Here is a 51,184-nt window from a genome sequence, read left to right as displayed (position 1 = left end):
AGATGTGTATAAGAGAACAGGGCCGGCGGTGCCGGAGGTGACGGCGGGCGCTATGGCAACGGCGGTGCCGGAGGGGCTGGCGGCAATGGCGGCAACGCCATCGCGCCGGGTGCCTCCGGCGGAACCGGGGGTGCCGGCGGAGCCGGCGGCCTAGGCGGGACCCTTGCCGGCAATGGTGGCGACGGTGGCGCCGGTGGTGCCGGGGGCCAGGGGCAGGCCGGGCAAGCCGGCGGCGCCGGGCGGCAGGGTTCTGCCGGAACCGGCAATGGCGGCGACGGCGGCAACGGGGGAGCCGGACTCCAAGGCAGCGCCGGCGGAGACGGCGGTAACGGCGGAGACGGCGGCCTCGGCGGCAGAACGCAGGCGGGCGGGTCATTCAGCGACGGGCGTGCCGGCGCCGGTGGTGACGGCGGGAACGGCGGCCGAGGTGGTGATGGCGGTGACGGCGGTCGTGGTGGGAATGGCGCTGACTACACATCCCGCTTCTCCCCTGAGGGTGGCGCGGCTGGCGGGAACGGCGGCCGTGGCGGTGACGGTGGTCTGGGTGGCGATGGCGGACGAGGCGGTGCCGGCTCCTCCACGGGCCGGGACGGCGCGACCGGCAGCGACGGGGACGGCGGTAACGGCGGCCGGGGCGGCAACGGCGGCAGCGCCGTGATCAACGGTCCGCAAGCGGGCCTGGGCGGCAATGGCGGCATCGGTGGGACTGGTGCCAACGGCGGCGACGGCGGTAATGGCGGCACCGGAGGAGTCTCGGCTGCCAGCCGTTTTGAAACGAGCGCCACCGGGGGCGCGGGGGGTCGCGGCGGTAACGGGACGTCCGGTGCGGGCGGCGACGGAGGCGCCGGCGGAACGGGAGGGGCCGGGAACGGCGCGACCGGCGATCCCAGCAACGGTGGGGACGGCGGTCGCGGCGGCACCGGCGGTACCGGCAATGGTGGTCCCGGCGGCAACGGTGGCGCCGGTGGTAACGGTGGCGCGGGCGCCAACGCGAGCGGCAATTTCAACAACGGCGGCGCCGGCGGAGGCGGCGGCCAGGGCGGTATCGGTGGCGTCGGCAACGACGGTCCCGGCGGGGACGGTGGCGTCGGTGGCCGCGGGGGCAATGGCGGTAGCTCCGTGGCCATAAGCACCAGCGGCGGTGACGGCGGCGCCGGTGGCCAGGGCGGTGTCGGTGGCGCAGGTCGCGACGCCCCCGGCGGCGACGGCGGCGGTGGTGGCGCGGGTGGCACCGGCGGTGACGGCGGCGGTGGCCGCGGGTCCTTCGGAGGCACCGGCGGTTCCGGCGGCAGCGGGGCTGCCGGCGGGTCCGGATACACCGGGCAGTACCTGGGCGGCTCCGGGTCGGCGGGTGCTGCCGGTGTCTCGCCCGAGACAGACCGGGGCGGGCGGGGCGGCGGCGGCGGCGCCGGTGGTGACGGCGGCGCTCCGTGAACCGGTCGCGTGCGCTGCCGCATGTCAGACTGGACGGGTTATGGCTCAACAACTGGTATTCGAGGCGCCACGCCGCGGCAAGCCGCCGCGGCATCTGGCCGACCTCGATGCGGCCGGCCGCGCGGACGCCGTCGCGGCACTGGGGCTGCCCGCTTTTCGTGCCAAGCAGCTCGCCCATCAGTACTACGGGCGGCTGATCGCCGACCCGCGGCAGATGACCGACCTTCCCGCGGCGGTACGCGACGCCGTTGCGGCGAACATCTTCCCGGTACTGCTCACCGCGGCTCGCGAGGTGACCTGCGATGCCGGTCAGACCCGAAAGACGTTGTGGCGGGCGGGTGATGGCGCGACCGTCGAATCGGTGCTGATGCGCTACCCGCAACGCAATACCGTCTGCATCTCCTCGCAGGCCGGCTGCGGCATGGCGTGCCCGTTCTGCGCCACCGGCCAGGGCGGGCTGACCCGCAACCTGTCGACGGCTGAGATCCTCGAGCAGGTGCGGGCTGCGGCGGTCGCCCTGCGCGACGACTTCGGCGACCGGTTGTCCAACGTGGTGTTCATGGGCATGGGGGAGCCGCTGGCCAACTATTCGCGGGTGGTGGCCGCGGTGCGACGCATCACCGAGGCGCCGCCGTCCGGCTTCGGGATCTCGGCGCGCTCGGTGACGGTGTCGACGGTGGGCCTGGCCCCGGCGATCCGCAAGCTGGCCGACGAGCGCCTCGGGGTGACGTTGGCGCTGTCGCTGCACACGCCCGACGATGAGTTGCGCGACACCCTGGTGCCGGTCAACAACCGGTGGAAGGTCAGCGAGGTGCTGGAGGCGGCCCGCTACTACGCCGACGTGACCGGCCGGCGGGTGTCAATCGAATATGCGCTGATCCGCGACGTCAACGACCAACCGTGGCGGGCCGACCTGCTGGGCAAGCTGCTGCATCGCGCGCTGGGCGCACTGGCGCACGTGAACTTGATTCCGCTGAACCCCACCCCGGGCAGCGACTGGGACGCCAGCCCCAAGCCGGTAGAGCGGGAGTTCGTCAGACGCGTTCGCGCACAGGGTGTTTCGTGCACCGTGCGGGATACCCGCGGCCGCGAGATCGCAGCGGCGTGCGGACAGCTGGCCGCCGACGGCGGGTAGCGCGCGCCATTCGGCCTGCGCGTAAATCTGCAGCGAAAACGCGAGTGGGGGCCACCAATTCTGCAGGCTCGGCGACATAGTCAACCGAGGTGTTGAACCTTTCCCCAGCGTCAATACGTCGTCATAGCAAAGCCGGCGAACAGAGGTGTGCCATGAAACTGCTTTCCCCGCTCAAAATCTTCACGGCCGCTGTCGCGGTCGCTCTGACGCTCGGCCTGGCGGCCGCTCCGCGCGCAACGGCCGCGGATGACCGCCTGAACTTCACCGGGACCACCCTCAGCGGTGCCCCGTTCAACGGCGCCACCCTGCAGGGCAAGCCGGCCGTGCTGTGGTTCTGGACGCCGTTCTGCCCGTTCTGCAATGCCGAGGCCCCCAGCCTCAGCCAGGTTGCCGCAGCCAATCCGGGCGTCACGTTCGTCGGCATCGCGGCCCATTCGGACGTCGGCCAGATGCAGGGCTTCGTGTCGAAGTACGGCCTGAACTTCACCAACCTCAATGACGCGGATGGCGCGATCTGGGCGCGCTACAACGTGCCGTGGCAGCCCGCCTGGGTCTTCTACCGCCCCGACGGCTCCTCCACGTTCGTCAACAACACCACCTCGGCCATGTCGCAGCAGGACCTGCAGGGCCGGGTCGCCGCCCTGACGTCTTAAGGGTGAACCACGCCCTGATCGGCTTGGCCTTCGCCGCCGGACTGGTGGCCGCGCTGAATCCGTGTGGATTCGCCATGCTGCCCGCATACCTGCTGCTGGTCGTACGCGGTTGCCAATCGGCAAGCCCGCTCTCGGCCGTCGGCCGGGCACTGGCCGCGACGCTGGGAATGGCGCTCGGGTTCATGACGGTCTTCGGCGTCTTCGGCGTGCTGACCATCGCTGCGGCGTCCACGGTGCAGCGCTACCTGCCGTATGTGACCGTGGTGATCGGGGTTGCGCTGACCGTGCTCGGCGCCTGGTTGTTGTCGGGCCGGGAATTGACCGGGCCGGCGCCTTTCGGCCCGCGCTGGGCGCCGACCGCGCGGCTGGGTTCCTTCTACGGATACGGCGTCAGCTACGCGATCGCCTCGTTGTCGTGCACGGTCGGGCCTTTCCTGGCTGTCACCGGAGCCGGGCTGCGCAGCGGGTCGGCGCTCAATGGAGTGGGGGTCTACGGCGCCTACATCGCGGGGTTGACGCTGGTCGTCGGCGCACTGGCGATCCTGACGGCAACCGCCCGCTCGACGGTGGTCGCCAGGATGCGTGCGGTCCTGCCGTTCGTCAACCGGCTCAGCGGTGTCCTCTTGATCCTCGTGGGCGCCTATGTCAGCTATTACGGCGTGTACGAGGTGCGGCTGTTCGGCGCGAACGCCAACCCGGAGGACGCGGTGATCGCCGCCGCGGGCCGCCTGCAGGGCACGGTCGCCGGTTGGGTGCACAGTCACGGCGGCTGGCCCTGGGTGTTCGTGTTGGCGATCGCGCTGGTCGGCGCGCTGGCAGGCACCTGGCGCCGCAGGCGCCGGGGCCATGACACCACAAACGGTTGTACATGACACCAAAATAGTGTCATCATGACACTGTGGATTTGCAGCCGTACATCGACACTGTCCGCAACGAGCTGCACGCGGCCGCCTCGGCGGCGGGCGCAGAGGCGCAGGAGCTGGCCGAGCGGCTGACCGCTCCGCTGGAATCCGCGCTGCGGCTGGCGCTGCTGGAAGCCCTGTCGGCGGCCGGCGAGGAGATCACCGGCGAACTGGCCCCGGGTTCGGTCGAACTCCGACTGCGGGGCCGGGATCCGGAGTTCGTCGTCACCACGCCACCCGACAGCTTCGACGACGCCCAAAACGCCCCGCCGGTCCCGTCCTTCGACGACGACGATGACCACGGAGCCACCTGGCGGGTCACCCTCCGGTTGCCGGAGCGGTTACGGGCCTCCGTGGAAGCGGCCGCCCGCCGCGACGGTGCCTCGCTGAACAGCTGGTTGGTACGGGCCGCGGCCACCGCGGCGGCGGGCGAACGGAACACCGCCCGGCCGCCCCTTCGCAATGCGCACCGCCTCACCGGCTGGGCGCGCTGAACACTCACCAAGGAGAACGCAATGTCGTTATTCACCACCCCGGATCCGATCAGCGTCCGAGTCGAGGCCGGCGCGGGATCGGTCCGGCTCAGTGCGACCGAGCGCACGGACACCGCCGTGCAGGTGCGCCCGGACGATGAAACCTGCGACGCCGACGTCTGGGCTGCCGAGCACGTCCGCGTCGAGTTCCGTGACGGCCGGCTGACGGTCTCGACCCCCAGACGCGCGCGGCACCGCGCCGGGGCCGTGCAGATCGAGGTCGCACTGCCATCCCGGTCGCGGCTCTATGCGACGCTGGGATCAGCGGATCTGCACGCCGAGGGCGAGTACAGCGATGTGCGGCTCGCGACCGCCACCGGAGACGTGGAACTCGAGGTGGTACGCGGAAAGCTGAAGGCGACCAACGCATCTGGATCCCTGGCTGCCCAGGCGATCGAGGGCTATGCGTCGATCGCGACGTCCTCGGGTTCGGTGCGTGTGGAAAAGCTCGATGGCGAGCTGAAGTTCAAGGGCGCCAGCGGAACGCTGTCCATCGACGCCATGTGCGGTGCCGTTAAGTCACGCACCGCCTCGGGATCGGTGATCATCGAATCCGGCGTCCGGGGCGTCGTAGATGCGCACACCAGCAGCGGAGAAGTGGCCGTCGGCGTTCCGGAGGGCACCGCCGTCCGGTTCGACATCGTCACCGGGTCCGGTGTGGTCACCAACCGGCTGCAACCGGCCGACGGACCCGAGGGCGATGACGAGACCCTCGTCCTGCAAGTCCGCAGCGGGTCCGGCGACGTTCACATCCACCGGGACCCGGTTACCGCGCCGGCTACCTGAGCCAGCCGCGCCGGCGACCCCAGATGTCGCGGACCAGCACGAACAGCGACAGCGCGGCGAATCCGATCAGGAACCAGTCCTCGACGTGGCCGACGTGGTTACCGCGCAGCATCGCCAGCAGGAAGATGACGATGAAGATCCCGACGGCATGCCACGTGCGGTAGTTGATACGGCTCCAACCCCAGCGCGCGGACGGCACCTCGGCCTCGTCGACGCCGGCGTACGGCTCCACCTCAGTACTGGCCACGGCGATCCCTCCGGTTGTCACTCGGACTGACACTGCCTGAACATTCTGGCACAGGCCGTTCGTCCGCGGTCAGGTCTCCACCCAAAGGGATCGCCGCGACGCAGCTGCCGCTGTCACGCAGGCGGCATCAGCACCGTGTCGATCATGTAGACCTGCGCGTTCGCCGTCGACACACCGCCGCAGACCACGCCGGCGTTGTTGACCCGCAGGTTGTTACCCATGCCGGTGACCGTGACGTTGGCGCCCTGCAAGGTCTTGTGGGTGCCGATCACCCGGTTGGGGCTGGCCTGCCCACTGACCACGTGGTAGGTCAGGATGCTGGTCAGCAGATTCGAGTCGGTCTTGAGCTGCTCGATGGTGGCCGGCGGCAGCTTGCCGAACGCGGCGTCGGTCGGCGCGAACACCGTGTACTGACCGCTGTTGAGGGTGTCGACCAGGTTCACCTGCGGGTTGAGCTGGCCGGACAGCGCCGACGTCAGCGTGGTCAGCATCGGGTTGTTGGCCGCCGCCTCGGTGACGGGGACCATCGACATGCCCTGGACCGACGCGGGGCCGGTGGGGTTGGCCGCGGCGTAGTCCGCGCATCCCGGACCGACCAGGTCGCTGGCCGCCGCGGTCGGAGCCAGCGCTACGCCGCAGGCCATCAGCGCAACCGTGAAACCGGTTGCCGCCATTGAGGTTTTGGTCTTCATGGTTAGTTCGCTCCTCGTGGTGAGTGTTACAGACCCCTGACATCAAGGATTCGGAGCCAACGAGGGTCCGGATGGGTGTCAGCCGTAAGTGAAGGAGAAAACCTGCAGCCCCTTGCTGGGGTGCACCTCGATGGTTCCCGACGACTGGCGGGGGTCGGCGACGATCTGATGCGACGTCGGCGGGCCGTCGACCGTCACACTGGTGGGCTTGCCGTTGCGGGTCACCGTGAGCGTGCCGGTGCCGCCGACCACGACGTAGATGTCCTTGGCGTGGTAATTGAGCCTGATGGCCGAGTCGTCGCCGGTTGCCGTGGCGCCCTGGTAGTCCAGCGCCCACGGGCCGCTCAGGGCGAAGCTGTCGGCGGCGAGGTTGGGCGGATAGCGGAACGTCTGGGCGCCCTCGTCGTACTCGCCGCCACCGCCGTAATTGACGGCCTTGCCGACGGCGAAGTAGGTCTCGGCAGTGGTGATCGCTTTCGGTGTGAGGTCGGGCGCGCCGACGGGGCCGGGCAGCGTGACGCCGGGTCTGGCATCGGCGAGCAACTGCCTGATCAGCTGTTCGGTGTCGTCGTAGCCGCCCTCGCCGAACTTGAGATGCCGCACTGTGCCGTTGGCGTCGATCAGGTACTCGGCCGGCCAGTAGCGATTGCGGTAATTGGTCCACGTCGAGTAGTTGTTGTCCAGTGCCACCGGGTATTTGATGCCCAGATCGGCCGCGCCCTTGGTGACGTTCTCCGGCACCTTCTCGAACGCGTACTCCGGGGTATGGACACCGATGACCTCGAGGCCGGCGTCCTTGTAGGCCTGATACCAGCCGACCACGTGCGGGATGGCCCGTTGGCAGTTGATGCACGAGTAGGCCCAGAAGTCGATCAGGACGACCTTGCCGCGCAACGATTTCAGTGCGATGGGCTGGTTGCCCGGCGTGTTGAGCCAATTGGTGATGCCCCGCAGATCCGGTGCGGGGCCGCAGTTCTCGAGCTTGGTGCCGCCCTGGGTGCAGTTCGACAGGGCCACGTTCTGGTCGGTGACGATGCCACCGAGCTTCTCCTGAACCTGGCTGGATCCGCCGACCTTCTCCTGCAGGGATGCGGTGTAGTCGGGAATGGCGCGCTGCAGCACGGCCGGAAGGTCGAACACCAGCGCCACCGCCAGCAGTATCGTCACGATGCCCGCGCCGACCCGGATCTCACGCTGGCGTCGCCGAAACGCGCTGACCCGCTGCGCGATTCGTTGGCCGGCCAGCGCGAAGAACAGCAGCGGCAACGCGGCGCCGACGGCGAACGCGGCGGTGAGCACCACGGTGCCGGCGCCGATCCGCGCGGTCGCCCCGGCCACCACGATCGCCGCCAGGACCGGTCCCGCGCACGGCACGTACAGCACCCCCAGTGCCAGGCCGAGACCGAAACCGTTTCCGCGCGTGGCGATCTGCTTCTGCGGGATGCGGGAGAAGGGCCGCTCGAGCAGCTGCTCGAAACGGGGGAAGATCAGACCGGCCCCGATGGCCACCAGCGCGACGAGCGCCACCCAGCGGATGGCGTCCTGCGGCAGGTGCAGTGCCGAGAGCAACGCCGAGCCGAGCAGCGTCACCACACTGAAACTGAGCACCAGGCCGCCGATCACCCGATATGGGCGTGACGCCTCTGACCGGGTCGGTTTGGCTTTGACAGCGACCCCGACCGCGCCGTCAGCCGGCGCCTCGCGGGCGGTGCTGTTCGCACCCGAGAAAAAGATCACCGGCAGCACCGGCAGGATGCACGGTGAGATGCCGGTGATCAGACCGCCGAGAAAGCCGATCAGCGCCAAGGTCCACATGTCAGTTATTCGTCACGGCGGCGGTCCCGGATTGGTTCAACGCCAAAGAAGAAGGCAGCCCACCTCGGGTGGGCTGCCTTCGTCCGGAGAGATGTCACTGACCAGGGGGCATCAGCACGGTGTCGATCATGTAGACCGTGGCGTTCGCGGTGTGCACCCCGCCGCACACCAGGCCCGAGGTGTTGACCTTCAGGTCATTACCGGCCCCGGTCACCGTGACCTCGGCGCCCTGCAGCGTCTTGTGGGTGCCGGCCACCTTGGCCGGGCTCGCCTGCCCGTTGACCACGTGGTAGGTCAAGATGCTGTTGAGCAGCTTGGCGTCGGTCTTGAGCTGGTCGAGGGTGGCCGCCGGCAGCTTGTCGAAGGCGGCGTTGGTGGGCGCGAACACGGTGTACTGCCCGCTGTTCAGCGTGTCCACCAGGTTCACCTGCGGGTTGAGCTTGCCCGACAACGCCGACGTCAGCGTGGTCAGCATCGGATTGTTCGACGCCGCCGTCGCGACCGGGTCCTGGGCCATGCCGGCTACCGACCCGGGGCCGGTGGGGTTCTGCGCCGCGTATTCCGAGCAGCCGGGACCGATCAGGTCGGCGGCGGGGTCGGCCTTGGCGGACGACGGCGCGGAGCTCGGCGCGGCAGAGACGCTCGCGGAGGTTGCGCCGCTGCTGGTGCCCTGCGACGCAGGCTTGCTGCTGGAACATCCCGCGAGCCCCGTGATCGCGATCGCCGCGAGAGCCGCTGCTGCCACTGACCTGGCCTGAGTATTCATCACGTGTCAATTCCTTTGCTAGGGAACGCTTTTGTGGTGACGACGGACGCCGCCATTCGTGCCGTACATGAAGTCATTCGGAGTGGGCGCGATCACGGATGGGTGCGATTTTGAAAAGGGCGGCACAATAGGTGGGTGACTTTCTCGGGTGACGGGCAGGACGGGCAGGCTCCCGTCGAGCGGGTGCGCGTACTGGTGCTCGGCAGCACCGGCTCCATCGGTACCCAGGCCCTGGAGGTCATCGCCGCCAACCCCGACCGGTTCGAGATCGTCGGCCTGGCCGCCGGCGGCGGGAACCTCGACACGCTGCTGCGCCAACGCGCCGAGACCGGGGTCACCAACATCGCCGTCGCCGACGCTGCGGCCGCCGAGCGGGCCGGGGACATCCCGTTTCGCGGCCCCGACGCCGTCACCCGGTTGGTGCAGGACACTGAGGCCGACGTCGTCCTCAACGCCCTGGTCGGTGCGCTGGGCCTGCGCCCGACGCTGGCCGCGCTGGAGTCCGGCGCCCGGCTGGCCCTGGCCAACAAGGAGTCCCTGGTAGCCGGCGGCCCGCTGGTGCTGCGGGCGGCCCGGCCCGGCCAGATCGTGCCGGTGGACTCCGAGCACTCCGCGCTGGCGCAGTGCCTGCGCGGCGGGACGCCCGACGAGGTCGCCAAGCTGATCCTGACCGCCTCCGGGGGTCCGTTCCGGGGCTGGCCGGCCGCCGACCTCGAGGACGTCACGCCCGAGCAGGCCGGCGCGCATCCCACCTGGTCGATGGGCCCGATGAACACGCTGAACTCGGCGTCGCTGGTCAACAAGGGCCTCGAACTCATCGAGACCCACCTGCTGTTCGGCATTCCCTACGACCGGATCGAGGTCGTCGTCCATCCGCAGTCGATCATTCACTCGATGGTGACCTTCACCGACGGCTCCACGATCGCTCAGGCCAGCCCGCCGGACATGAAGCTGCCCATCTCCCTGGCCCTGGGCTGGCCGCACCGGGTGCCCGGAGCGGCCACCTGCTGCGACTTCTCCACCGCCTCTACCTGGGAATTCGAGCCGCTGGACAGCGAGGTGTTCCCGGCGGTGGAGCTGGCGCGTCAGGCCGGGGGAACCGGAGGCTGCATGACCGCCGTTTACAACGCGGCCAACGAAGAAGCGGCGGAAGCGTTCCTGACCGGACGGATCCGATTCCCTGCCATCGTCGCCACCATTGCCGACGTGCTGCACGCTGCCGACCAATGGGCCGCGTCACCAGCTACCGTGGATGACGTACTCGAGGCGCAGCGCTGGGCCCGCGAGCGGGCTCAACAGGCGATGGCAACACCGGCGTCGGTCAGAGTCTCGGGCATGGCGTGAGAAAGGTCGTCACAGACAGATGATGTTCGTTATCGGCATTGTGCTGTTCGCACTCGCCATCCTCATCTCGGTCGCCCTGCACGAGTGCGGCCACATGTGGGCCGCCCGCGCCACCGGCATGAAGGTGCGTCGTTACTTCGTCGGCTTCGGCCCGACGCTGTGGTCCACCCAGCGGGGCGAGACCCAATACGGCTTCAAGGCCATCCCGGCGGGCGGCTTCTGTGACATCGCCGGCATGACGCCGGTCGAGGAGCTGGCTCCCGACGAGCAGGACCGCGCGATGTACAAGCAGGCCACCTGGAAGCGGGTCGCGGTGCTGTTCGCCGGTCCGGGCATGAACTTCGTCATCTGCCTGGTGCTGCTCTACGCCATCGCGCTGGTCTGGGGCCTGCCCAACCTGCACCCGTCCAACAAGGCGATCGTCGGGGAAACCGGTTGTGTCGCTCAGGAAATCAGCCAGGGCAAGCTCGACAAGTGCGACGGTCCCGGACCCGCGGCGCTGGCGGGCCTGCGTCCCGGTGACGTCGTCGTCAAGGTCGGCGACACCCCGGTGAGCACGTTCGAGGACATGGCTACCGCGGTGCGCAAGATGCACGGCTCGGTGCCGATCGTCGTCGACCGCGACGGCAAGACCATCACCACCAACGTCACCGTCGAGTCCACCCGCCGCTATGTCCCCACCGGGCAGGGCAACCAGTTGGAGCCGGCCAACGTCGGAGCCATCGGTGTCGGCGCTCCCCGCAACGAACCCACCCGCTACAACGTGCTGTCGGCCGCGCCGGCCACCGTGGTCTTCGCCGGCCAGTTGACCGTCGAGGTCGGCAAGTCGCTGGCCGCCATCCCGACCAAGGTCGGCGCGCTGTTCCACGCGATCGGCGGTGGGCAGCGCGACCCGCAGACGCCGATGAGCGTGGTCGGCGCCAGCATCGTCGGAGGCGACACCGTCGACCACGGACTGTGGGTGGCGTTCTGGTTCTTCCTGGCGCAGCTGAACCTGGTGCTGGGTGCCATCAACCTGCTGCCGTTACTGCCATTTGACGGCGGCCACATCGCGGTGGCGGTGTTCGAGAAGATCCGCAACGCCATCCGCACCGCCCGCGGCAAGGTGGCCGCGGCGCCGGTGAACTATCTCAAGCTGATGCCGGCGACCTACGTGGTGCTGATCTTCGTAGTCGGCTACATGCTGCTGACCGTCACCGCTGACCTGGTCAACCCGATCCGGCTCTTCCAGTAACAGAGAGAAGGCGAACAGACAGTGACCATTGGCCTGGGCATGCCGCAACCCCCGGCGCCCACGCTCGCTCCCCGGCGTGCCACTCGTCAGCTCATGGTCCGCGACGTCGGCGTCGGCAGCGACTACCCGATATCCGTGCAGTCGATGTGCACGACCAAGACCCACGACGTCAACTCGACGCTGCAGCAGATCGCGGAGCTGACCGCCGCCGGCTGCGACATCGTGCGCGTGGCCTGCCCGCGGCAGGAGGACGCCGACGCGCTGGCCGAGATCGCCCGGCACAGCCAGATTCCGGTGATCGCCGACATCCATTTCCAGCCGAAGTACATCTTCGCCGCCATCGACGCCGGATGCGCCGCGGTGCGGGTGAACCCGGGCAATATCAAGGAGTTCGACGGCCGGGTCGGCGAAGTCGCCAAGGCGGCCGGCGCCGCGGGCATCCCGATCCGTATCGGTGTCAACGCGGGCTCGCTGGACAAGCGGTTCATGCAGAAGTACGGCAAGGCCACCCCGGAGGCGCTGGTCGAGTCGGCGCTGTGGGAGGCCTCGCTGTTCGAGGAGCACGGGTTCGGCAACATCAAGATCAGCGTCAAGCACAACGACCCGGTGGTGATGGTCGCCGCCTACGAGCAGTTGGCCGCCCAGTGTGACTACCCGCTGCACCTGGGCGTCACCGAGGCCGGCCCGGCGTTCCAGGGCACCATCAAGTCCGCGGTGGCCTTCGGAGCGCTGCTCTCGCGCGGCATCGGCGACACCATCCGGGTGTCGTTGTCGGCGCCGCCGGTGGAGGAAGTCAAGGTCGGCACCCAGATTCTGGAGTCGCTCAACCTGCGGCCGCGCAAGCTGGAGATCGTGTCGTGTCCGTCGTGCGGACGGGCCCAGGTCGACGTCTACACGCTGGCCAACGAGGTGAGCGCCGGTCTGGACGGTCTGGAGGTGCCACTGCGGGTCGCGGTGATGGGCTGCGTGGTCAACGGGCCGGGGGAAGCCCGCGAAGCCGACCTCGGAGTGGCGTCGGGCAACGGCAAGGGGCAGATCTTCGTCAAGGGCGAGGTGATCAAGACCGTGCCCGAAGCGCAGATCGTCGAGACGCTGATCGAGGAAGCGATGCGGCTCGCCGAGGAAATGGGCCTGGAAACCGAGGACGATCCCGGGACGGCAGCGAGCGGTTCGCCTATTGTGACCGTAAGCTGATAGGGGCCAACCCAACTGGCCCTCAGTTCGCACCACAGAGAGTTATGAGATGTCGGCTCCGCCCATCTTGCGCCTCGTCGGCGAGAGACGGGTTTCGGTGGTGCGCGACGCCGCGGCCGTGTGGCGGGTCCTGGGTGACAACCCGGTCGAATCCTGCATGGTGGCCGCGCGGGTCGCGGACTACGGCGTCGAACCCAATTCCATCGGCGGAGAACTCTGGACCCGGCGCGCCCCGGAGGAATCGCTGTGTTTCGCCGGCGCCAACCTGATCCCGCTGCGGGGCAATCTGATTGACCTCAACGCATTCGCCGATGAAGCCAAGAGCACGGCTCGCCGGTGCTCGTCTCTGGTCGGCCGGGCCGACCTGGTGTTGCCGATGTGGCAGCGCCTCGAGTCCGCCTGGGGCCCGGCACGCGATGTGCGCGACCGGCAGCCGCTGATGGCGCTCGACAGTCATCCCAACTGCGCGCTCGATTTCGAGGTGCGCCAGGTGCGGCCCGAGGAGATCGACGCCTACCTGGTCGCTGCCGTCGACATGTTCATCGGCGAGGTCGGGGTGGACCCCCGGCTGGGTGACGGTGGCCGCGGCTACCGGCGCCGGGTGGCCAGTCTGATCGCCGCCGGACGGGCCTGGGCCCGCTTCGAGCACGGGCAGGTCATCTTCAAGGCCGAGGTGGGATCGCAGTCGCCGTCGGTCGGCCAGATCCAGGGAGTCTGGGTCCATCCGGAGCGGCGCGGCCTGGGCCTCGGCACCACCGGCACCGCGACGCTGGCCGCCGTGATCGTGGGCAGCGGACGCGTCGCCAGCCTGTACGTCAACGACTTCAACACGGTGGCCCGGGCCGCCTACGCGCGCGTCGGGTTCAAAGAAGTCGGCACGTTCGCCACGGTGCTGCTGGATTAATGGCGGGTTGGCGGTTCGTTTCCGCGAGTGGAACCGCACTGCGAAAATCGGCGCTCGAAATCGCAGCCTCGTTCCCCTCGCAATCGCACGAGGCGGATAACGGTCCGGTCTCGGTGTGTCGGCACCGACGCGGCGGCCACGGTCCATAACATCAGTACCGATGGTCACAATCTTCTCACGAACAACACTGGCAACATCCGTCGCAGGCCTGTTGCTGGCTCTGGTCGTGTTGCCGGGCTGCACACCGAAGCCCGAAGGACCAGCCCCGGCCGCCGAGAGATTCCTGGCGGCGCTGTCCGTCGGTGACACCGTGACCGCCGCCCAGCTCAGCGACAACCCCAACGAGGCGCGCGAGGCGCTCAACGCCGCCTGGGCCGGCCTGCAGGCCACTCATCTGGACGCGCAGGTGCTGAGCTCGAAGTACGCCGAGGACACCGGGACCGTCGTGTACCGCTTCACCTGGCACCTGCCGAAGGACCGGACCTGGAGCTACGACGGGCAACTGAAGATGGCCCGCGACGAGGGGCACTGGCAGGTCCGCTGGGCCACCACCGGCCTGCACCCGAAGCTGGGGGAGCACCAGACGTTCGCGCTGCGGGCCGACCAGCCGCGGCGGGCCTCGGTGAACGAGCTGGGCGGCTCCGATGTGCTGGCGCCCGGTTACATCTACAACTACTCGCTGGACGCCACCAAGGCCGGACCCGACCTGATCGGGACGGCCCACGCCGTCATCGATGCGCTGCATCCGTTCAACGACACGCTCAACGATCCCCAGTTGCTGGCCGAAACGGCCAGCTCGGCGACCAAGCCGATCGACCTGGCCACGCTGCTGCCCGACGACAGCAACCGGGTGTTCCCGGCGATCGGCCAGCTGCCCGGCGTCGTGATCACCCCGCATGCCGAGCTGTTGGCGACCGATCCGCACTTCGCGCCGGCGGTCATGGCCGAGGTCAAGAAGTCGGTCGTCGATCAGCTCGACGGCCAGGCCGGATGGCGGATCGTCAGCACCAACCAGAACGGTGTCGACGTCGCGGTGCTGCACGAGGTCGAAGGCTCGCCCGCGCCGTCGGTGTCGATCACCCTGGACCGGGCCGTGCAGAACGCCGCTCAGCACGCAGTGGACACCCGCGGCGGCAAAGCGATGCTGGTCGTGATCAAGCCCTCGACGGGGGAGATCCTGGCGGTCGCGCAGAATGCCGGCGCGGACGCCGAGGGTCTGTTGGCGACCACCGGCCTCTACCCGCCCGGGTCGACTTTCAAGATGGTCACCGCGGGCGCCGCCGTCGACCGCGACATGGCCACCCCCAACACGATGGTCGGCTGCCCGGGGCACATCGACATCGGCCACCGCACCATTCCCAACTACGGCGGCTTCGATCTCGGCGTGGTGCCCATGTCGCGCGCCTTCGCCAGTTCCTGTAACACCACGTTCGCCGAACTGAGCGCCAAACTGCCGCCGCGCGGGTTGACGCAGGCCGCCACCCGTTACGGGATCGGGCTGGATTACCAGGTCGAGGGCATCACCACCGTGACCGGCTCGGTGCCGCCGACGGTCGACCTGACCGAACGCACTGAGGACGGATTCGGCCAGGGCCGGGTGCTGGCCAGCCCGTTCGGGATGGCGCTGGTGGCGGCCACCGTCGCCGCCGGCAAGACGCCGGTGCCGCAGTTGATCGCGGGCCGGCCGACCACCGTCGCCGGCGACAACACCCCGATCAGCCCGAAGATGGTCGATGCGCTGCGCCCGATGATGCGGTTGGTCGTCACCAACGGCACCGCCAAGGAGATCGCGGGCTGCGGCGAGATCTACGGCAAGACCGGGGAAGCCGAATTCGCGGGCGGGTCGCACTCCTGGTTCGCCGGGTACCGCGGTGACCTGGCCTTCGCCGCCCTGATCGTCGGCGGCGGCAGTTCCGAATACGCCGTTCGGATGACCAAAGTGATGTTCGACTCGCTGCCGCCGGGCTACCTGGCCTAACGCGATCGCCGACCCGCAACAGCGGTAAGTTGCGAAGGTGAGCATGACGGGGCCGGGCGGCGACATGGCGCCGATGCGGGTGTCGGACGCCGACCGCAACGGCACCATGCGCCGCCTGCAAAACGCCCTGGCGCTCGGCCTGATCAACATCGACGAATTCGAACAGCGCACCCGCCAGGTGTCCTACGCGCGCACCCGCGACGAGTTGGACAGGCTGGTGGGCGACCTGCCCGCGCCGGGGGAGATCGTCACCTCGGCGACCGACCGGGTGGAACTGCGGGGGTGGGCCGGCTCCCTGAAGCGCCACGGGGAGTGGACGGTGCCCACCCGGCTTTCGCTGGTGCGCCGGTTCGGGTCGATCGACCTGGACCTGACCAAGGCACGCTTTGCGGGTCCGGTCGTGGTCATTGAAATCGACATGAAGTTCGGCTCGCTGAACCTGTGGCTGCCCGAAGGCGCCAGCGCGTCGATCGACAACGTCGAGGCCTACGTGGGCAGCGCCTCGGATCGCCGCAAGGACCCGCCGGCGGAGGGCAATCCGCACGTCGTCCTGAGCGGTCAGTTGGTGTTCGGCTCGGTGGTCATCCGCGGGCCGCGGCGGACGTTGCTGCGCCGTCCGCGGTTCTGAGTGGCGGGGCGGTGCGCCGCCTGCGCTCGGCGGCACTACCGCCGCGGCATCGTTAAGCTAGCTGCCATGCCTGTTCGAACTGCGCTGTCTCCCGGCGTGCTGTCCCCGACGCTGCCGGTGCCCAAGTGGATCGCGCGCCCGGAATACGTCGGCAAGTCCACCGCCAAAGAGGGCTCCGAGCCGTGGGTGCAGGAACCCGAGGTCATCGAGAAGATGCGGGTGGCCGGTCAGATCGCGGCCCGGGCGCTCCAAGAGGCGGGCAAGGCCGTCGCACCGGGCGTCACGACCGACCAACTCGACCGCATCGCGCACGAGTACATGGTCGACAACGGCGCCTACCCCTCGACGCTGGGCTACAAGCATTTCCCCAAGTCGTGCTGCACCTCCCTCAACGAGGTGATCTGCCACGGCATCCCGGACTCGACGGTGATCGAGGACGGCGACATCGTCAACATCGATGTCACCGCCTACATCAACGGAGTGCACGGCGACACCAACGCGACGTTCCTGGCCGGTGACGTGTCCGAGGAGCACCGGCTGCTGGTCGAGCGGACCCACGAGGCGACCATGCGGGCGATCAAGGCCGTCAAACCGGGACGGCAGTTGTCGGTGGTCGGCCGGGTGATCGAGTCGTATGCAAATCGGTTCGGCTACAACGTGGTTCGCGACTTCACCGGCCACGGCATCGGCACCACGTTCCACAACGGGCTGGTGGTGCTGCACTACGACCAGCCCGCCGTGGAGACGGTCATCCAGCCGGGCATGACGTTCACGATCGAGCCGATGATCAACCTCGGCGCTCTGGATTACGAGATCTGGGACGACGGCTGGACCGTGGTTACCCGCGACCGCAAGTGGACGGCGCAGTTCGAGCACACGCTGCTGGTCACCGACACCGGCGCCGAAATCCTCACCCTGCCGTGACCCCGGTGGCGCGAGCAGACGCAAAATCGCCCCTTTTCGGCACGAAAAGGGCGATTTTGCGTCTGCTCGCCGCACCACGGTGAGCGGGGCGCTGCTGGTTGCGGGCACCAGCTCGGATGCCGGGAAGTCCATGGTGGTCGCCGGGCTGTGCCGCCTGTTGGCGCGCCGCGGAGTTCGGGTCGCCCCGTTCAAGGCGCAGAACATGTCCAACAATTCCGCCGTCACCGTCGAAGGCGGCGAGATCGGGCGCGCCCAGGCGATCCAGGCACGCGCGGCCGGCCTGGAGCCCAGCGTGCGGTTCAATCCAGTGCTGCTCAAACCCGGCGGCGACGGCACCTCGCAATTGGTCGTCCGCGGCAAAGCCACCGAGTACGTCAGTGCGGCAAGCTATTTCCGGCATCGCGACCAGGTGGCCGGCGTCGTACTCGACGAATTGCGGGGTTTGCGCGACGAATTCGACTCGGTGATCTGCGAGGGCGCCGGATCGCCCGCCGAAATCAACTTGAGGGCAACCGACATCGCGAACATGGGCTTGGCCAGGGCCGCGGATCTGCCGGTTGTGCTGGTCGGCGACATCGACCGCGGCGGCCTGCTGGCGCACCTGTTCGGGACGGTCGCGGTCCTCGACCGCGAGGACCAGGCACTCATTGCGGGCTTTATCGTCAACAAGTTCCGTGGTGACCGCGCGCTGCTGGAACCGGGTCTGGTGCAGCTGGCGGAACTGACCGGCCGGCCCACCTACGGCGTGCTGCCGTACAGCGAGCGACTCTGGCTCGACGCCGAGGACTCTCTTTCGGTCGTAGCGCACCGCGTGGTCGGCACCCCGGAACCGCCGCGCGGCGAGCAGTGGTTGAGAGTGGCGGCCGTCCGCCTGCCACGCATCTCGAATTCGACCGATGTCGAAGCTCTGGCTTGTGAGCCCGGTGTCCTGGTGCGGTGGGTCACCGAGGCGGCCGACGTAGCCGCCGCCGACCTGATCGTGCTACCGGGCAGCAAGGCCACCGTCGCCGACCTGTCCTGGCTGCGGGAACGCGGTCTGGCCGCGGGAATCGCCGACCACGCCGCGGCTGGTAAGCCGGTGTTGGGCATCTGCGGTGGCTTCCAGATGCTGTGCCGCAGCATCGACGACACGGTGGAGTCGCGGGCCGGGGCGGTGCGCGGCCTGGGGTTGTTGGACGCCGACATCGAGTTCGCCCCGGCCAAGACGCTGCGTCGCTGGCGAGAGCCCCTGTCCGGCTACGAGATTCACCACGGACAGCTGGCCCGTTGCGCCGAGACGCCGTGGTTCGGGGCCGATTCCGAAACTGGGATCCGCCGCGGACAGGTTTTCGGCACCCACTGGCACGGCCTGCTCGACAACGACGATTTCCGCCGGAGCTTTCTGAGCGGTGTCGCCGGCGCCGCCGGCCGCGCCGGGTTCACGGTCGCCGACGACACGAATGTCGCTGCCCGCCGCGACGGCCAATTGGACCTGATCGCCGATCTGCTGGCCACCCACCTCGACGTAGAGGCGGTGCTGGGCCTGCTCACCGGTCCGGCGCCGCGGCGACCGCATCTCGTCAGCGAGCTACGTTCCTAGCTGCCGCCGAAATACCGGAGCTCAGCACCGCGTCGCATGAATTCAAATTCAAATGCGCGCATTTGCTCCGGCTAATTTAGAAGTCCGTTCGACGAATTCGGATATCGGATAGCTGTATTTGTTGTAGCTTGACGGCTCGGGCTGAAATCTGGAGGCGGTATGGTGCGACCTTTGCACACCTGGACGATCCAAGCGGCGGGTGCGCTCGGTTGCCCCCGGGATTTGTCGTGAGCTTCCTGACCTTCCCGCCGGAGATCAACTCCGCGCGAATCTTCACTGGTGCCGGGCCGGGGCCGATGCTGGCCGCGGCGACGGCGTGGGGTGGTTTGGCGGACGAATTAGTCTCTGCCGCAGCATCTTTCGGTTCGGTCACGGTAGGGCTGGCGGGCGCCTGGCAAGGCCCGTCGGCGGCGGCGATGGCGAACGCCGCAGCACCTTACGTGGGCTGGCTCAACGCGGCGGCGGCCGGGGCAGAGGAAGTCGCCGGGCAGGCGCGGGTTGCCGCCGGAGCCTTCGAGGCGGCCAGGGCCGCGACGGTGCATCCCGCCGCCCTGGTGGCCCATCGAAGCCAATTGTTGTCGCTCGTTTTCTCGAACTTGTTCGGGCAGAACGCCCCGGCCATCGCGGCCGCCGAAGCCGCCTATGAGCAAATGTGGGCGCAGGACGTGGCGGCGATGTCGGATTACTATTCGTCGGTTTCGGCCGCCGTTGCTCAATTGATGCCCTGGCAGAGTTCGTTGCAGGACGTGGCCGGCCGGGTCGCCGGGTTGCTGGGGATCGGAGGAAAAGCGTCGGCGGCGAGTCCCGTGGCGGACAGCAGCGCTGAACAGACCCCCGCCGCTGCCGCGCAGGGTGGCGCCGCCAGTGACCCGGTCGCGGCGCCGAGGCTCGCCGCCGCTCCGCTGGCCGCCGGCATCGGCAATCAAGGCAGTGGCAACAGCGGCAACGGTAACAGAGGCCACAACAACGTCGGCAACGGCAACCGGGGCGACGGCAACGGGGGCAGTGGCAACATCGGTTCGAACAACGTGGGCAGCGGTAACCAGGGCACCGACAACGGCGGCAACGGCAACATCGGTGTAGCCAACAACGGGGGCGGCAACACGGGAAGCGGCAACGACGGCAACGGGAACCGGGGCAACAACAACCCCGGCGACGGCAACCGCGGCGGAAATAACGCCGGAGCCGGCAACAACGGCAACGGCAACGTCGGTAACGGCAACGTGGGCAGCGTCAACGCCGGCGATGGCAACAAAGGCAGCTTCAATCCTGGCAACGGCAACACCGGCGCCAGCAACCAGGGCAACGGCAACCAGGGCAGCACCAACACCGGTGACGGCAATCGCGGCATCTTGAACGCCGGCAGCGGCAACACCGGCAGCAACAACGCCGGAAACGGCAACACCGGGAACATCAACAGTGGCGACGGCAACAACAACACCAGCGACATCACCCACGGCAACGCCGGCGACGGCAACCTGGGCGGCGGCAACGCCGGGGACGGCAACAAGGGCGGCAACAACCAGGGCAGCGGCAACATCGGCGACGGCAACATCGGCGACGGCAACCACGGCAACGGCAATCAGGGCAACGGCAACCTGGGCAACAGCAATGCCGGAATCGGCAACGAAGGCAACAACAACGCCGGAAACGGCAACCTGGGCAACGGCAACACCGGCGACGCCAACAAGGGCGACAACAACTTCGGCAAGGGCAATCTGGGTAACACCAACGCCGGCGACGGCAACAAGGGCAACGCCAACGGCGGCTCGGGGAACCTGGGCGACCTGAATGTCGGCAACGGAAACAAGGGCTCCAACAATGCCGGCCAGGGCAACGCAGGCACCAACAACACCGGCGACGGGAACCTGGGCAGCGGCAACACCGGCCTGGGCAACGCCGGTGACAACAACACCGGCGACGGGAACAAGGGCAACACCAACGCCGGGTTCGGCAACACCGGCAACAACAACCAGGGCAGCGGCAACCGGGGCAATGACAACGTCGGCAACGGCAACTTCGGCAACGCCAACACCGGCCTGGGTAACCGTGGCGACAACAACGCCGGAAACGGCAACCTGGGCAACGGAAATTCCGGCTTCGGCAACAAGGGCAACGGCAACCAGGGCTCCGGCAACCAGGGCAACAACAACGTCGGCCACGGCGACATCGGCAGTAACAACATCGGGAACGGCAACATCGGCAGCGGCAACGCCGGCAGCGGCAATCGTGGTTTCGGGTTGGGGACCGGTGACAACAACCAGGGCAGCGGCAACCAGGGCAGCAACAACGTCGGCAGCGGCAACATCGGCAACGGCAACGCCGGCAGCGGCAACCGCGGCATCGGGTTGGGGACCGGTGACAACAACCAGGGCAGCGGCAACCAGGGCAGCAACAACGTCGGCAACGGCAATATCGGCAACGGCAACGCCGGCAATGGCAACACCGGCAGCGGCAACGCCGGGAGTGGCAACGCGGGCAGCAACAACCAGGGCGGCGGCAACTACGGCAGCGGCAACGCCGGAGAGGGCAACCGCGGCAACGGCAATGCCGGCAGCGGCAACGTCGGCAACAACAACCCCGGAATGGGCAACACCGGCACCGGCAACCAGGGCGGCGGTAACAACGGGACCAGCAACCAGGGTTGGGGCAACACCGGCACCAACAACATCGGCTTCGGCAACACCGGGAACAACAATTTCGGGCTCGGACTCACCGGCGACAACCAGGTCGGCATCGGCCGTCTCAACTCGGGGTGGTTCAACCTCGGCCTGGGCAACTCCGGAAACTTCAATATCGGCTTCGGGAACTCCGGCAGCGGCAACATCGGCTTCGGAAACTCGGGCAACTACAACATCGGCTTCGGAAACGCCGGCAGCGGAAACCTGGGCTGGTGGAATGGCGGCAACGGCAACACGTTTGCGATGAACGCCGGCAACTACAACACCGGACTCTGGAACGCGGGGAACCTGAACACCGGGCTGTGGAACTCCGGCAGCAACAACACCGGGTTGTACAACGCGGGCAGCACCAACACCGGTCTGTTCAACTCGGGCAGCACCAACACCGGAATGTACAACTCCGGCAGCACGAACAGCGGAAACTACAACTCCGGCAGCACCAATACCGGGCGGTACAACTCGGGCGGCACCAACACGGGCAATTACAACTCGGGTGGCACCAACACCGGTGACTTCAATGCCGGCGGCACCAACACCGGCAACTACAACGCGGGCGGCACCAACACCGGCAACTTCAACTCGGGCGGCACCAACACCGGTGATTTCAATGCCGGCGGCACCAATTACGGCAGCTACAACGCCGGTGGCACCAACACGGGCAACTTCAATGCCGGCGGCACGAACACCGGCGACTTCAACTCGGGCGGCACCAACGCGGGCTACTACAACTCCGGCGGCACCAACACGGGCAACTACAACTCCGGCGGCACCAACACCGGCCACTACAACGCGGGCGGCACGAACACCGGTAACTACAACTCCGGCGGCACCAACACGGGCAACTACAACTCCGGTGGCACCAACACCGGTGACTACAACTCCGGTGGCACCAATACCGGTAACTACAACTCCGGCAACACCAACACCGGCAACCTGAATTCCGGCAACACCAACACGGGCAATCAGAACTCGGGCAACACCAACACCGGAAACCTCAACTCCGGCAACACCAATACCGGCAATCAGAACTCGGGCAACACCAATACCGGGAACCTGAACTCGGGCAACACCAACACCTACGGTGACGCAAGTCGGCCCGACGGCTACAACTCGGGCGACACCAACACCGGCAGCTACAACTCCGGCAACACCAACACCGGTAACTCCAACTCGGGCAACACCAATACCGGCGACCTCAACTCGGGCAACACCAACACCGGTGCGCGCAACGCGGGCAACACGAACACCGGAAACCTCAACTCCGGCAACACCAACACCGGCAACGCCAACTCGGGCAACACCAACACCGGCAACTTCAACTCCGGGAACACCAACACCTACTTCAACCCCAGCTCGCCGGACGGATTCAACTCCGGCGACACCAACACCGGCAGCTACAACTCCGGTGACACCAACACCGGGTTCCGCAACTCGGGCAACACCAACACCGGCACCGGCAACTCCGGCAACACCAACTCCGGCGACTTCAACTCCGGCTTCACCAACACCGGCGACCGCAACTCCGGCAACACCAACACGGGCAACGCCAACTCCGGTAACACCAACACCGGCAACAACAACTCCGGCTTCACCAACACCGGCAACGGAAACTCGGGCAATACCAACAGATTCGACTTCAACTCCGGCAACACCAACACCGGCAACAAGAACGCCGGCTTCACCAACACCGGTGACGGCAACTCGGGCAGCACCAACACGGGCAACAACAACGCCGGCAACACCAACACCGGCAACGGCAACAGCGGCAACACCAACACCTACGGCGACCCGAGCCGCCCCGACGGCTTCAACTCGGGCAACACCAACACCGGCACGGGTAACTCGGGGAACACCAACACCGGCAACTACAACTCCGGCAACACCAACACCGGTGACCGCAACTCGGGCAGCACCAACACCGGCAACGACAACTCCGGCAGCACCAACACCGGTGACAGGAACCGTGGCAACACCAACACCGGCAACGACAACTCCGGCAACACCAACACCGGCGACCGGAACTCCGGTAGCTGGAACGTGGGTAACGACAACACCGGCAACGGCGCGCCGGTCGCAGCGTCGGGCACCAACAACGGTGCCGGCTCTTCGGGATCCAACAATGTCGCGGCCTCAGGCACCTCGGGCAGTAACAACTCCCTCAGCGCGGGCACCTCAGGACACGACAACACGGGAGTCGGCGGCGGCAACTCGGGCAGCAACAACGGCGGCGCCAACGGCGGCAACTCGGGGTCGGGCAACGCCGGCGTCAACGGCGGAAACTCCGGCACCAGCAACGGCGGTGCCGCCAACGGTGGAAACTCCGGTGACCACAACAACAGCCCGGCGGGGGCAACTCCGGCTCCGGCAACAACGTGGCGGGCGGGGGCAATTCCGGTACCAACAACAGAGGAGCCGGCGGCGGCAACTCTGGTACCAACAACAGCGGCGTCGGTGGCGGCAACGCCGGTTCCAACAACTCGGGCAGCAACGGCAGCTCCGGCGAGGGCAACCAGGGCAGCGGCGGAAACTCCGGCTTCAGCAACAGCGGCTCCGCCGGACAATCCGGGACCGGCAACAGCGGCGGCGCCGGCAATTCGGGCACCAACAACAACGGTTCGCTCGGCAGTTCGGGACAGGCCAACAGCGGCGCGGGCGGCAACTCGGGAACCGGCAACAACGGCAGCGCCGGCAACTCCGGCAACGGCAATTCCGGCAGTGCCGGAAACTCAGGTTTCAGCAACAGTGGCGGCGGCGGTAACTCCGGCACCAACAACACCGGCGCCACCTTCGGCAGCTCGGGCGCCAACAACTTTGCCGCAGGCGGCAATTCGGGGACCAGCAACTCCGGCAGCGGCGGTAATTCCGGCACTGGCAACTCCGGCAGCGCCGGCAACTCCGGACTGAACAACCAAGGTAGCGGCGGCAACTCCGGCACCAGCAACATCGGCGCAACCTTCGGGAGCTCGGGGCTGAACAACTCAGCGGCCGGCGGCAGCTCGGGCACCGGCAACAACGGGTCCGCCGGCAACTCGGGCTTCAACAACAACGGCAGCGGCGGACAGTCCGGCACCGGCAACAACGGCGGCGCCGGCACCTCCGGTTCCGGCAACAACGCGGCAGGCGGCAGCTCCGGCTCCAACAACAATGGCACCGCGGGCAATTCGGGCACCGGGAACAACGGCAGCGCGGGCAACTCGGGCTCGGGCAACAACGGCAGCGCGGGCAGTTCGGGTGCCAACAACAACGCCATCAGCTTCGGCAGTTCCGGAACCGGGAACATCGCCGCCTCCGGTAGCTCCGGCTCAGGCAACTCCGGCAGCGGCGGAGACTCGGGCACCGACAACGCCGGCAGCGCGGGCAGCTCCGGCAACAACAACAACGGCACCGCCGGCAGCTCGGGCAGCGGCAACGTCGGCGGCGGCAACGCCGGTTCGGGCAACATCGGCTTCGGCAGCTCGGGCGGCACCAACATCGGCGCCGGCAGTTCCGGCACCAGCAACCCCGGTGCGGGCAACGCGGGCACCGGCAACGTCGGTGCCGGGACGTCCGGCATCAACAACCCCGGCACGGGAAGCTCTGGAAACCAGAACTTCGGCTTCGGCACGTCCGGGAACTACAACGCCGGCGCCGGCAACTCCGGCACCTTCAACCCGGGCGCGGGCAGTTCCGGGCTGTTCAACATCTACGCGGGCGACTCCGGCTATCTGGCGTCCGGACTGGGCAACTCGGGCCTGCTCACGCTGGGCGCCGGAAACTCCGGCGCCGTGACCCCGGGTGCCGGGAACTCGGGCTGGCTGCTGGCGGGGCTGGGGAATTCGGGAACGCTGAATCTGGGCGCGGCGCTGTCCGGCCTGACCAACCTCGGCGCCGCCAACTCGGGACTGCTCAATGCCGGCACGACCCTGTCCGGCTTCGTCAACGTCGGCATCTACAACGCCGGTCTGCTGGACATCGGTTATCTGCCGCGGGCGCTCTATGTCGGCAATCTGGCATTCGAGGTTGCCACTTTCCTTCTCCGGCAACTGACGGGTCTGCTTCCCGGCGTGTAAACCAGGGGCATTGGGCGTAGTTTGGCGGGGTGTCCAGGATGATGACCACCCTCGACGGGTTCTCTGTGCACGTGGGTATCGCCGGTCCGGAAAAGGGCGTCGTGGTGGTGATACTCGGCGCCGAGCAACGCGCGGTGTCGGCCTATGACGCGATCTGCGAGCGCCTGCACACCGCCTCGCTGCGAACGGTCGTCATCGCCGCGGACCCGCGCTTGACCGTCAAGTCGGTGATCGGCATCCTCGACGCTCTCGGGATCGGCTGGGCCGTGGTGGTGGGTGACCGGGACGGGGCCGAGCTGGCCTGGGAATTGGCGGCCACCCGACTGGGCCGGTTCGCCGGCCTGGTCGTCATCGATCGCGGGCACCCGGCCGTGGCCGGCGCTGACGGGGCGGTTCGCGACGACCAATGTCCGCCGGTGGAGATCGGCACCACCATGCTGGTGAGTTCACCCGCCGCGCGATCCGCGGCCCGCGACAGTCAGCGGCTGGTGCTCTCCGACTATCGCGTCGTGGACCTGGCCGGTCGCCGCAACGCCCAGGAGTCGACAGCGCAGTTGGCCACCGAGATCGTGCTGCGCACCAGCGCCTGGTAGGCGCGGGGGTTAAGCTAAGTGCCACAACATGATTCGTCACGACTGCCGCTGACTGAGCTGGTGCAGCTGGTGGGCACCGGCGACATCGACACGGTCATCGTCGCGTTCACCGACATGCAGGGCAGGCTGGCCGGCAAACGGGTGGCCGGCCGGTTCTTCGTCGACGAGGTGGCCGCCCACGGGGCCGAGTGCTGCAGCTATCTGGTGGCCGTCGACGTCGACCTCAACACCGTGCCCGGCTATGCCATGTCGAGCTGGGAAACCGGTTACGGCGACATGGTGATGACACCCGACCTGTCCACGTTGCGGCTGGTGCCGTGGCTGCCTGGCACGGCGCTGGTGATCGCGGACCTGAGCTGGGCCGACGGCAGCCCGGTGGCCGTGTCGCCGCGCGCGATCCTGCGCCGCCAGCTCGACCGGCTGGCGGAGCGCGATCTGATCGCCGACGTCGCCACCGAGCTGGAGTTCATCGTGTTCGACCAGTCCTACCGTGCGGCGTGGGCCGGCGGCTACCGGGACCTGACACCGGCCAGCGATTACAACATCGACTACGCGATCATGGCGTCTTCGCGGATGGAGCCGCTGCTGCGCGATATCCGGCTGGGCATGCAGGGCGCGGGTCTGCGGGTCGAGGCCATCAAAGGCGAATGCAACAACGGACAGCAGGAAATCGGCTTCCGCTACGACGAGGCGCTGGTCACCTGCGACAACCACGCCATCTACAAGAACGGCGCCAAGGAGATTGCCGACCAGCACGGCAAGAGCCTGACGTTCATGGCCAAATACGATGAGCGCGAAGGCAACAGCTGCCACATTCACCTGTCGTTGCGCGGCCCGGATGACGGTGCGGCGTTCGCCGACGGCAGCGGCGGGATGTCGGCCACCTTCCGCAGCTTCGTTGCCGGACTGCTCGCCACGATTCGCGAACTCACGTTGTTTTTCGCGCCGAACATCAACTCGTACAAGCGTTTTGCCGACGGCAGCTTCGCCCCGACGGCGGTGGCCTGGGGGATGGACAACCGTACCTGCGCGCTGCGCGTGGTGGGGCACGGGCGCAGTATCCGGGTGGAATGCCGAGTGCCGGGCGGCGACGTCAACCAGTATCTGGCGGTCGCCGCGCTGATCGCCGGTGGGCTGTACGGTATCGACCGGGGCCTCGAGCTTGGTGAGCCCTACGCGGGCAACGCCTACGACGCGAGGGATGTCCAGCGGCTGCCGGCCACGCTGGGCGAGGCTGCGACGCTGTTCGGGGATTCGGCGCTGGCGCGGGAGGCCTTCGGCGACGACGTGGTCGCGCACTACCTGAACAACGCGCACGTGGAGCTGAAGGCGTTCAACGCCGCGGTCACCGACTGGGAGAGGATTCGTGGCTTTGAACGGCTTTAGCTTCGACGGTGGCGACCCGCCACGGGAGTCCCCCGTCGTGGGCCTGTCGATGTATCTCGAGCAGGTGCGCACGGGAGTCTGGGATATCCCCGCCGCCTACCTGCCTGCCGACTACTTCGAGGGCGTGACGCTGGCCGGTGGGATACCGGTGTTGCTGCCGCCGCAACCGGTGAACTCCGGGGCGGTGAACCGCCTGCTCGACAGCCTGGACGCGTTGGTGATCACCGGCGGCTACGACCTGGACCCCGCGGCCTACGGACAGCAACCGCACGAGACCACCGACGAGCCCCGCACCGATCGCGACGCCTGGGAGTTCGCGTTGCTGCGCGCGGCGCTGGACCGGCGGTTGCCCGTGCTGGGCATCTGCCGCGGCGCCCAACTGCTCAACGTGGCGTTCGGCGGCACCCTGCACCAGCATCTGCCCGAGGTGATCGGTCACTCCGGCCATCGTGCGGGCAACGGTGTGTTCAGCCGGCTGCCGGTTCGCACGGTGCCCGGCACCAAGGTGGCGGCGGTGCTCGGCGAGACCGCCGACGTGCCGTGCTACCACCATCAGGCCATCGACACGGTGGGGGATCAACTGGTGGTCGGCGCGTGGGACACCGACGGCGTCGTCGAGGCGGTGGAACTGCCCGGGGACGCGTTTGCCCTTGCCGTGCAATGGCATCCGGAGAAGTCGTTGGACGACCTGCGATTGTTCACCGCCTTGGTCGACGCCGCGCGATCGTACGCCGCGGCATGACCTCCACCCAGCTGGTCAACCCCGCCACCGAGGAGATATTGCGCTCGGTCGAGCACGTCGATGCCGCCGCCGTGGACGACGCGGTGGCTCGGGCGACCGCAGCGCAGCGGCGGTGGGCGCGGCTGGCGCCGGCCGAACGCGCCGCCGGACTGCGCGCGTTCGCGGACGCCGTCGACACGCACCTGGACGAACTGGCCGCGCTGGAGGTGGCCAACTCCGGACACCCCGTCGGCTCGGCGCGGTGGGAGGCGGGCAACGTCCGCGATGTGCTGCGGTACTATGCCGCGGCGCCGGAACGGTTGTCCGGCAAGCAGATTCCGGTAGCCGGCGGCATCGACGTCACCTTCAACGAGCCGATGGGCGTGGTGGGGGTGATCACGCCGTGGAACTTCCCGATGGTGATCGCGACCTGGGGCATCGCGCCGGCGCTGGCCGCGGGCAACGCGGTTCTGGTCAAGCCCGCCGAGTGGACACCGCTGACCACCCTGCGGCTCGGTGAACTGGCAGTCGAGGCGGGACTGGACGCGGACCTGCTGCAGGTGCTGCCGGGACAGGGCTCGGTGGTGGGGGAGCGGTTCGTCACCCACCCCGGCGTCCGCAAGATCGTGTTCACCGGGTCGACCGCGGTGGGCAAGAAGGTGATGGCCGGTGCGGCGGCGCATGTCAAACGCGTGACGCTGGAACTGGGTGGCAAGAGCGCCAACATCGTGTTCGCCGACTGCGATCTGGAGCAGGCCGCCGCGACGGCGCCGGGCGGGGTGTTCGACAACGCCGGTCAGGACTGCTGTGCGCGCAGCCGAATCCTGGTGCAGCGCAGCGTCTACGACCGGTTCATGGAGCTGCTCGAACCGGCGGTACATGCCGTGGCGGTCGGGGACCCCACCTCGGACCAGACCGAGATGGGCCCGCTGGTGTCGCGTGCCCACTGGAACAAGGTGGCTTCCTACGTGCCCCCGAATGCGCCTGTCGCCTTTCGCGGCAGCGCGCCCACGGGTCCCGGATTCTGGTTCCCGCCAACGGTTCTCACCCCGCAGCGCACCGACCGCAGCGTCACCGACGAGATCTTCGGGCCGGTTGTCACGGTCCTGGCCTTCGACGACGAGCACGATGCGATCGCACTTGCCAACGACACCGAATACGGTCTGTCCGGTTCCATCTGGACCGACGACCTGTCGCGCGCCTTGCGGGTGTCGCGCGCGGTCGAAGCCGGCAACCTGTCCGTGAATTCGCATTCCTCGGTGCGCTACAACACCCCGTTCGGCGGGTTCAAACAATCCGGTGTGGGCCGTGAACTCGGGCCCGACGCCCCACTGCATTTCACCGAGACCAAGAACGTGTTCATCGCCATCAAGGAGGAGCAGTGATCGACCTGAGTCGGCGGCTGGCGGGCCGGGTGGCGGTCATCACCGGCGGCGGCAGCGGCATCGGCCTGGCCGCGGCGCGGCGCATGCACGCCGAGGGCGCGACCGTCGTCATCGGCGACATCGACGCCGAGGCCGGTGGCGCCGCCGCCGAGGAACTCTCCGGATTGTATGTGGCCGTTGATGTTTCCGATGAAGAGTCGGTGAACAAGCTGTTCGACGGCGCCGCACACGCCTGTGGGTCGATCGACATCGCATTCAACAACGCCGGTATCTCGCCGCCGGAGGACGACCTGATCGAGAGCACCGAACTGCCGGCGTGGCAGCACGTCCAGGACGTCAACCTGAAATCGGTGTACCTGTGCTGCCGGGCCGCGTTGCGGCACATGGTGCCCGCCGGCAAGGGTTCGATCATCAACACCGCGTCCTTCGTCGCGGTGCTGGGCTCGGCGACCTCGCAGATCTCCTACACCGCCTCCAAGGGCGGCGTGCTGGCCATGTCGCGGGAACTCGGCGTGCAGTTCGCCCGCAAGGGCATCCGCGTCAACGCGCTGTGCCCCGGCCCGGTCAACACACCGCTGCTGCAGGAGCTCTTCGCCAAGGACCCGGAACGGGCCGCCCGCCGGCTGGTGCACGTGCCGCTGGGCCGTTTCGCCGACCCTGACGAAATCGCCGCCGCCGTGGCATTTCTGGCCAGTGACGACGCGTCGTTCATCACCGCCTCGACGTTCCTGGTGGACGGCGGCATCAGTTCCGCCTACGTGACGCCGCTGTAGCGGCTCAGGAATAGACCAGCCGACCGTTGACGGCCAGGCCTCCGATCGTGCGCATCCGCCGGGCCGAGCAGTAGAGGTCGACGACGGCCGCCTTGGGCGGCTCCGCGGCGCCCCATTCCGGTGGCACCGACAGCCGGCCGATGGACATTCCCTTGCCCCAGGTCGCCCGGACCGGCGGGGGGGTCTTGCGCACCGCCACCATGGCCGGACCCCTGCCGAGGAAGTTGAGCAGGTGCATCGGGAACTTGACCGGCACGGCAAGGCCACTCAGCCTGGCCAGTGACGAAGACACTGCCGCAAGGGCGGTACCGACGGACGTCAGCGGGGAGGCCGACAGAGACTGCAACACCTGCGGTATCGCGGAAATCAGTTGCGATCCGGCGGACATCATCTCCGGATCGCCGGCCGCACCGAGCTGGGCCGGTACCGGCAGATCGAGGGCCAGCGGGCCGGAGGTGAACGGCGTCACCCGCGAGGCTTCGGCAGCGGCTGCTGCGTAGGTGTACATCGCCTCGACGTCGCGGGCCCACATCTGCTCGTAGCGCGCGTCCATCGCGGCGATATTCTGGGTGTCCTGACTCAACGCGTTGCCGGCGGCCAGCGACGCCCGGTGGGACCGGTTGGCCGCGATCACCGGCGGGGGCACCACCGCGGCGTGGGCTTCCTGATAGGCGGTCGCGGCCGCCCGCGCGTGCTCGGCGGTCTGCCTGCTTTTCGCTGCAGCGGCGTTGAGCCACCCCAGGTAGGGAGTCGCGGCCTGGGTCATGGCGATGGCCGCGGTGCCCTGCCAGCCGCAGTTCAGCTTCGCGGTCACGCGGCGGAACCCGTCCGCTGCCTCGTCCAGCCCGTCGGCGACGTTGCTCCAGGCGGTGCCGGCGGCCAGCAGTGACTCGGCGCCGGGTCCCGAATGCATGCGCGCCGAATGGACTTCCGGCGGCACCTGGCCGTAGTCCATCGCTACATCTCCCGCCCACGGAACGTCCTCCGGGCAGCGATCACGGCCCGCGGTTCCACCATGTCGAACCTATCGCGGTGGACATCGGACGATCAGGCAAATGAGATTTGAGTTTGATTAGAGCAATTCGATCAGCGGGATGGCCATCTCGGCCGGGGTGGCCGCACCGTGAAAGCCCACCAGGCGCGCCGATTCCGGAGGTTCATGGCCGGTCGCCAGCACCGCCGACCCGCCGGTGCACACCACCACGACATCGCCGATCCGGGGTAGATGACCGGGGCTGACCGGTCCGAACAGCCCCGCGGCGACGGCTTGGTCGCGGGTGTAGACGTCCGCGCGGCCGGCCAGGCGTTCTGACCAGGTGGCCACCACATCGGCGGTGGCGCCGGGCTCGGTGTGCAGATAGCGCACTCGCGGTTCGCCGGCGACCACCCTGATTCCGGCGGCCAGCAGCGGGTCGGCGTCCATGTCGATGCGGGCGTCCGCGGCGACATTCAGGCCGCCATGGTCGGCGGTCACCAGCAGCGCCGCGTTGGCGGGCAGCGACTCGGCCAGGCGGGTCAGCAGCGCATCGACGCGCGACGCGGCTTCGTGCCACTCGGGTGACCCGACGCCGAATACGTGCGCCATGGTGTCCAGGTCTGCGGTGTAGCCGTAGACCAGTCCGGGTGTCGCGCGCAGTTCGTCGAGCAACCGCCCGGCGTAGTCGTCGTCGGCGTGCGTGGGTACGAAGAGGGCGCCGTGGTAGGCGGCTTCGGTCAGTCCACTGCCGATGAACCATTCCGGCAGCAGGGCGCGGGCCTTGACCCCGGCATGCGTCAGGCGGTCGAACCACGTTGGGAGAGGCTGCCATTCGTCGACCGGCGGTTCGTCGCGCCACCTGATGTGGTTGAGCACTCGGTCGGTGCCCGGGATGTTGAGGGTGAAGCCGAGGATGCCGTGCTGCCCGGGCAGGGCGCCGGTGCCCAGCGACACCAGGCTCGTCGGGGTGGTGGACGGAAAGGTGCAGGTCAATTGCCGCAACCGTCCTGTGCCACCGCTCAGCACGGAAGCCAGCAGCGGAGCGTCGTGTACGAGATCCGGCAGCAGGTGAAAGCCGAGCCCGTCGATTAGCACGAGCATGACCCGGTCGACGTCCCCGACCGACTCCACCAGGCCGAGCGTGTCTACCGCGCCGGATACTCCGAGCAGGGCCGCGGCACTGGGCAGCACGTCGCAGATGGAACCGGGCACGAGGGCAAGTTTGACATGGAATCAGCTACCGAGACGATCGTTGGTCACCCGCAGCTGCCGGTCTGTGCTCTCGGCCAGCGCGCACACCTGGTCGGGCTGCAGCCTCCCGCACAGCCGGCCCCAGTGCACGGCGACATCGTCGCCGGCGGCCACGTCCGGCACCGCGCAGTACCCGTCGGCCCATACGTCGAGGATCCGGGGGGCGGGCTGGGCCAACGCGAGTGTTCGGCCGTCCCACGCCAGCCGCCGGCACAGCACTTCGATCGCGTCACCGGAACGCGACAGTACGGTGCCCCAGGTGATCCGGCAACTGTCCAGCACATGCAGCGGATGCTGATCCATGCCGCGTCCCAGGAAGCGCGTCCAGGGATATACACCGAAGACGTGGAAGCAGTGATTGCCGGCCGCCTCGTTCGCCAGGTCGGGGGTCAGATGCGACCAGTACCGGCCGGCCTGGGGGCCGATGATGGCCAGCAACGCCTCGAAGAACCGGGTACCGGACAGCGCGGCGCCGACACCGCCACCGAGCCAATACGCTTCGACCAGCCGATAGTCCAGCGGATCGGCGATACCGGTCAGCTGCGAGAGCACCCGCAGATAGGGCCAGGCCCCGGAGAAGCCGCGCGCCGCGCGCAGCACCTCCTCGACCGCCCCGTCGCGTAGGGTGGCGCCCAGCGGGGGACCGCAATAGCCGAGTGCGTTGGGGGCGTAGGCGTATCGGGCGAACATCTCGGCGCCGGTGGCGTCGGTCACGTCTGGGCGGACCCCACCAGCTTGGCGGCGTCACGGTGCATGCGGCCGAAGTTGTAGTAGGCGGCACACGCCCCCTCGGGGGACACCATGCAGGTGCCGATCGGTGTCTCCGGAGTGCATGCGGTGCCGAAAACCTTGCACTCCCAGGGCTTGAGCACGCCCTTGAGCACTTCGCCGCACTGGCACGCCTTCGGGTCCGCGACCCGCACCCCGGGCATCGAGAAGCGTTGTTCGGCATCGAAATCCGCGAAGTCGTCGTGCAGGCGCAGCGCGCTCTGCGAGATGAAACCGAGCCCGCGCCATTCGAAGTGCGGGCGCAACGCGAACACGGTGCCCATCAGCTTCAGCGCGGCGGGGTTGCCGTTCTCCGGCACCACCCGCTTGTACTGGTTCTCCACCTCGCACCGGCCCTCGCGGATCTGCCGAAGCAGCATCGCGACCGACGCCAGGATGTCCAGCGGTTCGAAACCCGCCACCACCAACGGCTTTCGATAGACGTCCGGGACGAACCGGTAGGGCCGGTTGCCCACCACCGTCGACACGTGGCCCGGGCCGATGAACCCGGACAGGCGCAGGTCCGGTGATTCCAGGATCGCCTTGATCGGCGGCACGATCGTGACGTGGTTGCAGAACACGCTGAAGTTGGACAACTGCAGCTCGCGTGCGCGCACCAGCGTCACCGCGGTGGACGGAGCAGTGGTTTCGAAGCCGATGGCGAAGAACACCACCTGGCGGCCGGGGTTGTCGAGCGCGATCTTCAGCGCGTCCAGGGGGGAGTAGACGAACCGTACGTCGGCGCCTCGTGCTTTCGCGTCGAGCAGGCTGCCCGCCGAACCGGGAACCCGCATCATGTCGCCGAAGCAGGTGAAGATCACGCCGGGTTGGCCGGCCAGCCACATCGCGTCGTCGATGCGGCCCATCGGAATCACACAGACCGGGCAGCCCGGCCCGTGCACCAGTTCGACGTTGTCGGGCAACAGGTGTTCGATGCCGTGCCGGTAGATGGTATGGGTGTGCCCGCCGCACACTTCCATGAACTTGAAGTGCCCGGGACCGGTTCCGGCGAGATGTTCGATCGCCGTCAGCAGCGTGCGGGCCGCCGCGGGATCCCGGAATTCGTCGACGAATTTCATTGCGCCCCCTAGACGATCGCGGAAGAGTCGAAGGCTTCCAGCTCGGTGGTGTAGGCCTCGCCGAGCTTCTTGATGGCCGCGAGCGTCATCAGTGCTTCGGTCTCGTCGATCTTGGCCATCGCGAAGCCGACGTGCACCAGTACCCAGTCGTCGGGCTGCGGCGGGTCACCTTCCAGCAGGCGCACGCTGATGGTGCGCTGCACGCCGCTGACGTCGACCTTGGCCAACTGGTTTGCCGGATCGGTGATTGCCACGATCCGCCCCGGAATACCCAGGCACATCGGCCGTCTCCTTTCTGGTTTCAGCAGATTCGGGGCAGCGGGTCGCCGACCAGCATGTCGACGATCCGGGTACCGCCGAATCCGGTACGTAGCAGTACGCTTTCGCGCGGTTCGGTCACGATCTCCCCGACGTCGGCGGCATCGACTCCCAGGGGGTGCGAGCGCAGGGCTGCCAGACCCGCCGCCGCTTCCCCGGCCGCGACGACGGCGATGAACTTTCCCTCGTTGGCGACATACAGCGGGTCGATGCCCAGGAGTTCACACGCGCCGTTGACCGTCGGGTGCACCGGCAGGCGTTGCTCGTCCAGCAACACCCCGAGCCCGCAGGACTGCGCGAGCTCGTTGCAGACGGTGCCCACCCCACCCCGCGTCGCGTCGCGCAGCCACCGGGTGTTCGGCGCGGCGGCCATCAGCAGTTCGACGAGTGGGCTCAGTGACGCTGTGTCCGAGGCGATGTCGGCCTCGATGGCCAGATCGCCCCGGGCCAGCAGAACCGCCATGCCGTGATCGCCCATCGACCCCGACAGCAGCACTCTGTCGCCGGCCCGCACCGCGGTGGCCGTCAGGGTGCGCTCCGCGGGTATGACGCCGGCGCCCGTGGTGGTGATGAACACGCCGTCGGCCGCACCGTTGGGCACCACCTTGGTGTCACCGGTGACGATCTGCACACCGGCGTCGGCGGCCGCGGCCGCCATGTCCGCCACGATCTCCCGCAGCTCCGTGATCGGGAAACCCTCTTCGAGCACGAACGCCGCCGAGATCCAGGACGGCACCGCGCCGGCCATCGCGAGGTCGTTGCAGGTGCCGTGCACGGCCAGGGCCCCGATCGAGCCGCCCGGAAACCGTCTGGGCTGCACGACGAATGAGTCGGTGGACATCGCGACCCGCTGGCCGCCGGGCAGGGTGAGCACCGCGCCATCACCGAGCGACTCGAGCAGCGGGTTGCGAAAGGCCTCCAGGAACACGGCGTCCACCAGTGCCGCCGAGGCTTTGCCGCCGGCTCCGTGTGCCAGCGTGATGTGGTCGTCGAGCAGGCGGGGACGTCGCCGGCGGAACGATTCGATGCGTTCGATCACCTGGCCCTCGGCGAACCGCGGTCCCGATGAAAGGTATTCGCCTGCCGTGTTTTTCATGCCACCCCCACCGTCTGATCACACTTGTCCTGAACTGCCAGCCAGAGCCGGTAACCGAGCAGGGCCTGGGCTTCCTGGATCCGGTGCACGCTCTGGGACGCAACGGTGAAGCAGGCGTCCACATCCGGGTTGTCGGCGAACGCGCCGCCGTCGTAGCCGGCGAATCCGACGGTGTAGAGATCGCGTCGGCGGGCCTCGGCGAGCGCGGTGAGCAGGTTCGGTGAGTTGCCGCTGGTGGACATGGCAACCGCGATGTCGCCGGGCTGCGCCCGAGCGATCAGCTGACGGGCGAATACCAACTCGAACCCGACGTCGTTGCCCAGCGCGGTGACGATGGCCTGGTCGGTGGTCAAAGACCAGGCGGGCAAGGGTTTTCCGGTGGGTGGCCGGGCGAACAAGCCGGCCAGCGTGGTGCAGTCGGTGCTGCTGCCGCCGTTGCCGAAGGTGAACATCCGTCCGCCCGTGCTGAACCGGCGGGCCAGTTCGCGTGTGACCCGGGCCAGCAGGTCGGCATTGGCGGCCAGCGTGGCGCGCCGTACCGCGAGGCTCTCGGCGGCTTTGGCCCGGGCGGACGCGGCCAGGTCCGCCAACAGCGATTCGGGGTTGTCCTCCTGCGCGTCGATGAACGGGTACAGGAAGTCGGTGGGCTCGTGCTGCATGATCAGACCTCCGGTCCGGTGCGCGAGATCGCCGTTCCCGCATGCACCAGCACCAGGTCGCCGGCGGCGACCGGTCCGATCAGGGTGGTGAGCACCGTCTCGGTGCCGCGAGCCGTACGCACGGCGGCGTGGTCGCGGTCCGTCGCGGCCAGCACCTCTGCGAGTCGTCCCTCGTCGCTGCAGGTGACGCAAACATCCTCGGGGGATTCTGTTTTCAACAGTCCGGGGTGTTCGAAACACACGTGTGTCAGTTCCCAGAGCAGGTGGTAGAACAACACGAAGCCGCCCGTCGCGGGCACCCGGGGATCGGGATCGTCCGACCACAGCACATGGTCGGCGGCGCCGGGTTCGGGCCGGGCGCCGCTGCCGATCCAGATCGTGGTGGCACCCCAGGCCGGGCCGCGGCGCATCACCGATCGCACGTCGGGATCGTCGGCGCCGGCGACCGCTATCACCAGGTCGCCGGGGCGTACCGAGATTCGCACCAGGTCCACCAGGTCCGGCCCCGTGAGCGCGACCGCCGGCAGTGCCCGCTTGCCCACGATCACCGGATGCACGAATTCGACCGCGATGTGCCTGGCGTGCGGTTCCCACGACGGCGCGATCGACCACATGGTGGCGCCCGCCGCGAACCGCCTGGCGACGGTGAAAGCGGCTCCCGCCAGGTCGGCGGCCAGATCGGCGCCGAGTTCGCGATCCATGGCGGTGCTCATCGGTGTTCCTCCTCTCGCGCGATCAGCATGGCGACCGCGGCCTGGCCCAGCGCCAGCCCGCCGTCGTTCGGCGGCACGAGGCGGTGGGTCAGGACCTCGAAATCTCTGTCGTGCAGGCGGTTCAGGCACTGTTGAAGTAACAGCACGTTCTGAAACACGCCACCGGTGAGGCCGACCAACCGGGTCGGCCCAGCCACCTGGTACACCAACTCGGCAACGGCATCGGCCAGTGCCCGGTGAAAGCCCGCGGCCAGCGCTGCCGGTGGCACGCCGTCGCGCAGGGCCGCCACCATCGCCCGCACCATCGGAGCCGGGTCGATCATCGCGTCGGCGCCGATGGCGAATTCCAGCGGCGCGGAGGCCGGCGCAGTCTGCGCCAGAGCCTCCAGTTCGACGGCGGCCTGTCCCTCGTAGTCGATCCGGTGCCGCAAGCCCAACAGGGAGGCGACCGCGTCGAACAACCGGCCCATGCTCGAGCACGGCACGCAAGCCGTGCCGGTGTCCAGAAGAGAACGCAGCAGCCGCAGTTCATCGGTCGTGGCGGCGATGACGGGCGCCAGGTCGCGATCCCAGCCGACCCCGGCCTGCCGCAGCTGGGACAGGGCCATCCGCCACGGATTGCGCACCGCCGCGTCGCCGCCGGGCAGCGGCACCGGACGCAGCTGCCCGGCCCGCCGGAACCGGTGACTGTCGCGGCCCAGGGTGAGAATCTCCCCGCCCCAGACCGTGCCGTCGCATCCGTAGCCGGTGCCGTCGAAGGCCACGCCGACGATCGGCTCACCGAGTCGCCCGTGCTCGGCGAGCAGCGAGACGACGTGTGCGTGGTGGTGCTGGACGAGGTCCAGTGGCCGGCCCTCCCGGTGGCGTTCGGCCCAGGCGCGGGTGTGGTATCCGGGGTGCAGATCGGCGGCCAGTCGTGCCGGGCGGCCGCGCATCTCGCTGAGTTGGCCCACCGCCTGCTCGAAGGCTCGCAGGGTCTCGTAGCGGGCCATGTCGCCGATGTGCCCGGACAGGAAGGCGCGCGAACCGTCGGTGAGGCAACAGGTGTTCTTCAATTCTCCGCCCACGGCGAGCACCGGGGGGCCGTCGATGCCGAGAGCGACGGGCAGCGGCGCATAGCCACGCGAACGCCGGATGGGTAGTTCGCCCCCCTTGCGCACGCGCACCACCGAGTCGTCGCAGGGCACGTGAATGGGCCGATCGTGGTCGAGGACGGCGTCGCACAATTGCGGAAGGCGTTGCGCAGCATCCTCTTCGGTGAAGCAGATGGGCTCCTCGGACCGGTTGGCGCTGGTCATGACCAGGGTATCCGGCGGCCCGTCAAGCAACAGATGATGAACGGGGGAGTAGGGCAGCATCAGGCCGATCAACGGATTGCCGGGCGCGACGGCCTCGGCCACCGGAGCGTCCGGCCGGCGGCGCAGCAACACGATCGGCCGCGCCGGACCGGTCAACACCGCGGCCTCGGTGTCGTCGACGAACGCATACCGCCGCGCCACCGCCAGGTCGCGCACCAGGACGGCAAAAGGTTTGCTGCCGCGTGACTTTCGGGCCCGTAGCCTGCGGACCGCCGATTCGTCGTCGACCACACAGGCCAGGTGGTAGCCGCCGATACCCTTGACGGCGACCAGGGCTCCGTCAGCCAGCGCCAGCCGGGCTGCCGCCACGGCGCCGGGTCCGTGGGTGTGCCCGGCGGGTGAGTCGAACCACAACGAAGGTCCGCAGTCCGGACAGGCGATGGGCTGGGCGTGGAACCGCCGGTCGGTGGGGTCGTGGTACTCGGCGGCGCACCGTCGGCACATGGCGAAGCCCGACATGGTGGTGGCGGGGCGGTCGTAGGGCAGTGACCGGATGATCGTGAAGCGCGGGCCGCAGTTGGTGCAGCTGATGAACGGGTGCCGGTGGCGGCGGTCGCGCGGGTCGAACATCTCGGCCACACAGTCGTCGCACACCGCGACATCGGGTGGGATCGGTGTTGCCGGGCCGCGCACGGCCTGGCTGTCCACGATGCGGAACGCGAGTGCGGGGCCGTCGCGGACTCCGATGTCGGTCACCGACACGGAACCGACCCGGGACAGTGGCGGCGCTTGATCACGCAACCGGCGGGCGAACTCGTCCACCCGAGGGGGCTCACCTTGCACTTCGAGAAACACCGCGCCCGAATCGTTTCCGACGAAGCCTGTCAACCGCAGCTCGGTCGCGAGCCGGTGTACGAACGGGCGGAAGCCGACCCCCTGAACCACCCCGGTCACCGTGATGCGTCGCCGTACGTCCTCGGGCCGGGTCAGGGGGGCGGTGGTCACCTCAGCTGCCCTCCGGATCGGGTCCCGAGCCCATCATCTGCAGGCCGGCCAGCGCCTGCGCGGCGCCGGCGCGGTCGGTCTTCTCGACGGCGAAGCCCATATGGATGATCACCCAGTCGCCGGGCTCGAAGGTCTCCTCCGGCAGCATCCCGATGTTGACCTTGCGCCGGCGGCCGGTGACGTCGACCAGGGCCAGCTGTCCCTCGTAGCCCTCCAGCATCCCGATCACCTGGCCGGGAATCCCGAGACACATCAGCACTCCTGCTCCGCCGGCGCCGAAGTCTGCAGCGCGGCAACGATTCTGTGCACCGCGCGGACCGCACGGGGCACCGCGGCAGCGACCGGTTCGCTCAGGCCCAGGTGTTCCTCGACGCTGCCGGCCTCGCAGCCGACGATCACGGTGTAGGGCGGGTTGCCGCCCAACGCCCGCAGGCTGGTGAACACGGTCTGCGGGTCCATGCTGTGCGCGTCCAAACCCGTTGCACCGCAATCGCCGTCGTGGTCGGCCTGGAAGACGTGCAACATGCCCGGGGTGCCGCGGCCGGGTATCGCGTCGACCAGGACGAGCGCGTCCCACGCGTCGAGCAGGTCGTAGGCCAGATGCATGCCGCCGATGCCGTAGTCGACGACGCGCACGTCATCGTGCTGGATCTGGGTCAGTCGTGCCACCTCGGAGCCGAAGCCGTCGTCACCGAGGAAGATGTTGCCGATGCCGGCTACCAGGATTCGCGCTGTCATAGGCCTGACCTACATGCGCCGCAATCGCAGGTACCGCTTGGCATCCGGCAGCGAGGCCACACCCAGGCCCACCGCGGCCGCGACGACCAACGCGATCAGAGCGAGGAAAATCCAGCCTAAGACGTCCATGACGGGTTCCTTTCAGTGAGCGGTTCGATTTCGTCGGGGGAGAAGTACAGGTAGCGGCCATACCAGTCGTGCAGTTCGGCAGCCGGGTCGTCCTCCACCACCACGGCCACATGTTTGTTGCCCTCGACGTCCTCGTGCACCGACGTGACGCGCGCGGTCTTGCCGGCCACGAAGATGTCCTGCGCGTCGGCGTTGCGCCGCGGCCGGAGTACGACCCGGCTGCCCCGGGCGACCCGAACTCCGTGTACCAGGACGGCGTCGACTTCAGGGCGAACCGCATTGTCGGCCAGTGGGTCCCACCAGTCGACCCCGTCGGGTATCTCGGGGACGAGCCCGGCGGCGCGGTGTGGGTCGCGCAGCACACCGTGCAGGCGGCCCATGTCCTCGGCCGACATCGCATCACACCGGTCGATGATCTGTGCCGCCCGCGCATCGGTGGCGCGGGCCTGGGCTTTCTCTTCGTCGGTCATCGTCATCACGCGCAGCGTGAGGATCTCGTCGATCTCGGTGCAGTCGTAGAGTGCGGTGCCGCTCTGTTCGGCCACTTCGGGGTGGTCGTAGAGGATGATCGGCGAGATCAGCAACATGTCGTGTACGCCCGGCGGGCCGGCCAGCACCGGGAAACACCGATGCTGGGTGCACCGCGAGGCCGCGCCGGCCGCGCCGGCCGTGGGCTCCAGCAGTGAAATGAACTCGCCGCCAACGGCTTCGGCGATCACATGGGTGCCGATCATCGAGCGCGCCAGGGCATCGTTCTTGTCCGTGGCCGCCGCCCCGGTATTGGCCAGGTGCACGGAGATCCGCACCAGGTCGCCGTCGGGCTCGGCGGAGACGGTGAGCCGGCCCCGTACCTCGTGCCGCTCGCGAACCAGGCGGCCACCGTCGACCGCTTCGATATCGGTTGCGGGCGCGGCTGTTACGGGCAGCGTCCAGGGCGCGTCGTTGAGGGGCAACGGGCCGAAACATGTTTCGCACTCCACCGCTTCGTCCCAGGTCAGCCATGACCCGGCCGGGGTGGTCAGTTCGTCGACCGCCTCGAAGCCGCCGGCAACCGCGCGTTGCGCGTGGCGGCGCTGCAGTTGCAGGAAACGCACCACCAGGGTGATCGCGTCGGCGGAGCGGACCAGAAACTGCGCTGCCAGGGCGTCGTCCTCGCCGTGTCCGTCCGCGGCCGCGCCCGGCGGGCCGAGCACGCCGAATTGCCAACGGGATTGATTCTTGCTGGATGTCCCGCGGTAGGGGTACAGCAGGTAGCCCTCGTACAGCACGGCGTCGGCGACGGCGCGGGCCCGGTCCCGGCTCATGGGGCCACCTCCCGCTGCTCGGCGTCTGCCAACAGTGCCGCCACCGCGTGGTCGAGGTCCAGCAGCCCGCGCGCGGACTTGTATCCGGCCAGCGCCAAGACGGTCTCGTGTCTCAGGCGGACCCATCCGGTGCTGGGGTAATGCAGGGCGATGAGGTCGCGCCAGACGCCGACCGGCATGTCGTAGCGATCCTCGCAGTCCCACGAGACCTGTTGCACCGAGAATCCGCGCGGTGATGTCACGAAAATGGTTCCGCTGAACAGGAATTGCAGGGGCAGGGTGCCGTGGCAGAGTGCGTGCAGGTATTTCGCGGCCGCGACCTCGAAGTCGTACGTGCACTCCAGTGGCAACGCCACCGTGGTGGTGCCGGAGAATCCGGGCACCATGGCGCCACAGTGTTGCCACAGGAAGGTGCGCTGGGTGGTCGCCCAGCGGTCCCGGGTGCCGAACAGGTCGGTGAGGCCGGCCGCCTCCTCGTCGTTGTAGGACCGCCGCAGGGGTTCGATGCGCACCTGGCAACGCAGCGCGATCGCGTGCACGGGATCGTGCGGGCTGGCCACGACGCGGACGCGTGCGGTCAGCATCGGTGTGACGGCATACGGTTCGGGTGCCACGTCCAGCACCGCGAAGGACAGGTCCAGGTGTTCGGTCATGGCGGTGTCTGACGAGCGCGCGCCGCGATCCGCACGAAGAAACCGTCGATGAAGTCCCGCGCCTCCTGCCCCCCGTCGAATCCGCGCCACAGCATGCGCAGCCGGCCGACGAACTCATAGCAGGCGTCGATCGGCACCAGGAACGTCTGCGGCACTCCGGTTTCGGGCACCCGCACCAGGAGTGCCTCGACGTCGTCGGCCAGCAGGTCGACGCGGCGATCGGCGGCCCGGACGGCGTTCCACATGTCCAGGTCCAGCTCGGACTCGCACGCCCCCGCCGGCCCGGGATAGAACGCGACGGTGCGGCCCAGCGCCGAGTTGGTGAAGAAGAACGCCACCCCGACGGGAATCTGCATCGCCTCCCAGGCGCGCCGGTCCAGCGCGAAGTCGGGGAACGCCAGATACCGGTCGGGCACCGCGCGGTAGCGCAGTTCGGCGTGCGGGTCGGTGAACAACAGATAGCAGCCGCGGCAGACGCACATCAGTTGCCGGCCTGCCACGTTGACCACGTGCTGGTGCTCGTCGGCTATCGACTCCGCACACATCTCGCACCGCTCCCCGGCCTGCTCTTGACGTCGCGGGCTGCTGATGCGGGACAACACGTCGTAGGGGCTGGTCATGCCAAAACCCCCAGCATTGCGCGCGGCAGCGCCACCGACAGCGCCCCGTCCCGGGTCAGCAGCGGCAACGGCTCGAGGTGGCAGCCGGGGCCTGCCCCGGCCTGGGTGACGTCGAATTCCGTTCCACAGCGCGGGCATTGGAGCAGCTCTCGGTGCAGCTGCGCACCCGCCAGCGTGTCGTCGCACACCGGGCAGCGGTCCCGGTAGGCCAGGAGCTGTCCGTCCACTCGGCACGCCAGCACCGTGGCGTCGGCGACCAGGAAGCCGGCGACCTCGCCGGGTGCCAGGTCGGCCAACTCCGGCACCGGATGCCACTCCGTGCCGCCGTCAGGGTGCAGGTGGGCCAGAAGTGATTGTGCCGGAATGACATCGGGGTGCTCAGCGGTCACCACCTCGATGTCGATGATCTCCGGCGCGGCGGCCCTTATCGCGTCCTGCACCGCCAGCTCCAAGGTGACCGCCGAGGAGGGACAGCTCTTGCAGCTGCCCTGAAAGCGCAGCCGCGCCGTCCCGCCGGCGACCTCGACCAGCTCGACGTCGCCGCCGTGCGAGCCCAGGTAGGGCCGTACCCGGTACAGCGCGTCACCCACCCGGCGTCGCACGTCGTGCGGATGCAGGCCGTGGACCAGGAGCAGGCTGGCCACCAGGTCGTCGGTGGCCAGCCGCTCGGCCAACTGCGGACCCGCCTGGGCCATGATCCGTTGCAGCCCGGCCCCGTACAGCCCGGCCACCTCCCGGACCAACTGCTGCGCGCGGTCATGGGCGGCGGGTCCGCTCGTCGCGCAGGAATCCAGCAGCGTCTGGATCCGATCACCCGCAGCGCGCCACTGTGTCTCGTCCGCAGGGGATTCCGGGCGATCCACCATCTCTCACTCCGTTGCGGGTGACTGGGTGGGGGTATGCAGTCTCTCCAGCGTCTTGCCCTTGCCCAGATACATGTGCACGCCGCAGGGCAGGCACGGATCGAAGCTGCGCACCGTGCGCATCACGTCGATGCCTTTGAAGTTCTCCCGGTCGTTCTCCTCGAAGATCGGCTGTCCCTGCACCGCGTCCTCGTAGGGGCCCGGCGTGCCGTAGCTGTCGCGCGGGTTGGCGTTCCACGGGGTGGGCGGATAGGGGTGGTAGTTGGCGATCTTGCCGTCGCGGATCACCATGTGGTGGCTCAGCACGCCGCGCACCGCCTCGGTGAAGCCGCAGCCGATGCCCTCGTCGGGAACGTCGAACTTCTCCCAGGTTTTCGTTCGGCCGGCGCGGATCTCGGCCAGCGCCTGCTCGGCGAAGTAGAGTCCGCACGCCGCCGCGTATGCCTGGAAGTAGGTGCGCGCCCGGTTGCGTTCGAGGGTGTTGGAGCCGTGCCTGGGCACCTTCCACTCGAACTCCACCGGGCCCTTCAGCGCCGTCTTGGGCAGGTTGATCTTGACGCTGTTGCCGGTGGCCTTGACGTAGCCGATGTCGACCAGTCCGGCCAGCGCGGTCGACCACAACCGGGCCAACGGGCCGCCGCCGGTGTCCAGCGCCAGGTGGTCCTTGCCGTCGAACCAGCGCGGCGACATCACCCAGCTGTAGTTGCCGCCGTCCATCTCGCGCTTCTGCGGATGCGGGTTGGTGTGCTGGTTCCACGGGTGCCGCCGGTCGATCGGGTTGCCCAGCGGGTCGGTCTTGACGAACATCTCCTGGTCGGTCCAGTCGTCGTAATACGAACTGCCCAAAAGGATCCGGATGCCCAGGTTGATGTCGACCAGGGAATGGGTGACCAGCTTGCCGTCGACGACGACGCCGGGGGTGACGTACATCGCGTTACCCCAGCGCTCCATGTCCTTGTATTCGAAGTTGCACACCTCCGGGTCCTGGAACGAGCCCCAGCAACCCAGCAGGGTGCGGCGCAGACCGACCTTCTCGTAACCGGGCAGCGCCTCGTAGAAGAAGTCGAACAGATCGTCGTGCATCGGAACGACCTTCTTCATGAACTCGACATAGCGCATCAACCGGGTCATGTAGTCGGTCATCAGCTGGATGGTCGCCACCGTGCCGACCCCGCCGGGGTACAGCGTGGAGGGATGCACGTGACGACCTTCCATGAGACAGAACATCTCCCGGGTCCAGCGGCTGACTTGCAGCGCCTCGCGGTAGAACTCGCCGCTGAACGGGTTCAGCGAGCGCATGATGTCGGCGATCGTCTTGTACCCGTGCGCGTCGGCGTGCGGGGCCTGGGTCTTCTCCGCCTTGGCCAGCACACCTGGGTTGGTCTCGGCGACCATCTTCTCGCAGAAGTCCACGCCCACCAGGTTCTCCTGGAAGATGTTGTGGTCGAACATGTATTCCGCGGCCTCGCCCAGGTTGACGATCCATTCGCCGATGTGCGGCGGCTTGACGCCGTAGGCCATGTTCTGCGCGTAGCAGGAGCAGGTGGCGTGGTTGTCGCCGCAGATGCCGCAGATGCGGCTGGTGATGAAGTGGGCGTCGCGGGGGTCCTTGCCCTTCATGAAGATCGAGTAGCCGCGGAAGATCGACGACGTGCTGTGGCACTCGACCACTTCCCGGTTCTCGAAGTCGATCTTGGTGTAGATGCCGAGGCTGCCGACGATCCGGGTGATGGGATCCCAGGCCATCTCGACGAGCTGACCGGGTTCCCGCTTGGAAGTTGACGGTTCGGGAATGATGGTTGTCATAGCGAATACTGCTCTCCGCCCTGCGGGCTGTGTGGAGGATGAGGCCGGCCGCGACCGGCCCGGCGCTCACCAGGTTCGGCGGGCTCCGGTGACCAGTTCGGTGCCCTTGTGGCGCCAGCGAGGTTCCTTGTCGACCGTCTTTGCGGTGATATGGCGCAGGCTCCGGATCACGGTCCCGTACAGACCCGATGCGGTGCTGGACAGCTTGCCGCCCGGCGGTTCGTCCATGAACGGCATGAACTTGTCCGGGAATCCGGGCATGGTGCAGCCGATGCAGATGCCGCCGACGTTGGGGCAACCGCCGATGCCGTTGATCCAGCCTCGCTTGGGCACGTTGCACTTCACCACGGGGCCCCAACAGCCAAGTTTGACAATGCATTTCGGTGACCCGTATTCGGTGGCGAAGTCACCCTGCTCGTAGTAGCCGGCCCGGTCACAGCCTTCGTGCACGGTCTGGCCGAACAGCCACTTGGGGCGCAGTGCGTCGTCGAGCGGGATCATCGGCGCCTGGCCGGTGGCCATGTACAGCAGGTACGTCAGCGTCTCGGACAGGTTGTCGGGATGGATCGGGCACCCGGGCACGCAGACGATCGGTATGCCGGCCTTGCTCTTCCAGTCCCAGCCGAGGTAGTCGGGGACCCCCATCGCCCCGGTCGGGTTACCCGCCATCGCGTGGATTCCGCCATAGGTGGCGCAGGTACCGACGGCGACGATCGCGGTGGCCTTGGGTGCCAGCCGATCCAGCCACTCGCTGGTCGTCATCGGCTGGCCGGTGGCCGGGTCGTTGCCGAACCCGCACCAGTAGCCTTCGCTCTTGATCTGCTCGTTGGGGATGGATCCCTCGACGACCAGCACGAAGGGTTCCAGCTCACCCCGGTCAGCCTTGAAGAACCACGCGAGGAAGTCGTCGGCCCCGCCGGTGGGTCCGCATTCGAAGTCGATCAGCGGCCAGTGCACGGCGACTTGAGGAAGTCCGGGCAAGGCACCCAAGGCGATTTCTTCGACACTGGGCTGGGTGGCGGCAGTCAACGCCACCGAATCGCCGTCACAACTGAGGCCGGCGTTGATCCACAGAACGTGAATCAACGTTTGTTCTGCTTTGACTGCTGCTTCTGTTGGCATACTGCAGCTTTCCGGGGCCCGGGCTGCGGCCCCTACGCCGCCGGAGTCGACCGTCGGCCCACTTGCGCGGCGCTAATCTCAGGCCTACTCGCGCTGTCCGGCATTGTCAACGGTTCGTGGCCGGATTGGCGTCGGACAGAGGTCGGTCGGGGCCTGCCACGGCACCAAAACAGCTGTCGGGCTGCAAGATTCAGCACTGTCGCGATTGCTCGACGCAGGCGCTGCGGGCAAACTTATTGTCGTTTCCGTTATTTCTGTCATGCACATCGTTGGCAAGAAATATCCGATTGCGAAATGCCGCCATCCTGAGTCACTTTCATGACACATCCAGCGATGCCACCAGGAACTCGTTGCCTTGCAGTATCCGGACGTCTGGGCTTTCGCACCGCGGACACCAGATGGACCATTGCGAAGCGATTTCCGACCGACTGCCGCAGGCGGCGCAACGCACTTCGGCCGGGACGTGCTCGAGCTCCAGCTCGGCGTCGGGCATGCCCTCGGCATCGCGCACCAGAGCCCAACAGAACGATAAGGATTCGGGCACCACTTGCCGCAGTGCGCCGACCCGCACCCGCACCCGCTCGACGTGACGCCCCGCGGCGTGGGACTTGACCACCCCGGCGATCGCCTGGCACAGCGAGAGCTCATGCACCGTCGCCAACGTTAGCACTCCGAAAAGCGCTGCGGGTCAGAACAACTGGCGGAAGAATCCGGTGACGTTGGCGCCGATATTGGCGATGCCGGTGATGAGGTCGGGGGTTTGGAAGTTGTTGGTGCCGGTGTTGTAGAGGCCGGTGATGTAGGTGCCGGTGTTGAGGATGCCGGCGAGGTTTTGGCCGTAGTTTTGCCAGCCGCTGGTGAAGCCGGTGGTGATGGGGTCTAGGACGGCGGTGTTGAGGAAGCCGCTGGTTCCGTAGCCGGTGTTGAAGAAGCCGCTGCTGTTGCCGCCGCCGGTGTTGCCGAAGCCGCTGCTGGGGTGGGTGGTGGTGTTTCCCAGTCCGGAGAATTGCAGCAGTGTGTAGGTGTCGGTGTAGTCGACCAGGAAAGCCGAAGCCAATTCGTCCGGCACATAGGGGTTACCGGAGAACCACTGGATGCTCGTCCGCAGGGGTATGTCGAGGCTGAAGTTGATGCCGATGTTGTCGGCGCGCCAGAACAGGCCGATGTTTTGGTTGCCGGCGATGAAGGCGCCGGTGTTGAGGTTGCCGGTGTTGCCCAGGCCGGTGTTGGTGTTGCCGATGTTGTCGGCGCCGGTGTTGGTGTTGCCGATGTTGTGGGCGCCGGTGTTGTAGTTGCCGATGTTGAGGTGGCCGGTGTTGAAGGTGCCGATGTTGTGGTTGCCGAAGTTGTAGTTGCCGGGGTTGTAGTTGCCGGTGTTGTAGTTGCCGGTGTTGAAGGATCCGGTGTTGTGGTTGCCGGAGTTGAAGAAGCCGGTGTTGCCGGTGCCGGAGTTGAAGAGGCCGGTGTTGCCGGTGCCGGAGTTGAAGCCGCCGAAGCCGATTTGGTTGTCGCCGGTCAGGCCGATGCCGATGTTGCCGGTGCCGGTGTTGGCTAGGCCGATGTTGTGGTTGCCGGTGTTGGCCAGGCCGAAGTTGAAGTCGCCGAGGTTGGCTAGGCCCCAGTTGTTGTTGCCGGTGTTGGCGCTGCCGAAGTTGTTTGAGCCCCAGTTGGCGTTGCCGATGTTGGTGCTGCCCAGGTTGCCGCTGCCGACGTTGGTGTTGCCTTCGTTGCCCAGGCCGAAGTTGAAGTTGCCCCAGTTGCCGTTGCCGACGTTGCCGCCGCCGAGGTTGCCCCAGCCCAGGTTGGCGGGGCTGGTGTAGGTGATGCCGAACAGGCCGGCCAGGTTGTGTCCGCTCATGCCGATGCCGGAGAGGATGTCGAGGTTGGCGGGGTTGAGGGTGGAGAGGTCTCCGGCGTTGAAGATCCCGGAGATGGCGTTGCCGACGTTGCCCAGGCCGGAGGCGAATGCGTCGGAGTCGGCGGTGAAGTTGAGCATGCCGGAGGTGCCGCTGCCGGTGTTGCCGAAGCCGGAGATGCCGCCGCCGAAGCCGTAGTTGAAGAAGCCGGAGGAGGGGGAGGTGGTGGCGTTGAAGAAGCCGGTGCCGGCGGGGATGGTGAACAAGGTGATGGAGTTGGACACGGTGATGCCGGTGTCGCCGAGGATGGTTTGGGGCAGGGGGATGGTGGCGGAGAAGCCGGCGGTGCCGTTGTGGTCGGCGGTGTTGAAGAAGCCGTTGTTGGAGCTGCCGGTGTTGAAGGCGCCGGTGTTGAGGTCGCCGGGGTTGGCGATGCCGGTGTTGAGGTTTCCGGTGTTGTAGGCGCCGGTGTTGGAGTCACCGGCGTTGCCGAAGCCGGTGTTGAGGTTTCCGGAGTTGTTCCAGCCGGTGTTGTAGTCCCCGGAGTTGGCGAAGCCGCTGTTGGCTTGGCCGGAGTTGTACCAGCCGGTGTTGTAGTGCCCGGAGTTGGCCCAGCCCCAGTTGCCGTCGCCGGTGTTGGCCATGCCGTAGTTGTGGGTGCCGGCGTTGAGTAGGCCGAAGTTGTAGTCACCGGCGTTGAGCAGGCCGACGTTGGCTTGGCCGGCGTTGAGTAGGCCGACGTTGCTGGAGCCGGCCAGCAGCAGGCCGAGGTTGGCGTCGCCGGTGGTGAGCAGGCCGACGTTGTTGGTGCCGGCGTTGAACAGGCCGGTGTTGTTGGTGCCGGAGTTGAATAGGCCGGTGTTGCCGGTGCCGGAGTTGAGGCCGCCGATGCCGATCTGGTGGTCGCCGGTCAGGCCGATGCCGATGTTGCCGGTGCCGGTGTTGGCCAGGCCGAAGTTGTAGTCGCCGGTGTTGGCCAACCCGAGGTTGTAGCTGCCGTTGTTGGCCCAGCCCAGGTTGAGGTTGCCCAGGTTGGCCAGCCCGAAGTTGTCCGAGCCCCAGTTGGCGATGCCCAGGGGGTTGGCGTCGCCGAGGTTGGCCACGGCCAGGAAGTTGTGGTCGCCGATGTTGGCGGTGGCCAAGATGTTGTAGCTGCCTTGGTTGGCGTTGGCGAAGAAGTTCCAGGCCCCGATGTTGGCGTCGCCGAAGTAGTTGCGGTAGCCGATGTTGGCGTTGCCGGCGTTGTTGTGGCCGATGTTGGCGCTGCCTACGGCCCAGTTGCCGGTGTTGCCGCCGCCGGTGAGGAAGTCGCCGGTGTTGCCGCTGCTGGAGAAGGGGTTCAGGAACGGGGGCAGGAAGGAGAAGCCCAGGCCGTCGTAGTTGCCCAGGTTGCCGTTGCCGTAGTTGAAGTTGCCGACGTTGCCGTTGCCGATGTTCCAGAACCCGACATCGGCGAAGCCGATGTTGTGGGGCAGGGCGGTGAAGATGTCGATGCCGGACAGGTTGGCCCCGATGTTGCCGAACCCGGAGACCACCGCCAGGGCACCCTGACCCGCGTTGTAGATACCCGAGACGCCGACTCCGGTGTTCAGCGCCCCCGAGAGCAGCCCGCCGATGTTGCCCAGCCCTGAGCTCAACCCGCTGCCACCGGAGGCGATGTTGAACAGCCCTGAGCTGCCCGACCCGTAATTGCCGAACCCCGAGGAATTCCCCGCCCCGGTATTGAAAAAGCCTGACGACTCCGACGTCGTCACATTCCCGAACCCCGGCTCCCCACCAACAGAGAACAACGTATGCAACGTCGTCTGCACCGTATACGGCATGTTGTAGTAAGCCTGTAATTGTTGTTCGTAGAAATTGGGGGCGTTGTACGAGGCAAAAAATGTATTTTTATACATTGTCGTCTCGATCACCGAGTAGTTCAGGGTGATGAGGCCCTGGCCGTTGCCGCGCCAGAAGAGGCCGTTGTTGCGGTCGCCGGAGATGAAGGCGCCGGTGTTCAGATCCCCGGTGTTGGCGTATCCGGTGTTGATGTTGCCGGGGTTGTAGTCGCCGGTGTTGGTGTCTCCGACGTTGAAGCTGCCGGTGTTGTAGTTACCGGGGTTGGCGAAGCCGGTGTTGTGATCGCCGGTGTTGTGGCCGCCGGTGTTGAAGTTGCCCGAGTTCCACCAACCCGAGTTGGCCACACCGGAATTGGCCCAGCCGGTGTTGTAGTTGCCGGAGTTGGTGAAGCCCCAGTTGCCGGTGCCGGAGTTCAGCCAGCCGGTGTTGCCGGTGCCGGCGTTGAGGAATCCGTTGTTGCCGCTGCCGGAGTTGAACAACCCGGTGTTGGCGGTGCCCGAGTTCCAGCCGCCGAAGCCGAACTGGTTGTCCCCGGTCAACCCGATCCCGATGTTGCCGCTGCCGGTATTGGCCAACCCGATGTTGCCGTCTCCGGTATTGGCGAACCCGAAATTCAGACTCCCCGCGTTGCCGCTGCCGATATTCAGACTGCCCAGGTTCCCGGAGCCGAAGTTCACACTGCCCAGGTTCCCGAAACCCAGATTCGACGACCCCAGATTGCCCCACCCGAAATTCAGACTCCCCAGATTCCC

43 protein-coding genes and 1 pseudogene are annotated in these 51,184 nt (G+C 67.8%); 20 read left to right on the top strand and 24 right to left on the bottom strand.

Annotated features, from left to right (window positions below; translation table 11 throughout):
- Nucleotides 1-24 precede the first annotated feature (24 nt).
- The 6 genes and pseudogenes from AO501_RS40765 to AO501_RS19510 all read left to right on the top strand — a co-directional run.
- Nucleotides 25-1,434 (top strand): annotated as a pseudogene (locus AO501_RS40765) (hypothetical protein); the annotation flags it as partial.
- Nucleotides 1,435-1,474: 40 nt separating this feature from the next.
- A complete protein-coding gene (gene rlmN, locus AO501_RS19530; protein WP_055579270.1) occupies nt 1,475-2,569 on the top strand; it encodes a 23S rRNA (adenine(2503)-C(2))-methyltransferase RlmN in 1,095 nt (364 codons plus the stop codon).
- Between the two features lie 152 nt (nt 2,570-2,721).
- Entirely contained in the window at nt 2,722-3,222 is a 501-nt protein-coding gene (locus AO501_RS19525; protein ID WP_055579269.1) for a protein disulfide oxidoreductase, read from the top strand.
- A 2-nt stretch (nt 3,223-3,224) separates the two neighbouring features.
- Complete coding sequence (locus AO501_RS19520; protein WP_055579268.1) at nt 3,225-4,094, top strand: cytochrome c biogenesis CcdA family protein; 870 nt, start codon at nt 3,225-3,227, stop codon at nt 4,092-4,094.
- A 26-nt stretch (nt 4,095-4,120) separates the two neighbouring features.
- Nucleotides 4,121-4,618, top strand: coding sequence for a hypothetical protein (locus AO501_RS19515; protein ID WP_055579267.1), 498 nt, complete (start codon nt 4,121-4,123; stop codon nt 4,616-4,618).
- Nucleotides 4,619-4,639: 21 nt separating this feature from the next.
- Complete coding sequence (locus AO501_RS19510; RefSeq protein WP_055579266.1) at nt 4,640-5,443, top strand: DUF4097 family beta strand repeat-containing protein; 804 nt, start codon at nt 4,640-4,642, stop codon at nt 5,441-5,443.
- Here the strand turns inward: AO501_RS19510 and AO501_RS19505 are convergent.
- The 4 genes from AO501_RS19505 to AO501_RS19490 form a co-directional block, all read right to left on the bottom strand.
- On the bottom strand, nt 5,436-5,690 hold the full coding sequence (locus tag AO501_RS19505; protein ID WP_055579278.1) for a DUF2631 domain-containing protein: 255 nt from the start codon (nt 5,688-5,690) through the stop codon (nt 5,436-5,438). The two genes, AO501_RS19510 and AO501_RS19505, sit on opposite strands and share 8 nt — an antisense overlap.
- 113 nt (nt 5,691-5,803) lie before the next feature.
- Nucleotides 5,804-6,382: a fasciclin domain-containing protein gene (locus AO501_RS19500; protein WP_055579265.1), complete on the bottom strand. Its 579-nt coding sequence runs from the start codon at nt 6,380-6,382 to the stop codon at nt 5,804-5,806.
- A gap of 78 nt (nt 6,383-6,460) precedes the next feature.
- A complete protein-coding gene (locus AO501_RS19495) occupies nt 6,461-8,197 on the bottom strand; it encodes a cytochrome c biogenesis protein DipZ (protein ID WP_055579264.1) in 1,737 nt (578 codons plus the stop codon).
- A 94-nt stretch (nt 8,198-8,291) separates the two neighbouring features.
- Nucleotides 8,292-8,966 (bottom strand): fasciclin domain-containing protein, encoded by a 675-nt coding sequence (locus AO501_RS19490; protein WP_055579263.1) that lies wholly within the window; start codon nt 8,964-8,966, stop codon nt 8,292-8,294.
- Between the two features lie 132 nt (nt 8,967-9,098).
- On the opposite strand from AO501_RS19490, the gene dxr reads away from it, so the two are divergent.
- The 14 genes from dxr to AO501_RS19415 all read left to right on the top strand — a co-directional run bounded on the left by dxr (nt 9,099) and on the right by AO501_RS19415 (nt 30,336).
- A complete protein-coding gene (gene dxr, locus AO501_RS19485) occupies nt 9,099-10,307 on the top strand; it encodes a 1-deoxy-D-xylulose-5-phosphate reductoisomerase (protein WP_055579262.1) in 1,209 nt (402 codons plus the stop codon).
- 19 nt (nt 10,308-10,326) lie between these two features.
- Nucleotides 10,327-11,541, top strand: a complete 1,215-nt coding sequence (locus tag AO501_RS19480; RefSeq protein ID WP_055579261.1) for a M50 family metallopeptidase — start codon at nt 10,327-10,329, stop codon at nt 11,539-11,541.
- 21 nt (nt 11,542-11,562) lie between these two features.
- Nucleotides 11,563-12,735, top strand: coding sequence for a flavodoxin-dependent (E)-4-hydroxy-3-methylbut-2-enyl-diphosphate synthase (gene ispG / locus AO501_RS19475; RefSeq protein WP_055579260.1), 1,173 nt, complete (start codon nt 11,563-11,565; stop codon nt 12,733-12,735).
- 49 nt (nt 12,736-12,784) lie between these two features.
- On the top strand, nt 12,785-13,639 hold the full coding sequence (locus AO501_RS19470; protein ID WP_055579259.1) for a GNAT family N-acetyltransferase: 855 nt from the start codon (nt 12,785-12,787) through the stop codon (nt 13,637-13,639).
- A gap of 169 nt (nt 13,640-13,808) precedes the next feature.
- The gene (locus AO501_RS19465) at nt 13,809-15,617 is read left to right on the top strand and encodes a penicillin-binding transpeptidase domain-containing protein (protein ID WP_156452687.1); all 1,809 of its coding nucleotides are present in this window, start codon (nt 13,809-13,811) and stop codon (nt 15,615-15,617) included.
- A 43-nt stretch (nt 15,618-15,660) separates the two neighbouring features.
- A complete protein-coding gene (locus tag AO501_RS19460; RefSeq protein WP_055579257.1) occupies nt 15,661-16,245 on the top strand; it encodes a DUF1707 SHOCT-like domain-containing protein in 585 nt (194 codons plus the stop codon).
- Between the two features lie 66 nt (nt 16,246-16,311).
- Complete coding sequence (map, locus tag AO501_RS19455; protein WP_055579256.1) at nt 16,312-17,169, top strand: type I methionyl aminopeptidase; 858 nt, start codon at nt 16,312-16,314, stop codon at nt 17,167-17,169.
- Between the two features lie 79 nt (nt 17,170-17,248).
- Nucleotides 17,249-18,748: a cobyric acid synthase gene (locus AO501_RS19450; protein WP_055579255.1), complete on the top strand. Its 1,500-nt coding sequence runs from the start codon at nt 17,249-17,251 to the stop codon at nt 18,746-18,748.
- Nucleotides 18,749-18,975: 227 nt separating this feature from the next.
- The gene (locus AO501_RS34560; protein WP_063892894.1) at nt 18,976-24,333 is read left to right on the top strand and encodes a PPE domain-containing protein; all 5,358 of its coding nucleotides are present in this window, start codon (nt 18,976-18,978) and stop codon (nt 24,331-24,333) included.
- A 1,183-nt stretch (nt 24,334-25,516) separates the two neighbouring features.
- Nucleotides 25,517-26,071: an alpha/beta fold hydrolase gene (locus AO501_RS19435; RefSeq protein ID WP_055579253.1), complete on the top strand. Its 555-nt coding sequence runs from the start codon at nt 25,517-25,519 to the stop codon at nt 26,069-26,071.
- A gap of 18 nt (nt 26,072-26,089) precedes the next feature.
- The gene (locus AO501_RS19430) at nt 26,090-27,457 is read left to right on the top strand and encodes a glutamine synthetase family protein (protein ID WP_055579252.1); all 1,368 of its coding nucleotides are present in this window, start codon (nt 26,090-26,092) and stop codon (nt 27,455-27,457) included.
- Entirely contained in the window at nt 27,438-28,199 is a 762-nt protein-coding gene (locus AO501_RS19425) for a gamma-glutamyl-gamma-aminobutyrate hydrolase family protein (protein WP_082658728.1), read from the top strand. The genes AO501_RS19430 and AO501_RS19425 overlap by 20 nt, the downstream gene beginning before the upstream one ends.
- A complete protein-coding gene (locus AO501_RS19420) occupies nt 28,196-29,563 on the top strand; it encodes an aldehyde dehydrogenase family protein (protein ID WP_055579250.1) in 1,368 nt (455 codons plus the stop codon). The genes AO501_RS19425 and AO501_RS19420 overlap by 4 nt, the downstream gene beginning before the upstream one ends.
- On the top strand, nt 29,560-30,336 hold the full coding sequence (locus AO501_RS19415) for a 3-oxoacyl-ACP reductase (RefSeq protein WP_156452685.1): 777 nt from the start codon (nt 29,560-29,562) through the stop codon (nt 30,334-30,336). Before AO501_RS19420 ends, AO501_RS19415 begins: the two co-directional genes overlap by 4 nt.
- Nucleotides 30,337-30,340: 4 nt before the next feature.
- Here the strand turns inward: AO501_RS19415 and AO501_RS19410 are convergent, their stop codons facing one another.
- The 20 genes from AO501_RS19410 to AO501_RS40280 form a co-directional block, all read right to left on the bottom strand.
- On the bottom strand, nt 30,341-31,291 hold the full coding sequence (locus tag AO501_RS19410) for a PPE family protein (protein ID WP_055579249.1): 951 nt from the start codon (nt 31,289-31,291) through the stop codon (nt 30,341-30,343).
- 117 nt (nt 31,292-31,408) lie between these two features.
- On the bottom strand, nt 31,409-32,524 hold the full coding sequence (locus AO501_RS19405; protein ID WP_055579248.1) for an alkaline phosphatase family protein: 1,116 nt from the start codon (nt 32,522-32,524) through the stop codon (nt 31,409-31,411).
- 21 nt (nt 32,525-32,545) lie between these two features.
- Nucleotides 32,546-33,277 (bottom strand): DUF6390 family protein, encoded by a 732-nt coding sequence (locus AO501_RS19400; RefSeq protein ID WP_269435181.1) that lies wholly within the window; start codon nt 33,275-33,277, stop codon nt 32,546-32,548.
- On the bottom strand, nt 33,274-34,410 hold the full coding sequence (hypD, locus tag AO501_RS19395; protein ID WP_055579247.1) for a hydrogenase formation protein HypD: 1,137 nt from the start codon (nt 34,408-34,410) through the stop codon (nt 33,274-33,276). The genes AO501_RS19400 and hypD overlap by 4 nt, the downstream gene beginning before the upstream one ends.
- Nucleotides 34,411-34,418: 8 nt before the next feature.
- On the bottom strand, nt 34,419-34,691 hold the full coding sequence (locus AO501_RS19390; protein WP_055579246.1) for a HypC/HybG/HupF family hydrogenase formation chaperone: 273 nt from the start codon (nt 34,689-34,691) through the stop codon (nt 34,419-34,421).
- 20 nt (nt 34,692-34,711) lie between these two features.
- Nucleotides 34,712-35,824: a hydrogenase expression/formation protein HypE gene (gene hypE, locus AO501_RS19385; RefSeq protein WP_082658727.1), complete on the bottom strand. Its 1,113-nt coding sequence runs from the start codon at nt 35,822-35,824 to the stop codon at nt 34,712-34,714.
- Nucleotides 35,821-36,483: a D-sedoheptulose-7-phosphate isomerase gene (locus tag AO501_RS19380; RefSeq protein ID WP_055579245.1), complete on the bottom strand. Its 663-nt coding sequence runs from the start codon at nt 36,481-36,483 to the stop codon at nt 35,821-35,823. Before AO501_RS19380 ends, hypE begins: the two co-directional genes overlap by 4 nt.
- 2 nt (nt 36,484-36,485) lie before the next feature.
- Nucleotides 36,486-37,196, bottom strand: coding sequence for a hydrogenase assembly protein HupF (locus tag AO501_RS19375; protein WP_055579244.1), 711 nt, complete (start codon nt 37,194-37,196; stop codon nt 36,486-36,488).
- On the bottom strand, nt 37,193-39,499 hold the full coding sequence (gene hypF, locus AO501_RS19370) for a carbamoyltransferase HypF (protein ID WP_055579243.1): 2,307 nt from the start codon (nt 39,497-39,499) through the stop codon (nt 37,193-37,195). The genes AO501_RS19375 and hypF overlap by 4 nt, the downstream gene beginning before the upstream one ends.
- Nucleotide 39,500: 1 nt before the next feature.
- The gene (locus tag AO501_RS19365) at nt 39,501-39,752 is read right to left on the bottom strand and encodes a HypC/HybG/HupF family hydrogenase formation chaperone (protein ID WP_055579274.1); all 252 of its coding nucleotides are present in this window, start codon (nt 39,750-39,752) and stop codon (nt 39,501-39,503) included.
- Nucleotides 39,752-40,237, bottom strand: coding sequence for a hydrogenase maturation protease (locus AO501_RS19360; protein WP_055579242.1), 486 nt, complete (start codon nt 40,235-40,237; stop codon nt 39,752-39,754). Before AO501_RS19360 ends, AO501_RS19365 begins: the two co-directional genes overlap by 1 nt.
- A gap of 9 nt (nt 40,238-40,246) precedes the next feature.
- Nucleotides 40,247-40,366, bottom strand: a complete 120-nt coding sequence (locus AO501_RS40760; RefSeq protein WP_371934961.1) for a DUF6893 family small protein — start codon at nt 40,364-40,366, stop codon at nt 40,247-40,249.
- Nucleotides 40,354-41,670 (bottom strand): hypothetical protein, encoded by a 1,317-nt coding sequence (locus AO501_RS19355; protein ID WP_055579241.1) that lies wholly within the window; start codon nt 41,668-41,670, stop codon nt 40,354-40,356. Before AO501_RS19355 ends, AO501_RS40760 begins: the two co-directional genes overlap by 13 nt.
- Nucleotides 41,667-42,323 (bottom strand): DUF6084 family protein, encoded by a 657-nt coding sequence (locus AO501_RS19350; protein ID WP_055579240.1) that lies wholly within the window; start codon nt 42,321-42,323, stop codon nt 41,667-41,669. The genes AO501_RS19355 and AO501_RS19350 overlap by 4 nt, the downstream gene beginning before the upstream one ends.
- Nucleotides 42,320-42,943, bottom strand: coding sequence for a DUF5947 family protein (locus tag AO501_RS19345; protein ID WP_055579239.1), 624 nt, complete (start codon nt 42,941-42,943; stop codon nt 42,320-42,322). The genes AO501_RS19350 and AO501_RS19345 overlap by 4 nt, the downstream gene beginning before the upstream one ends.
- Complete coding sequence (locus tag AO501_RS19340) at nt 42,940-43,809, bottom strand: NifU family protein (protein WP_055579238.1); 870 nt, start codon at nt 43,807-43,809, stop codon at nt 42,940-42,942. The genes AO501_RS19345 and AO501_RS19340 overlap by 4 nt, the downstream gene beginning before the upstream one ends.
- Nucleotides 43,810-43,812: 3 nt before the next feature.
- Entirely contained in the window at nt 43,813-45,612 is a 1,800-nt protein-coding gene (locus tag AO501_RS19335; RefSeq protein WP_055579237.1) for a nickel-dependent hydrogenase large subunit, read from the bottom strand.
- A gap of 66 nt (nt 45,613-45,678) precedes the next feature.
- A complete protein-coding gene (locus AO501_RS19330; protein WP_055579236.1) occupies nt 45,679-46,734 on the bottom strand; it encodes a hydrogenase expression protein HypE in 1,056 nt (351 codons plus the stop codon).
- A gap of 316 nt (nt 46,735-47,050) precedes the next feature.
- Complete coding sequence (locus AO501_RS19325; protein ID WP_055579273.1) at nt 47,051-47,386, bottom strand: hydrogenase maturation nickel metallochaperone HypA; 336 nt, start codon at nt 47,384-47,386, stop codon at nt 47,051-47,053.
- Nucleotides 47,387-47,422: 36 nt separating this feature from the next.
- On the bottom strand, nt 47,423-51,184 hold a 3,762-nt coding region (locus tag AO501_RS40280), incomplete at its 5' end, for a beta strand repeat-containing protein (RefSeq protein WP_419775681.1).

This window comes from Mycobacterium gordonae (genome assembly GCF_001417955.2).
In the GTDB taxonomy this organism is placed as follows: Bacteria; Actinomycetota; Actinomycetes; order Mycobacteriales; family Mycobacteriaceae; genus Mycobacterium; species Mycobacterium gordonae_B.
Note: the sequence above shows the minus strand (reverse complement) of the source record. Positions and strands in the feature narration are given on the sequence as shown.

What these genes read in the sequence shown, in the direction of transcription:
- AO501_RS19360 (WP_055579242.1), bottom strand. Translation starts at nt 40,237, where the DNA reads ATGACAGCGCGAATCCTGGTAGCCGGCATCGGCAACATCTTCCTCGGT.
- AO501_RS19495 (WP_055579264.1), bottom strand. Translation starts at nt 8,197, where the DNA reads ATGTGGACCTTGGCGCTGATCGGCTTTCTCGGCGGTCTGATCACCGGC.
- AO501_RS19340 (WP_055579238.1), bottom strand. Translation starts at nt 43,809, where the DNA reads ATGGTGGATCGCCCGGAATCCCCTGCGGACGAGACACAGTGGCGCGCT.
- AO501_RS19330 (WP_055579236.1), bottom strand. Translation starts at nt 46,734, where the DNA reads ATGCCAACAGAAGCAGCAGTCAAAGCAGAACAAACGTTGATTCACGTT.
- AO501_RS19510 (WP_055579266.1), top strand. Translation starts at nt 4,640, where the DNA reads ATGTCGTTATTCACCACCCCGGATCCGATCAGCGTCCGAGTCGAGGCC.
- AO501_RS19345 (WP_055579239.1), bottom strand. Translation starts at nt 42,943, where the DNA reads ATGACCAGCCCCTACGACGTGTTGTCCCGCATCAGCAGCCCGCGACGT.
- AO501_RS19500 (WP_055579265.1), bottom strand. Translation starts at nt 6,382, where the DNA reads ATGAAGACCAAAACCTCAATGGCGGCAACCGGTTTCACGGTTGCGCTG.
- AO501_RS19525 (WP_055579269.1), top strand. Translation starts at nt 2,722, where the DNA reads ATGAAACTGCTTTCCCCGCTCAAAATCTTCACGGCCGCTGTCGCGGTC.
- AO501_RS19480 (WP_055579261.1), top strand. Translation starts at nt 10,327, where the DNA reads ATGATGTTCGTTATCGGCATTGTGCTGTTCGCACTCGCCATCCTCATC.
- hypE (WP_082658727.1), bottom strand. Translation starts at nt 35,824, where the DNA reads ATGAAAAACACGGCAGGCGAATACCTTTCATCGGGACCGCGGTTCGCC.
- AO501_RS19365 (WP_055579274.1), bottom strand. Translation starts at nt 39,752, where the DNA reads ATGTGTCTCGGGATTCCCGGCCAGGTGATCGGGATGCTGGAGGGCTAC.
- AO501_RS19350 (WP_055579240.1), bottom strand. Translation starts at nt 42,323, where the DNA reads ATGACCGAACACCTGGACCTGTCCTTCGCGGTGCTGGACGTGGCACCC.
- AO501_RS19355 (WP_055579241.1), bottom strand. Translation starts at nt 41,670, where the DNA reads ATGAGCCGGGACCGGGCCCGCGCCGTCGCCGACGCCGTGCTGTACGAG.
- rlmN (WP_055579270.1), top strand. Translation starts at nt 1,475, where the DNA reads ATGGCTCAACAACTGGTATTCGAGGCGCCACGCCGCGGCAAGCCGCCG.
- AO501_RS19375 (WP_055579244.1), bottom strand. Translation starts at nt 37,196, where the DNA reads ATGAGCACCGCCATGGATCGCGAACTCGGCGCCGATCTGGCCGCCGAC.
- hypD (WP_055579247.1), bottom strand. Translation starts at nt 34,410, where the DNA reads ATGAAATTCGTCGACGAATTCCGGGATCCCGCGGCGGCCCGCACGCTG.
- AO501_RS19390 (WP_055579246.1), bottom strand. Translation starts at nt 34,691, where the DNA reads ATGTGCCTGGGTATTCCGGGGCGGATCGTGGCAATCACCGATCCGGCA.
- AO501_RS19335 (WP_055579237.1), bottom strand. Translation starts at nt 45,612, where the DNA reads ATGACAACCATCATTCCCGAACCGTCAACTTCCAAGCGGGAACCCGGT.
- map (WP_055579256.1), top strand. Translation starts at nt 16,312, where the DNA reads ATGCCTGTTCGAACTGCGCTGTCTCCCGGCGTGCTGTCCCCGACGCTG.
- AO501_RS19380 (WP_055579245.1), bottom strand. Translation starts at nt 36,483, where the DNA reads ATGCAGCACGAGCCCACCGACTTCCTGTACCCGTTCATCGACGCGCAG.
- AO501_RS19435 (WP_055579253.1), top strand. Translation starts at nt 25,517, where the DNA reads ATGATGACCACCCTCGACGGGTTCTCTGTGCACGTGGGTATCGCCGGT.
- AO501_RS19420 (WP_055579250.1), top strand. Translation starts at nt 28,196, where the DNA reads ATGACCTCCACCCAGCTGGTCAACCCCGCCACCGAGGAGATATTGCGC.
- AO501_RS19460 (WP_055579257.1), top strand. Translation starts at nt 15,661, where the DNA reads ATGACGGGGCCGGGCGGCGACATGGCGCCGATGCGGGTGTCGGACGCC.
- AO501_RS19470 (WP_055579259.1), top strand. Translation starts at nt 12,785, where the DNA reads ATGTCGGCTCCGCCCATCTTGCGCCTCGTCGGCGAGAGACGGGTTTCG.
- AO501_RS19410 (WP_055579249.1), bottom strand. Translation starts at nt 31,291, where the DNA reads ATGGACTACGGCCAGGTGCCGCCGGAAGTCCATTCGGCGCGCATGCAT.
- AO501_RS40760 (WP_371934961.1), bottom strand. Translation starts at nt 40,366, where the DNA reads ATGGACGTCTTAGGCTGGATTTTCCTCGCTCTGATCGCGTTGGTCGTC.